Source organism: Actinomadura sp. 6N118, assembly GCF_044326415.1.
Lineage (GTDB): Bacteria > Actinomycetota > Actinomycetes > Streptosporangiales > Streptosporangiaceae > Spirillospora.
The window spans coordinates 1-57445 of record NZ_JBIRAZ010000018.1 but is presented as its reverse complement, the minus strand read 5'-3'; the positions used below and the strand labels follow the sequence as shown (position 1 = coordinate 57445).

The following is a 57445-nucleotide window of genomic DNA, read 5'->3' as shown; positions in this document are numbered from 1 at the left end:
CAGCCCGGGCAGGACGCCTTGGCTGCCTCCTCCTGGACTCGCCGCCAGCAACGGCAGCAGTGCTCGCGATTCAGATAGCCGACCGGCGCGCCACAAGTTACGCAGTCCCGTTGCCGCTTGCCCATCCTCGACCGTCATAGGGGCGGAATCGACCGGCCACCGGAGGCTGTCTTCTTCTCCTGGACCGGCCGCGCGGGCTGCTCGACCTGGGTCCTATCGACCTCGAACAGACCGCTACCTGGACTCCATCCCGGCCGCCACCACCCGCGCCAGCTACGACGACACCCTCGCCCGCCTCATCGACGTCGCCGGCGGCGCCAACCCGGTCGCCGACCTGGCACCCGAGGACTTCGCCGCGGTGATGGACCGGTGGGACGGCGCGGCGGCCACCTGGAACCGGCACCTGTCCGCGCTCACCTCCTTCACCACCTGGGCGCAGCGCCAGGAGCCCCTGGCCACCAACCCGGCCCGGCGCCTGACCCGGCGCAAGACCGCCCGCCGCGGCGACCGCTCCATCCCCCGCGCCCGGCTGGACAAGCTGCTGGCCGACGACGCGCACGCGCTGCGCGAGCGGGTGCTGTGGCGAATGCTGTATTCCCTGAACTTCGCTGCTTGATCGTTGCCGGTCTGTCGCGGGGCTGCTGAATCAGGTCGTTGCAGGCGAGGTTTCGACAGAGCGGACCAGGGTGGGGACGCCGAGTTCGACCACCGTGCGGCTTCCGGGGCGTCTGTCGAGTTGAGCGAGCTTCTACTCGGCGCCGTTCAAGCTGATCTTGAGTCCTTCGACTTCGCCGAGCCAGCCCTCGCGTTCGGCCTCGGCGATGCGTGCGGCCAGGTTGTCTCGGATCTCGATGAGTCGGGATCGTTGGGTGGGGTCGGGCCAGAGCATGGGACAGCGGACGCAGGCGTGTTCGTGGATGCAGGGGGTGCCGAAGGCTCGGCCGCAGGCGCCGATGGAGACCTTGCGTCGTTCGAAATTTCTCTGCACCTGTCAAGGCCTGGAGTCGTCCGAGCCCGTAGCCGACGGCGGTACCGCGATGACGAAGAACAGGAAGCAGGGTTTGGTCGAAAGGTCATGGAAGTCGTCGGGGAACAGTTCACGGGCGGCCGGGTCGGGCTGCGGCTCGCTGACGACGGCAACGCGGAAGCCGGCGGTGGTGAAAGCATCGGTCATCGCGTGCAATGGCTTGCGCCAGAACCTCATCGGGACCAACTGCCCGTTGAACATCCAGTCGAAGGCATAGCTGCGGCCCTAGGTGTATTGACCTTCAGCGTTGTTGACGCGGCTGATGGGTGGCTGGCCTCCGAGTGCGGTGTGGCATCGGTGGGAGATCGCGTCCCGGGCGGTGATGTGCCCGCCCTGCCGCGGCCCGGACCTGACGTTCATCCCCGAGCCGTCCGCCTTGGACACGCCCGAACAGGTACAGACCATGGAAGGCCAGGGTTCGGGGATGTGGGGAATGGCGACCACATCGTCTTCAACGTCGGGCGTTACTGCTGGTCTCTGTCGGGCAGGTGCTCCACCTTGCTGACCTCGTCCCTCGGGCGGACTCCGGGTCCGTCGAGGACGGGCGTCGCCCCGACCTGCCCGACGCCCTCGCCGAGGAGGACCACCCCGGACCCGACGGGAACGTTCACGGTCGGCTCTTTGGCGTCGCCACCGATCTCGCAGGCGAACACGACTTTCCAGTGGATGTGGTGAAGGTAGACCACGTCCACCGGCTGGTGGTCGTCGTTCTCCTGGACGGCGACCAGGCGTTGCAGCCCCGACGCGCGCCGGCCGCCTCGACGCGAAGCATGCCTCGCTTGTTCGACGTCTTCTGGGTACGGCCCGTCTGGAGCTGGTAGGAGGTCCACAGCGCCGGACGTGTGTGCCTCGTATGAGGGGTGCCGGACCGTGGTCCGTAGTAGCAGGAGCCTTGTATGAGAGGGAGTCCGAGATCACGTCGTCCGCGGTCACGCCTGTATGAGGTGCGTATGAGGAACCGGTGGTCTTCGGGGCGTCGTATGAAGATTCGTCGGAGGCGGCTTCATCCGGTGCCGGACTCGTATGAGGCAGAGATACGGCGAGCGGGATCTTTCGCTCAGCGGTGTGCCTGACCTGCCACATCAGCAGCTCATACGAGCCGATCAGGGCGCAGCTTGGCCAGGCGGCGATGAGGCGGCCGAGCACCGATGGTTCGGCGACGGCAACGTTGGCGGCCAGGCTGGCTGCGCTGCCCAGCACCAGCAGCGTCCACGGCAGCAGCCCGCTGCGGCGCCCTTGGCGAGAGTCCACCAGCAGGGACATCGAGGCCACCACGATCATCCCGTCCACGCTGACCGGCAGCAGGGCCGCCGTCCAGGACGTCTCTCCGTACCGCAAGACCAGCTGGTACATGTGCTTATAGCTGATCACTGCGGCAATACCGGCCAGCGCGATGACGCTGACTGTGGAGGCCCACCGGATCACCCGCTCTGCGGGGGAAGGCTCGGCGTTCGCCATGGCCGCTCAGCCCTCCGGCCTCTCGACCAGGGCGGTCGCGTCGAGAGGGACATGACCGAGTGGAAGCACGAGATATGGGGATTTGGTTCGAGTCCCCCCTCGGACACTTCGGTCCTGGGGTCAGTGTGGTCGGGAGCCTTCGGCTTCCCTCCCTACTGGCCCTTCGTCATGCCTACCCGGGGGGCGACCCCCGGACCCCCGATGCAGAGGGTTCCGCCCCTCGCACCCCCTGCGTCTACGTAGGAATCCGGGTCAGCCCCAAGACCTCCTACGCCCGCAGCATCCCCGGGGCATCGATCCCATGACGTACAAGGTGTCCCGGCGAGGCGATCCATACCGCCTCGCCGGGACACGGCTTGCCTTCTAGGAGACCTGGAACCTCACGGTCTTCGTGGTGGGGTGCCCGGCCCGGTCGGTGGTGGTGACGACGAGTTCATGCTCGCCGCGTCCCAGCCTCGACAGCGGGATCGGGACACCGGAGGTGATCTTGTCTCCGTCGATCTTCGCCTGGAGCGAATCGATGCCCGAGATGGTGTCGGTCGCCGAGAACACCGGAGTGATCGATTCGGCGATGCCGTACTGCTTGGCCTCCACCCCGCTCAGCGACAGCGCCGGGGCGGTCTTGTCGATCTTCACCTTGGCCCTGCCCACCTCCGAGAGGTTTCCGGCGTTGTCCACGGCCCGGTAGCGGACCTGATTCTCGCCCTCGGTGCTGAGCGTCAGCCCCGCGTTCGGAATCGTGAGCCAGGTCGCGCCGCCGTCGAGCGAGTACTGGCGGCTCGGCGCCGCACCGTTGTCGGTGGCGTCGACCTTGATCGTGACGTTGGTGGTGTACCAGTCGTGCGAGCCGTTGGGCGCCGCCGGGGCGAGGGTCAGCGTGGCGGTCGGCGGAGTCGCGTCGGCCACACCCTCGCCCTGGAAGGTGAACGAGTCGACATCCAGGCCACCGGTCGAGGTGACGTAGAGACGACCGGTGCCGCTGGGCGCGTCGGCGAGATCGGTGGACACCGTGCGCCAGCCCGAGCCCCGCGACACGGTGATGGTGGCGAACGGCTCGGCGGTCGGCGAGTTCCAGCGGAGCGAGAGCGTGCCCACGCCCGCCGCCCTGGTCTCCACCGATGCGATTCCGGTGAAATTGACGGGATCGTAGGCGATCCAGTCACCGGCGTCGAAGGAGGTGAGCTTGAATTCGCCCGACGCGGTGGCGTCGGCGACCTTGCTCACACCGCTGGTCAGATCGCCGTGCTCGGCCTGCGTCAGCTTCGGATTGACGATCAGGGCCGCCTCGCCGAGCGCGCTCGGAACGCCGCTCGCCCCATTGTCCCGGTAGCTCACGACCACCACGCCATAGATGTTCTCCGTCGCGCCGTGCTCCGGCGCGTTCACCGGGGTCGGCCACGCGCCGCTGCACCCCGTTCCCGTGGTCTCCGGGTGGGCGTGCGTGTCGTGGCCGATGCCGAACGTCCACTGCACCCGGCTGCAGACGGGGTTGTCACCGTCCTCGGCGTCGGACACGCTGATCTTGAAGGGCAGCGGCTGGCCCCAGTCGAAGAACCCGCCGTTGGCCGGCCGCTGGATGGTCACCACGGGCGCGGTGTTGCCCACGGTGATCTCGACCGAGGCCAGCCCCGTTCTACCGCCGGAGTCGGTGACGCGAAGCCGCGCGGTGTACTGCCCCAGCGCGGTGTAGGTGTGGGAGGCCTTCACCCCGGTCGCGTCGAACGTGCCGTTACCGTCGAAGTCCCACTCGTAGGTGAGCGGGCCCTCCTCGGTGTCGATGGACGAGGAGGCGTCGAACGCCACCGTGAGCGGCGCCTGGCTGCTCGACGCCCGGTCGGTCTTGATCTTCGCCTGGGGTGCCTTGTTGTCCGGCGAGTAGTCGATCCGGTACAGGCCGGCGTCGGGGTTGGCCCGGAAGAAGCCGTCACCGTAGTCGAGCACGTACAGCGACCCGTCGGGGCCGAACTCGATGTCCATCGGGCTGTCGGTGATCGGTTGCGCGGCGCTCCGCAACGCGCTGTTGGGCAGGAAATGTTCGAGTTTGGTGACCGGCCCGTCGGGGTGCGTCACGGTGAACGCCGCGAGGTAGTCCTGCGAGAACTCGGCGAAGAACGCCTTGCTGTCCCAGTACTCGGGGAATTTGGTGGTCGAGGGGTTGTCCTTGTCGTAGTTGTAAATGGGGCCGCCCATCGGTCCCTGGCCGCCCTGCGGATCGAAGTCGACGAGCCCGGCCCATTCCGCGGGCTGGTGGCCGGCGTTGTCTCCGTAGTAGAGGTCCGCGGGCACCGCCGGGGGAAGCTGCTCGATGCCGGTGTTCCATCGCGAGGTGTTCTTGGGGCCGGCCGCGCAGTCGAACCACTCGCGCGGCTGCGCGGTCCCGAAGTTCCAGTTGTTGTAGTTGAAATTGTTGCCGGTGCAGTACGGCCAGCCGCTGTTCATGGGCTTGCCGATGGGGATGATGTTCCACTCGACGTAGCCGAGCGGTCCCCGGTTGGGGTCGCCGGTCCCCGCGTCGGGCCCGTAGTCGGCCCACGACACCGTGCCGGTCCTGGAGTCCACGTCGATCCGGAACGGGTTGCGCACCCCGGTCACGAAGATCTCCGGCCGGGTCTTCGGCGTGCCCGCCGCGAACAGGTTGTTCTCCGGGACGGTGTACGAGCCGTCGTCCCCCACCTTGATCCGCAGGATCTTTCCACGCAGGTCGTTGCTGTTGCCCGCACCCCGCCTGGCGTCGAAGCCGGGGTTCATGCCGGGTGCGTCGTTGTTGGGCGCGTAGCCGTTGGCCCCCGGCGTGCCGGCGGGCGTGTTGTCACCCGTGGCGAGGTAGAGGTTGCCCTCGGCATCCCAGTCGAAGTCGCCGGCGACATGGCAGCACTGCCCGCGCTGGACCCCGACCTTGATGATGACCTGCTCGGTGGCTGGGTCCAGCCTGTCGCCGGTCCACTTGAAGCGGGAAAGCTGGTTGTAGCCCTTCCAGCGGTCCCAGTAGGACTCGTTCTCGCCCGCCGGCAGCGAGTTGGGCGCCGACCCGGTCGGCGTCGTCTCCGGGTAGGGCGCGGTCATGGTCTTGGGCGCGTAGTAGACGTAGACCCACTTGTTCGTGTCGAACCCGGGGTCGATGGCGATCGTCTGAAGGCCGTCCTCGGAATTGGCGTAGACCGGGATGGTGTTGATGATCTTTGTGACGCCGGTGGCGGGGTCGGTCAGCCGGATGTCGCCGTTGCGGGCGGTGTGCAGGACCCGCCGGTCCGGCAGGACTGCCAGGTCGATCGGCTCGCCCACGTTCTTGGTCAGGGTGATCTTCTCGTAGCTCGACCACTCGGTGGCCGGATCATGCCCGGGATGGGCCTGGGCCGGCACGCCGAGCGCCGCCAGCACGAGCGCCGCGGCGGCCGTGAGGGCGCCGAGCACGGCTGAAGTACGCTTCATGGCGATACTGCTCCTCAGAGAGTGGTGTCGGTGCCCCGGGCCGCCACGTCTGCCGCGGCAACGGCAGGTTCAACGTGGCGGCCTGGTCTCAGTCAGGCGCCGAATCGGAAGCTCGCTTCAGCCCCCGTGTCAGGCGCCGTACGCGAACGCGCATCACGGTTGTGGCAGTCGCCGAGCCGGACCCGTTCGGAGGCCGTATCGGACGGTGCCGGACTCTGTTCGGACCCGCTGCCGGTCGCCGCGGCGGACCTCGTTCGGACCCGTAGTCAGGCGTGTACCGGACGCTGTGTCAGGCGCCGTCTGAGGCGCGCAGTGCGGACATGTTGTCGTAGCTCAGCTCCGCGTACTGCAGGGACCGTCCAGGGTCGGCGGCGCCGCCGGGCGCGTTGTCCTGCTCGTACATGGGGTAGTGGTGGCCGCTCTGCAACTGCCGGAAGAAGGCGGCGTAGTCGATGTCGCCCGTCCCGAACGGCACCATGTCGTAGCCGCTGGCGTTGGACGGGTTCAGCTTGCCGTCCTTGGCGTGGAACAGCGGGAAGCGCCGCTCCTGCGGCTTGACCACCGCGATGGGGTCGAAGACGTCGGTCTGGACGGAGCCGTCGGGCGCGGTGAAGGTCTTGAACCTGTACTGGGCCACGTGCGCCCAGTAGATGTCCATCTCCAGGTAGACGTAGCGGGGGTCGGAGATCGTGAGGAAGTACTCCAGCTTGCGGATGCCTGACGACCGGGTCGGCCTGCCCTGCCCGTCCAGCGGGCCGCTGTCGAGCAGGAAGTTGTAGGCCGCGTCGTGGTTGTGGGTGTAGAGCTTGGTCCCACCGGCCGCCTTGGCGATCTCGCCGAGCGTGTTCCACTTCTCGGCCGCCACGTCCCAGTCGGCCTTGTAGGCACTGGAGGTGGGGTCGTTGCCAGTGCCCATGTGATCCAGGCCAAGGATGTTCGCGATCTCCAGTGTCCGCTTGAACCGGTCGATGTCGCTTTGCGTCAGGGGCCAGGAGGCCGGGATGAAGCCGTGGTTGCCCTCGGCCCGCAGCCCGTTGTCGTTCAGCCACCTGCGCAGCAGCTTGGCGCCTTCGACGGTCTCCATGTTGGCCCCGCCCTGGGCGTTGGCGTGCTGCTGGTATCCCGCGAACTCGACCCGCTCGAATCCGATGTCGCTGAGCGCCTCGAACACTTCGCGGAAGCCGGAAGGGAGGTCGGTGGTCAGCGGGTCGCGGGAAATGGCGTCGCGGACGGTGTAGAGGATGATGCCGCGCTTGCTGTCGCGGATCAGGGGTTGCTCCCCGGCGTCAGCCCGGCGGGGCAGCGCCGGGACGGCCATCGCGGCGGCGATACCGGTGGTGGCCGCGAGGAGCTGGCGGCGGCTCAGACCCAGCTTGCGGCCGAGTGCGTCATCTCCAGCATGGACATCGTCGGACGACTGGGGGCTGGGTGCACGAAAGAAAGCCACGCACGTATCCCTTCATGAGGGACGCGTGCGCCAACCGCGTCGCAACGAACCGTCGCCCGCTCGGTACGGCGTGCCACCGCCTTCCGATGCGGAACGTCCACATTGTTACTGGCGGCCGTAGCGGGGTCAATGGTCCTCAACCGGCCATGGTCTGGTCGATGGTGCCGGGTGCGAGCACATGCTCGACCACCATGACGGCGGCCCCGATGACGCCTGCCCGGTCACCCAGCTCGCTCGCCCGGATGCTCAGATGCTGCGTGGCCAGCGGGAGCGAGCGGCTGTAGATGACCTCCCGGATCCCCGCCAGCACATGCTCGCCCGCCTCCGCGATGTCGCCGCCGATGACGATGACCGAGGGGTTGAAGAAGTTCACGATCGAGGCCATCACGCCGCCGACCTCGCGCCCCGCTTGCCTGATGAGCTGCGCGGCCGTGGCGCTGCCCGCCCGCATCAGTGCCACGACGTCGCGGCTGCCCTGCACGTCGACCCCCTCGGCGCGCAGCGCCGCCGCCATCGCGGCCCCGCCGGCGACCGCCTCCAGACAACCCACATTGCCGCACCGGCACACCACGTCCGACGAGGTCACCCGGATGTGACCGACGTCGCCGGCGGCTCCCTGCGCGCCACGGTGCAGCCTGCGGTCGGAGACGATCCCGCAGCCGATCCCCGTGCCGATCTTGATGAAGATCAGGTGGTCGACCTCAGGCCGCGCGGTCCAGTGCTCGCCGAGCGCCATGATGTTGACGTCGTTGTCGACCAGGACCGGGGCCCCGAGCCGTTCCCCCAGCCATTCGGGCACGGGGAAGGCGTCCCAGCCGGGCATGATCGGCGGGTTCACCGGACGGCCAGAGGCGTGTTCGACCGGTCCCGGCAGGCCGACCCCCACCCCGCACACCTGTGTCAGATCACGGCCGGTCTCGGCCAGCATCTCCTGGAACGCGGTGACCAGCCAGGTCAAGGTGGCCTCGGGGCCTCCGTCTATGGGCAGTTCCGCGGCCCGTTCCGCGAGGACGGTCATGCCCAGGTCGATGACGGCCAACCGAGCGTGGGACGCACCCAGATCGGCGGCGAGCACGACCCGCACGCTCTCGTTGAACGCGAATGCCGCGGCCGGCCGCCCCCCCGAGGAGATCGAGTCCTCGGTCGCCACGACCCAGCGATGGTCCATCAGAGCGTCGAGCCGCTGCGACACCGTGGAGCGGGCCAACCCCGTGAGCTGGGCCAGTTCGGCGCGGGTACGGGCCTGCCCGTCCCGGAGGATCGCCAGCATCGCCCCCGCGCCGATGCCCTGTGCGGTGCCTTCACTCGGCACACGGGCCTCCTATACGTCGATCGTCATCAGACTTCCGTTGACAGGAATCATAAGTCGAGCCTATCGTCCGATCATGTGGGACATGAGGGATCCGCTGCCTGGCATCGCCGAGCAGTGCCCGGTGCCCTCCAGCACCTCTTCCACCCCGACCGGATGCTGCTCACGCAGCCGGACACCTCAGGCCTCACGAGCCACCGAGTCCACGATCAGCGTGGCCGTGATCATCACCCCGCGTTCACCAAGTCGGCGCTGCCCACCGCAGCCCGCTGGCCCCGTCGATCCATGATCGACCCCTTGACCCCGCCGCCAGGCGGGTTTGGTCTGGTTCCCCTCCGTCGTCGCGCCGAGACGCGCGGATCAGGGAGTGCCACCCTGCCCGAACCCGCCTGGCCCGATCTGTGGTTTGACGACTCCGCGGCCTCGCCTTCCCACGGTGTCACCCCACGCTCCAGGCCCGCGACCGATCATGACGGTGCCCCAGCCACCGGATGCCGCCAGGGCATCGCTATGGCCGGGGCACCGTTAAGAGCGACAGGTCAGCAGTCGGAGGGTGTCTAAGCGGAAAGACAAGGAGGGAGGAAGGTTCAACTCCGTCCTCGGACACAAACCCCATGCCGCGTCAGCCCGAAGTTTGACGGATGGCTGTCCGTGCGGAGCCGACTCGAAAGCCTTGCCTCTTGGACGGCCTCAAGAGGCAATTGCATCGAGCCGTCCCGCCAGACCGGCCTGCTTGACCAGCCGCCCCCAACGCTCGCTACGGTCGAACTCGCTGCCGATCATCTTCCCTGGCGGCAGGCCTCCCTCCGGCGTGCGGTTCGCCATCGCCCACCGCCACGCACGCCGTTGCAGATCGGCATCCCTCCCACCATACGGGCGCGAGGCGCCCTGCGGTGACTGGGCGCCGTCAGCCGCTCCGACGGGCTGGGGTTCCTCCGAGGGACGTATGAGTTCCAGAGCATGATCCCTATGCGCTTCCCGTGAAGGCTCACCTGGGGCTCTGAGCTTCCGCCGGCCTGGTCTCTGACGGGATCATCCACGCCGATCACGGCACCCAGTTCACCTCGTGGGCCTTCACCGAACGCGCACGGCGGGCCGGACTGCCGCCCTCCCTGGGCAACGTCGGCGATCCCTACGACAACGCCGTGGCCGAGTCGTTCTGGGCACGCATGCAGACCGAGCTCCTGGACCGGCAGCGTTGGCGAACCCGCGTCGAGCTCGCCAACGCGATCTTCGAATACATCGAAGGGTTCTACAACCGCCGACGACGCCACTCAGCCCTGGACTACATGACCCCACTAGAGTTCGAAACCACCACCCACCCGCCGAACCCGATCTCCTCACCCACGAGTCCGTGAAACCGGGGCAACATCAGCGTCCAGTCGGCCAGTCGGCCGTCGCGATACCCAAACCGTTCGACGATGCCGAACGAGGTGGTGCGGCCCCGGCTGTTCACCGTCCCGTACCACTCCTGGTAGGTGGCCGTGGAGGTGCGCACCCGCTGACCAGGATCGAGCCGGTTCCAGGCCACGGCCCGGCCCGGCATCGCCCGGATTGGCATCGAGTCAGTCACCGGCTCGGGAACTCTCGGGTGATCGAACGCACCCATCCAGCCAGCTGACCGGGTCCCGCCGCCTCGCACCCGGACGAACGCTCGCCCCCCAACTACCTGGCCTCTCTTGGCCTCGCCGCCGCATTCACGTGCTGCAAACACCACTCAAAGTCACCACGTGGTGCGCGGTTTAGCGCTGCTCACCTACTAAGGCCCGTACCCGACTTGTGGCAGATTCCGGTTGCGTGCTCAGTCCGTCGCCCAGTACGGCGTGCGCATCGTCCTGGAAGTGGACGACAACATCACTACGCCGACGGGGACATGGCTCTACTCGAACATGGCCGCCGACGACCGGGCGCTTCGGCTTACGGCGCGGACCGCTGGTGAGCTGGACCAGCGGCGCCCTCGGCCTGACCTGGCCATGGTCGCCCGGCCCATCGGCGCTGCCTGAACTTCTGACCACCCGCGCGCTCGCACCCGTACAGTCGGATCTCCTCAACGTCCCTCATTAACAGGAGAGCGCACACGTCTTCAGTCTGTCGGTACTGTCGCGCATTGCTGGCGGTACTGGCGTGGGGAGAGGCCGTAGGTGCTGCGGAACGCCTGGCTGAAGTGGGCGGGGCTGGTGAACCCCCAGCGGGCCGCGATCGCGTTGATCGGGCGGGCGGCCAGCAGGGGGTCGGTCAGGTCGCGTCGGCACTGCTCCAGGCGGCGCTGGCGGATCCAGCCAGCGGTGGTGTGCCCTTCGGCCTGGAACAGCTTGTCCAGGTAGCTGCGGGAGATGTGGAGCGCCGCGGCGATCGCCTCCGAGGTCAGATTCGGGTCACCCAGGTTTGCCCGGATGAAGGCGTGGATCTGGGCCAGCAGCGCTCGCCGCCTGGTGTGGGACGGCACCGCGCCCTGGACCTCCAGTGCGTTGGCGAGCGCCGTGGTCAGCAGGTCGATGGTCAGGGTGGACAGCCGGGCGGTGTCGGCCGGGCTGAGCTCGTGCATGTGCCGGGCGAGCTGCAGCATGAATTTCGATGACAGCGCACCGATGCCATGAGCGCCCGGGATGCGAACCGCGCTCAGACGCCGTAACTCCCGGGCAGGCAACGGCAGTAACGACCGTGGAAACCGCAGGAGCAGCAGCCGGCCCGCCGCAACATCAGGCGCGAACCCACCCTGGTAGGGACGCGAGGTGTCAAACAGAACCAGATCCCCAACTTCGAGATCCGCGCGCCGGTCGGCCTGCGCCACCATGCCGTGACCGCGCACGATGCAGCCCAGCTTGAACACCTCAGGATCGGTCTGGCGAATCAGCTTAGGCGTGCGGTGCACCAAGTGCGGCATCGTGGTCATCAACGTCGCCTGCACGGGGCCGAACTCACTGACACCGACCTCAGCCTGAAATCCGTGCTGCAACCGCGGTTCGCAGCGCAACTCGTAGGGCACCCACAGCTTGGAGTTCACCTCGCGCCAGAAGGCGAACCGTTCTCCCGCCGGGACCTCGGCGGTGCTGACCACGTCCATGACCAAACCCCTCGGTGTTGTCGCTGCGGGGTCGGATCAGCATCGCCCGAACAAGGTCGCGAACACAACGCCGGCGTCGTATCCCGGGGCAGGATCAACGTCGTTGGATTCATCAGTGCTGCTCAGCCGACCCTGGCAGCGGGCAACAGTGCGAACAGACTAAAGACATGTGCGCTGACACGTAACGACAGACACGACCACGGCCCGCATCCTTTGGTGCAGGGAACGAACACGTGCTCTGGACGGGTACATGCGCACCGCACTGCTGAAAGGGCTCTCGCCGTCACCGGTGGGCTGACCGTGCTCGCGTTCGGCCTGACCAACCGAAGCGTGTGCCGCCTGTAGGCACGTGTCTTACGCACACGCCGAGTTGCCAAGAAGCCGCTCTGACACCGATCTGAAGCACGACCAGCGCATTCTCGGACCGGGGCGGGCTACCGCTCAATGAGAAGGGAAGACCATGGCATCCAAACTCTGGCTCAAGTCCAGCACGACGCTCCTCGCTGCCGTAGCCGTCGCAGGCCTCGCGGGCTTTGCCCCCGCAGCACAAGCCGAGGCCGCATCCCTGGCCGTGCCTCCGGGGTGCACACTCCGCAGCCTTGACGGCAACCGGTCGTCCGAGGCCAAGTGCCAGCCCGGCAGCCACATCCACGTCGTCCTCTGCAAATGGGGAGAGGATATGAACCTCTACAGCAAAGCATTCACGACCTACAGCATGATCGTCTGCCCGAACGGATACCGCGTCTCCCAGCACTTCATCAACAACGCGTGACGAGCCGGGCGTCAGCATGACCGCCCTCGCTGATCCCTGGTGACACCAGCGCCAGATGGCGGGTGCGGGAGCCCCCGCGCATCCGGTCGATCGCGTCGGCGTACGGGCTCCCGCCACCCCCGTCAGAGGAGCCGTGGCCGCGGCCTGGAGGCAAGGACGGGCGCGGCACCCTTCAGCGGCTTCTTATAACCCTGTGTCACAGAGGGCCCGTCAGCAGCCCTGGGCGACGTGGCGGAGGTGCCGGGGGCGGGTGGTCCAGGCGGCCAGGTAGCAATAACCCGCCGACGCACAGGTGTCGCCACCGCGGTAAGGGTGTCGGATTGGTGGAGGGTGAACCTCTCGCGGCTGCGGTGTTCATCCGCCCGGACCGCAGCAGCTCGGCGAGAGTCTGAATGAGAGTGTCCAGAGGGAACTGCTCGTTCAGCCGGTTCAGGATGATCCGATCACCCTGTCGGTCGTTCCGGCCGCCGACCAGGTCGACGTGGCCGTTGGCCGTCTGCTGCGCGAGGGTGCGGTCGCCTCGGTGTCGGTCAAGGTTCCCGGCACCATCAAGCCCCCTGAAGGGGTGCAGTTCCGGCCGCACCTGCTCGGTGCCACCAGCTTCGATGGGTCGCCGGCCACCGCCTTCAAGCGGGCGGTCACCAACGTGGTGTGCGACAACACCATGGCCGCCGGGCTCGCCGAGGCCGGCCAGCAGATCAAGTCAAGCACTCGCGGAACTCTAAGCTGCACATCGGTGAAGCCCGCCAGGCGCTCAACACCATCTACGAGGTGGCCGACGACTTCGCCGCCGAGGTCGCCGTGCTGTGCCACACGCCGGTCAACGACAGTGGGTGGACGGCTTCCTGGACGCGCACGCGCCGCTCCCCGAAGAAGAGGGCCGCAAGCGCACGACATCCGGGTCTCACTCTGGCGCAACGTGCGAGTTGTCCTGGCATCGGCTTGTCCTGGCATCCGGCGCAAGCAAGTCGCTAGGGCGGTTTGGGTTGAGTCGCTGGCCTCGTGCGCTGGCGGGCTTGGCGTCCGCGCATGGACGAGGTGTGGACCAGGCGCGTTCGGTCGCAGTCCGGCTCGTTGGGTCTACCGTGCAGAGCGAGATACCGGGAGGCGAACCGCTCAGCGGGTGACCTGAAGCCACCACCGTTCCCGCTGGAGGGGGATTGCGGCGGCTGCTCGGCGAACAGCAGTGGATCCCGGCAGGGCGGGCACTGTGCGTTCTGCCTGGTGAGCAGACTCAGTGTGTAGTCATCCAGTGCGGGTTTCACCCGTCGTCGCCGTCTGGCCCAGCAGTCGGCCAGGTCCGGGGCATCGGGGCTGGCCGTCGTCCGGCTTCCTCGACTGTGCGGCGACGCCCTCCGTTCGCGAAGCGCTGCGAAACTCCTCGCGCAGCATGCAACGGGAACGTCGGCGATTCCGTATGAGAGGTGTCCACGCGGCGAGTGTCGACGACGAGAGGCGGGATGCCTGTGAGATGGTCTGCGGATCGAGATCGCGAGTTCACTGAGTTCGTGAGGGCTCGGCGCCCAGCGCTGGTGCGTGTGGCGGCGTTGTTGGCGTCGGGGGACAGGGCCCGGGCCGAGGACGTGGTGCAGACGGCGCTGACCCGTCTGTATCTGGCGTGGCCGCGGGTGCGGCCGGACACCGTGGACGCCTACGCGCGGCGCTGCGTCGTGAACGCGGCGACGGACGAGCGCCGCAGTTTGTTCCGCCGCCGCGAGCACGTACGGGCGAAGCTGCCCGATCTCGCCGCTGTCGAAGCCCAGTACGACGACAAGACGACGATCACGGCGTTGCTGTCCACCCTGCCCGCCGGCATGCGTGCCGCGGTCGTTCTGCGGTACGTCGAGGGGCTCAGCGTCGCCGAGACCGCCGACGCCATGGGCTGCAGCGAGGGCAATGTCCGAAGCCAGAGCGCACGCGGCCTGGAGCGGCTGCGTGCCGTCTTCCCCGAACACGCGCGCAACGCCGGCTGATCGACCCCGACCTCTACACGAAGGAGCAGTGAAAATGCCAGACCTGATCGACGTCCTGAGGACACTGCCGCACGACGTCACACCCGGACCGGCCGGAGCGGACGTCGTCGCCGCTGACGTCGCTCGCGGGCATCGCGCCCTCAGCCGTCGGCGCCGGCGCCGGATCGCGTGTTCGAGTGCGGTCCTGGCCGTCGCGGCCTCCGTGGCGGTGGGTACCGGTCAGCTCACCCGGCCCGGTGACTCCTCCGCCCCGGCCGCGAGGGGCTCCAGCGCGGCGCCGCAGGCGTCACGGGTCCAGCTCGTCGCCTACACCGGCGCCCAGCCGGTCGGCTTCAAAGTCCGTACCGTCCCAGAGGGCTGGCACGTGGTCTCCTCGGACAGGAGCGCGTTCGTCGTCGCGCCGCCCGGCACGGACACCTCCCCGTCGAAGCAGAATCCGGACGGTGGAAAAGCCGTCAGCCTCGAAGGCCGCATCGCGGTCATGCTCCAGGGCATGTCGCGCCTCCCCAGCCACTCACCGGTGACGAAGGTCGACGTCAACGGCGAGCAGGGCCGGCTCGGGTTCGCCGACGGAGGGAACGCCAAGACCCGGTCCAAGTGGCTGATCTTCCCGGATGGCGCGGGGCACAAGGTGCTCGTCCAGGTGCCGGCGTCGCTCGGTCTGACCGACGACCAGATCGTGCGTTTCGCGCGTGGCATCACCGTCACCAGCGACGCGCAGACCACGGGCGGCTGACATCGCCCCCTTCCGGGAGGGCCTCACGTCCGATGCCATCGCCCGGTATGGGGTAACGCTATGACGAGAACGCGGGAGCAACCTATTCCTTCGGTCGTGGAAAGCGCCTCCGCCGCTGCCGCGGTGCGACGCGATGAGTACCTTGATGGACGACCTCCACTTCTTCCATGTGGTCGCCTCCAGCGAGACGCTCACGGCAGCCGCCCGCGAGCTGGAATGGTCGCTGCCGGTCGTCAGCAAACGCCTCCGGGCTCTGGAGCGCCGGCCTTGATCGCCAGTTCGGACTCATGGGCCTCCCGAAGTTGATCGGCGCTGCATTCCGTGACGCGTGACCATGAACTTCGTCGGGGTCCGTGAGACCGTCACATGCTGATCGATACGTGGATCTCGTCCGGCTGCGCGCCCGCGTGTTCGTGGAAGCGCCTCACCGCGTCGGCGGACGGCGCATCGGTCAGGCAGTAGACGACGCCCTCCTTCGGGTCCGCCCAGGTGTGCTCGAAGTGGACTCCCAGTTCGCCCTCGAAAGGCGCGGCGGCTCGCTTGCCCTGCCGCAGCTGATCGGCGGTGACGCCCTTCATTCCGTGGTGAACGTCCATGAACTTCGACATGGTGTCCCTCCCCCGTGAGGTCGACTCCCGGTCAACGTACATCTCACCTGCCTCTGGAGTAGCCCAACAAAACGCCATGACATGGACAAACACCAGCAATACGCGTCGCTGCCCGCTGCTCGGACCGTGTTCTGGGTACACCTGGATCAGGCCCTGTTCGTGGCGGCCCGGCCGACACTGGCCGACTTGCTCGGAACGGGTTTACCGTGAGACAAGAAGGGACTCGCCCTCCTGTACGGGAGGCTCCCCCGCGTGGGAGGCGAGCCAGGGACCAGGGAAGACACCCTCGTCTCAGGCACGGAAGGTGGTGTGCATCAATGACGCACCCAGCAGACATCGAGCGGCATCCCGACATCGCCGAGATGCGCACGCGGTACGAGATCGCCGCGGCGAGCCCGGTCGCCCAGCTGATGGACGGCCTGACACTGCTCAGCGGGATCTACCTCGCGCTTTCGCCATGGATCGTGGGGTTCAACGGCCTGGCCGGCATCACGCTCAACAACCTGGTCACCGGCCTGTGCGTGGCGGGGCTCGGTCTGGGCTTCAGCTTCGCCTTCGGCCGCACGTACGGCATCGCATGGTGCGCGCCCGTCCTCGGTGTGTGGACGATCGTCGCGCCTTGGGTGATCAGCGGCGACATGTCCACCACGCGGACGATCTGGAGCAATGTCATCGTCGGCGCGCTGATCTGCGTTCTGGGTCTGGCGACCATGAGCCTGGCGGGCTCTCGTGCCGGCTGGCGCATGGCGCCACGCATGGGGCAGCGTTCGGAATCCAGGAGGTAGCCGCCCAGGGTCACCCGCCCCTCACCGTGGACCGCGGTGGCGGGCACCAAGGCCCCGTTCCCGTGCCCGGGAACGGGGCCTTTCCCTGGTGGGGTAGTAAGGCCGCGACCAACTGAGCTGGGCTGTCGTCCAACTCCGTTGGCAAGCTTGCTGGTTGCCCCGCGGCTCTGACGTCATGGCCGTAGCAGCCCACCGCCTGGCGCTTCTGAACGTTCCGGGCGGGTGGCCGTGGCCAGCTTCTGTTTATCCCCGGCGCAAGTGCGGCTGCCACTATCTGCCCGGGAGCTACCAGGGGCGCCCTGCCACTTCTGCTAGTGGGCGCCGAATGACGCGGAAGGACTCTGGGTTGAAGGAGTCTGCGGCTGCTCAGCCGGTCTCTGCGAGCAGGTGGACGACGCCGGCGGGGTTCTTGATCCAGTGGGTTCTGAACTCGAGGTTCTTCAGCGGTTCGACCTCGTCGCACGGGTGGATACCGGTGCCGGCCAGTTTGGCCGTTGCCGCTTCCAGGTCATCGGTGTGGAGCTGCAGCCACAGGTCGGGCTGGCTGTAGTTGTCAACGCAGTCGAGCCACAGCGTGTTGGGACCGAACCGCACGGTGTGAGTCCTCGAGACGGTCGGGGCGTAGGAGACTTCCTCTTCCTTGATCTCGAAGCCCAGGGTGTCGCGGTAGAAGGCCACGGTGGCCTCGTACTGCGCCTTGGGGATCTTCATGGCGATGTTCAGGCCTGCGGTGAACTCTGGCTTGTTCATCTCTCCTCATTCCATGTCGGCGTCCAGTGCGCGTTCCAGCGAGGTCAGCCGGGCATCCCATCTGTTGGCTAGCGCGGCCAGCCACACCTGAGCCGCCTGAATGGGGGCCGGCTCCAACTGGTAGGGAAGGCGGCGGCCCACCGGTTCGCCGGTGCTGACCAGGCCCGCCTCGGCGAGCTGGCCGAGGTGCTTGGCCACCGCTTGGCGGCTGATCGGCAGCCGCCGCGCCAGGTCGGTGACGGTCGCGGGCCCGGCTCTGGCCAGCTCGTCCAGCAGTGCCCGTCGCGTCGGATCGGTGAGTGCCGCGAATACTGCGATGGCTTGCTCTTCTGGGTCAGGCGACAACATCGAGGTAAGCCGCCAGGTCGCCGAGTTCTGCGTCCCATCCCTGGCTGTTGGCCTTGTGGGCGGACCGGGCAATGTCGTCGGCGGCCTGGGCGAACCCGCTCTCCACCAGACGCAGCCGGGTCCCCTCTGGAACGGGCTCCAGGGTGAACTCCACAAGGGTCTGGAGTGCGTCAGTCTTCGGCAGGCCCTCGATTCCCCACCTGAACGCGAATCGATGCGGCGGGTCGACGACCGTGATCGTGCCTACGGATTCATCGTCGAGGTCCTCCCAGCGGAAGTACGCCCGCCCGCCGGGCCGTAGATCTATCTCAGCCTCCGAGCCGAACCATTGCGAGAGCCCTTCGGCGGTGGTCAGCGCGGTCCACACCCGCTCAATGGGGTGCCGCAGCACCCTCTCACGTTCGATCCTGTCCGAAACCACCCTCGCACCCCTTCGCAACCTCTGAGTTGCCATCTAATGGCAACCTAATGGTTGCGATGCAGTTCCGCAAGCCGTCTCTCTCGTCGCGTTTGTGGTCATGCTTGCTGGGGGGTGGGGATTTTGATGATTTTGTTGGTCAGCCAGCGCAGCATCCAGTAGGTGAGGAGGGCCAGGCCCAGGAGGGGGAGCATCAGGAGGATCAGCTGGAGGGTGCCTGCGACCAACTCCAGCGGACCGGCTCCGGCTTGGGCGGACAGGACCAGGCCCTCTAGGCGTTGCCAGTTGGCCAGAACCAGGTCGGGGACCTTGACCACGATCAAGCCCAGTTGGAACGCCAGTGCCGGGATGACGGTCAGCACCCACAACGTGACGATCACCTGCGGCCACCGCTTGAGCGCCTTCAGCCGTTCGTCGGCGGGGCGGCGCAGGAGGGTGCGGTGCAGGATCGGACGGATGTACTTGAACAGGTCGGGGATGCCGACCAGGTCAGAAACGATGTAGTAACCATCGAATCGGAGTGTGGGCAGTAGTTGCTGGATGATTTCCAGGTTGACGGCCACTATGGCCACCAGCAGCGGGTCGTATCCAGTCAGTGCGTACACGCCGGTGAGGGCGATGAGGAAGATGCCGTTGAAGTAGACGCCGCCCAGGTCGGTGCGGAGGCGTCCGCCGCGCCCTAGGCGGTACGAGTCGGTGATGTCGGTGTAGAAGGCCGGCCAGACCACGTAAATGCCGCAGCCCATCACGCCCGGGCGGACGCCGCTGTAGCGGCAGGCGCTGGCGTGGCCGATCTCGTGGAAGAGGCACGAAAGCACGGCGAGGGCCAGGACGAACAGAATGCTTGTCGGCGTACGAATGGCATTGTTCAGGGCCTCCCCTATCGGCTGGGTGGCGGCAAGCCAGACCTCGGCAGCCGCGACCATGCTGATCGACGGGAGCAGTACGGCGGGCTTGAACGACCAGGCGAAGAGGCCACTCAGGAACCAGGTGACGTTCTCGGGAAAGACCGCCGTGCGGAATCGCAGAGCCAGGAAGGTATCGGCCCTGGCCAGGGACGGGGAACTGCCGTCGGTGTAAGTCGTGACGCCTAGCGGGGCCAGCTTGCGATCTACGAGGTAGACCACTTGCTCGGTTGAGACCCGGGCGTTCGCCTCAGCGGTCACGGCATCGGCGACTTTGGCCAGCGCGGCGTGGGGGTCTGCTGACAGGTGGCGGTGGTCGTACAGGGCCTTGGCGACGGAGAACAGCAGGGGCGGCAGCTGGACGAGCTGGCGGTTGGGCAGTCGGACGAGCTGCGGCGGCTGGCGGTATCCGGAGCCTTTGAACTCGCCTACCAGCTCGGCCCCTTCAGTCAAGGTGGGGAGGGTGAGCGGCTCGGGATCGTTCACGGCTCTCCTCAGTACGTGTGGACCACGGCGGGGATGCAGGTCGTGGTGTCTCTGGCCTCCTGGGCAAGGAGGCCGGTCCCTAGCAGGCCCGGGGTCCCGTAGTAGTGCGTCGTCTGGCAGGCGTAGAACACTTCGGTTCGTTGACCCCGCACGGGCGAGGGGATGAGGACTGACATCAGCACTCTTTCGGGCAGCACCTCGCCTGAAAGCGCCTCCAGCGTCTCGTCGTCCATGTCTCGAACGGCCATCTCGTTCCTCCGATTCATGTAAACGGGGCGAAGGGCTGGCGTATATGCCAGCCCTTCTCCATGCCGCTGCGAGCCTGGGCTCGCCGCTAGGCGATCAGTGGCCCGAGACGGCGGTGCCCGGTGCGCAGGTGAACGCCGCGGTTTGGGAATTGGTGTTCAGGCCGACGAGCTGCAGGAGCCCGCTGTGGGGGTAGGTGAGGTTGCTCTGGCAGGCGTTGGACACCACGGTGGAGCCGGTCGCGCCGCCGCCGTGGTGGCCGGCGTTGTTGTTGTTGTAGGAGTCGCCGTCCGCCGCGAGGAGCAGCGTGGACAGGACGGCGCGTTCCGGCAGGACCTCGCCGGCCAGCAGGTCGAGCTCTGCGTAGCTGAAGGACTTCATGATTCCCTTTCCCCATCGCCAAGCCCGGGCCCCCTACGGGTCACCCGACTGCCTCCGGATCGGAGTCAGTGACTCTACGTATAGCAGTAACTACCAAGAGCGACAAGAGATTGGGTAAAGCCAAGCCCTCTGGCCCCACGTCTCACACCAGCCAAACCAGGTCCATGACCAGCGGCTATCCGGCCGGGGGTTTCTCGCTGGGTACAGTCGTGTGCCGGTCGGCTTTCACCGATCGCCGAGCGTCAGCCGGCCGATGATCCGCCGTCGATCCTCATGTAGGTCACCTCGGGGCTCTCCCACGGATGGCCTTCGATCAGGTGCGCTTCCAACTCCTCATAGCGCGCTGTCGTGGTCCTGAGAACGAGGTGCCACTCCTCGCTCTCCCCCAGGTCGCCCTTGTGCCAGAACACCGAGACCGCAGGGCCGAGGACCTGCCCCGACGCCGCCAGCTTCGCGCGGACCGCCGACCGCAGGAGTTCGATCGCGGCTTCGCGGCTGTGCAGCGTCGTGGACACCAGGAGATGATCACTCACCCGGTAAGCGTAGATAGTCCTGGATTGCCGGGAGTGGCTTTGCGGCCGGCCAGCCCGGACGTGCAAGGGAGGCACGGGGGGATACCTTGGTCGCATGGCCGATCTAGAGATCGACGTTGTCGTCGTTGGTGCCGGTCCCGCCGGTGAGAACGTGGTCGACCGGGTGGTGCGCGCCGGGCTGACCTGCGCGGTGGTCGAGGAACACCTGGCCGGGGGCGAGTGCTCGTACTACGCGTGCATCCCGAGCAAGGCGCTGCTGAGGCCGATGGACCTGATCGGTGAGGTCTCGCGGGTCCCGGGGCTGGAGCTGGGCCCGGTGGACGCGTCCGCCATCCTGGCCCGCCGGGACGAGGCGATCAGCAATCTGAACGACAGCGGCCAGGTCGAATGGATCAATAAGCTGCCCGCGACGCTGGTGCGCGGGCGTGGTCGTCTGACCGGCGAACGCGAGGTGACGGTCACCGGGACCGACGGAACGGTCACCGTCCTACGCGCCCGGCACGCGGTGGTGCTGGCGACGGGCAGCGTGCCGGTCGTTCCGCCGATCGAGGGGCTGGCCGAGGCCAAGCCGTGGTTCAGCCGGGACGCCACGACCGTGCGTAAGGTGCCCGGTCGTCTGGCGGTGCTGGGCGGCGGCGTGGTGGCCTGCGAGATGGCTCAAGCCCTGCACTCGCTCGGCGCGAACGAGACGACGCTCCTCGTCCGGGGCGGGCAGCTGCTGGGGCGCGTCGAGCCGTTCGCGGGAGAGCTGCTGGCCGACGCGCTCAGCAAGAGCGGGATCGACGTGCGGCTCAACATCGAGGCGCAGCGGGTGGAGCGCGCTCCGGACGGCACGGTGACCGTACACCTGTCGGACGGGTCGACGGTCGAGGCCGACGAGCTGCTGGTGGCCACCGGCCGCCGACCTGCCACCGACGACCTCGGGCTCGACGTGGTCGGCCTCGGCGGCAAGGGGCCGGTCGAGGTGGACGACAGCCTGCGCGTCCCCGGCAGCGAGTGGCTGTACGCGGTCGGCGACCTCAACGGCCGTAATCTGCTCACCCACATGGGCAAATACCAGGCTCGTGTCTGCGGCGACGTCATCGCGGCCCGCGCCAAGGGCGAATCCGAGGACCGGCCCGCCTTGCGTGACACGGCCGACGCCTACGGCGCACCGCAGGTGGTGTTCACCGACCCGCAGGTCTCGGCGGTCGGCCGCACCGAGGCCGCCGCCCGGAACGAGGGCTTCGACGTACGGGTCGTCGAGTACGACATGGCCAACGTCAGCGGCGCCTACCTCCTGGGCGACGGCTACAAGGGCCGGGCCAAGGCCGTCGTGGACGAACGGCGCAAGGTCCTGCTGGGCGTGACCTTCGCAGGGCCGGGCGTCGCCGAGCTCGTCCACGCGGCCACCATCGCCGTCACCGCCGAGATCCCGCTGGACAAGCTGTGGCACGCGGTCCCGTCGTTCCCCACGGTCAGCGAGATCTGGCTGCGCCTGCTGGAGGAATACGGCCTCTGACCCGCTCAGGCGATGAGGATCATGCCGATGGCATAGGCGATGCACCGCGCCCTGATCTCCGTTCGCCATCGCCCATCAGCGCGCCGTACGTGGCGCTGGTTTGAGGCCGACGATGGCGAGGAGGGCGGGGAGCAGCAGGAAGGTGCCGCACGACACCACAACTATTGCCGTGAACGTCGTGGCGGCGAGGGCGATCGCACGGGCGCGGCCGGTGAGCAGCCTTACGGCGGCGGCCATGGCCAGCACAGTGACCGCCGCGAGGCAGGCTGCGGTGGCCCTCATCAGCGCGTCCAGGTCGAGCCCGCTCCCGACGACAGGAACCGCCAGGATCCCGGTCACGACTGCCATCAGCGCCAGGCTGCGGCGCGGCACTTGGCCGGGCTCGGCGCCTCGGGAGAACCACCCGGGCAGCGCCCGGTCCCGGGCAAGCGCGGCGCCGAGCCGGGCGCCGCCGGCGATGTAGGTGTTGATGGCGATGAAGCTCAGCGCGAGCGCCACGACGGCGGTGATCGGACGGGCCACCTCGCCGAAGCCCTCTTCGAGGAGCAGAGCCAGCGGGACCGCCGAGGTGGCCGCGCGGTCGCCGAGGACGCCGGTCACGGTCACGACCAGGCCGAGGTAGAGCACACCGACGATGAGCAAGGTGAGGGCGGTGGCGCGTGGCAGGAGCCGCCCCTCCTTGAAGTCCGCCGACAGGTGGCTCACCGCCTCCCAACCGGCGAACGCGAAGAACAGCACCCCGGCGGCGTGCACGACGCCCATCCCGCCGTGCGGGGCGAAGGGCGAGAAGTTGGCCGGGTCCGTACGCGGCCCGGCGACGAGGATCGCCGTCACCAGCAAGGCCGCCAGCGCGACGACCAGTACGAGTTGCAACCGCCCCGACATCCGCAAGCCCGCGTGATTTGCGGCGAACGCGACGAGCAGCAGGCCGCACGCGACCACCACCGTCGTCGCCCGGCCCCCGCCGATGGAGGCGGCCACGTACTCACCGCCGATCAGTCCCCCGGCCAGCGTGCCGACGGGCACCGCGGCGAAGAACCACCACCCGGCCATGGCTCCAGCACGGGCCCCGAAGGCCCGTGCCACGAAGGTCGCCGCCCCGCCGCCATCGGGGAAGCGTGTGCCCAGCACCGCGAACGTCGCCGCCACCGGCACGCTCAGCGCCAGCAACGCCGCCCAGGCCAGCACCGATGCCGGCCCGGCAGCCGCCGACGCGAGATGAGGCAGCGCAAGCACGCCCGGCCCCAGCACGGAGCCCACCAGGAGGGCCGTGCCTTCCCCCAGGCCGATGCCGGTCCTGGTCTGCGCCGTCCGCGGGCTCGACTTCGCCGTGACCGCCACTACCGCCTCCTTGCATACGCTCAGCACAATGCGCAGAACGTAGCCATTTGGGCGGTGACGGCAGCCTCCATATGAACGTTTGACCAGAAGTAGTGGGCATAATCCGGTCATGGACGAACTTGATACGGAGATCGTGCGGCTTCTCCAAACGGATGCTCGGCAGTCCAACCGGGAACTGGCCAGACGCCTCGGGATCGCGCCGTCCACCTGCCTGGAGCGAGTCCGCTCACTCACCCGGCGCGGCGTGATCCGCGGCTACCACGCCGACATCGACCTCGCCGCGCTCAACCGCGGCGTGCAGGCCCTGGTCTCGATCCAGGTACGGCCGCTCAACCGCTCGGTCATCAACACGTTCAAGGAGTTCGCCTCGGGCCTGCCGGAGGTGATCAGCGTCTTCGTCGTCGCGGGCGGCGACGACTTCCTGCTGCACGTGGGGGTGCGGGATCTCGATCACCTGCACTCGTTCCTGCTCGACCGGCTCAGCAAGCGCAAGGAGATCGCCGGTTTCCGCACCTCGGTGATCTTCCAGCAGGTCAGCAATCCCGTGCTCAGCCGCCTCGACGATCCGTCCGATTGATCCCGGCCGGCTCGTTCTGGCGGGTGGTCAGGAGCACACCGGGCAGGCCGGATCCCGCTCGATCGGCTGCCATTCGGGGACGAGCCCGGTGTGCAGATCGAGCACGACGTACGCCCCGGCTGCGCGCGGCGGTTCGAAACCCGTCAGATAGCGCAGCGCCTCGTACGCCACGAGCGAGCCGAACTGCATGGTCAGCGGCCCGATGAGCGCGTTGGTGAACGGTCTTTCCCGGACGAGCCGCTGGGCGACGCCGGCCGTCGTCCGCTCCCCCACGCCGGGCAGCGCCCGCTCATGGCATCGCAGGCACGCGCTCTTGCCCGGATCGACCGAGCAGTAGATCAGCTGGGTGCGCATCATGCCGCCAGTCACGAGCGGGATTCCGGCCTTCACCGCCGTCGCGTTCAGCCAGAGGTGCGAACCCCGCTCCCCGTCCAGGCCGCCGGCCATCACGTCGATCCCCGCGGTCAGGTCGCGGAGGTCCTCGACGCCCGCGATCCAGCGGTCGACCGTGCGCACCTCGATGTCCGGGTCGTACTCACGCACCCACTCGGCCGCCCGCTCCACCTTCGACCGGCCGAGGTCCGCGTGCCGGTAAAGAAATTGGCGACTGAAGTTGCGCGACTGGACGACGTCATGGTCCACCAGGGTCATCGCCCCCACGCCGAGCCCCGCCAGGCACGGCACTATCTGGGAGCCCCCGCCGCCGACGCCCAGCACGAGGACGTGCGACTCCCGGAGCCGCCGCACGTACTCCGCACGCGATCGTTCGAGGTCGGCGAACGAGCCGAAGAACGACAGGTTGGACGAGTGCCTCTCGTCGAGCGCGGGATCGCCCAGCGTGGCCTGACCGGCGTCCTCCAGCAGACCGAGGGAGGCCAGACCGTCGAGCCCTTCCTGGACATCCTGCTCGGTCAGAGTGATCCCGCGTTCCGCGAGGGCTCCTGCGAGCTCCCGTGCGGTACGCGGCGCGTGGCGTAGCTCGGTCAGCAGCGCGGCGATGTGGCCGTCCGGATCGGCGAGCGTGATGGACTCCCGGGGATCGGCGACGACCACCAGCTCATCGCCGAGCGGCTCCCAGACACATTCCTTCAGCGCGACGGGCACACGGCCTCCCATGACGACACGGCTCCCATGACAAACGGGGACGACCCGGCGAGAAAGCTCGCCGTGCCGTCCCCGAGGGTCGGTGGACTACTGGTTGGAAGCGCCGCTGGTGGCCTTGATCGGCTCTACCTTCTTGACCTCGATCTTCATGGGGGCTCCTCTCGAGGTGGGCTACGCCTACGAATAACGATCATGCCTCAGGACGCGCCGGAGATCCATCCCCCGGATCGTCAAGGCCAGCACGACGAGCCAGGGCCCGAAGAAGAACGCGGCACACACAAGCGTGTACCAGAACGTCCCGTCCAGCGGAGGCGCGCTGATGCCGTCCGCCGTCCATTCCATGACCGGCGGCACCGTAGGCAGTACGAAAGAAAACACCCAAGCGACGACGGCTGCGAACCCTGCCAGCCACAACCACCGGAACCACAACCCCACCTGCACGTCCCGAGGATCGGCCGTGTCCAACTCCTCGGTCTCCGTTGCGCTGAGCCGCCCGAAGGCCCGCCGCAGCAGCAGGGTCTTCACCCGCCACAGGTTGCGGCATCTGGCCGCCGTGATGAACACCGCATACAGGTCGGTGCGCAGGAAGAGCATGCACTGCCACAGCAGCTGCGACACGAGGACGAACGACCACGCGGCGGCAAGCGAGCCGACGACCGGAGGAAGATCTGAGTCCGCCACGAGACGCACGGTCAGCAGGCACGTGAGCACGACGGAGTCGAGGGCCATCCCGGCCAGCAGCGGACCGAACCGCCGCCTGCGCGGCACCGCCCACAGCTGCGAGAGATCGGTCTCGAAGACCATGAACACCATGCGCCGGTCCACGCCGAACCGAGCGGGCACGCCCACCGCCCGCGCCGCCAGCCAGTGCCAGATCTCGTGCGCGGCCATCACGACGAGAGTGAAGGGATACAGGAAGAGGATGCTCCGGCCGATGTCGGCGAAGACGAACGCGTCCTCGGCGGGGTCCGGACGCAACGAGGGGACACCGACGAGCAGACCCACGTTGAGCAGAGCGCACGCCGCGTAGACCACCCAAGCAGTCCGGCCGAACAACACACGCACTACGCCCAACGCAAGCCGGTCCCGCCGCGCCGCCGCCGCAGGAGTCGCAGGCGAAACCGTGTCGGCCCCCGGAGCCGCCTGCTCTTCCTCCACAAAGCCGAGCTCTCGCAGCGTGGCCACGAAGTCGGCCATGTCGACCGGCTCCCCGGCGAATGCCGCCGCCTCCCGACCCGCCTCCTCCGGCGTCGCCCCGCGCTGGAGAGCGGCGATCACCACCGCGCCGACCTTCGGCATCGCCACGAACGTGCCCGTCTCCGGGTCGCCGACGAGGACGTCCTCGCCCTCGTCCACCAAGGAGAGCGGCCGCAGCCGCACCGGCTCGCCCGTCATCCCGGGGACGGGCCCAGGGCTTGGCCCGGAGCTGGGGCCTGGGCTGGGGCCGGATCCGATCCCTGGCCCGAGGCCGAGCCCGAGCCCGAGCTTGAGCCTTCGGCTGAGGCGGGCATGCGCGCGCGGGCCAGGTTGATGAGCGCCCGGGCCGCCGGACTGGTCGGTCCATCGGCCCGCCAGGCGAGCGCGATCCGCCCGGACATCCGTGGACGGGTGATCTCGACTGTGTGCAGTTCGTCTTGGTGGGGGAGCGTGGCGGACTCCGGTAGGACGGCCACGCCAAGGCCTCGCGCGGCCAGTTGCGCCAGCGTCAGCGGGTCACCGATCTCGAACGAGATACCGGGGGTGAAGCCGGCGGCGGAGCAGGCGTCGTCGATGACCGCGCGCAGCCCGGTGCCCTTCGGCAGGCAGATGAGCTTGCGATCCCGGAGGGCGGTCAGCGGGATCGTGTCGCGGCGCGCCAGCGGGTCGTCGAGTGCGACCGCGGCAACCACAGGCTGGTCGATGATGACCTGGGTCTCCAAGCCCTCGGGTGGCACCGCGCCCATACTGATGAAGCCCAGGTCGAGCCGACCGGTGCGGAGCGCGTCGATCATGTCTGCGGCGCGGGCCTCGGACAGGGTGATCTCCACCTGCGGGTGGTCCCGGTGGAAGTCGGCAAGCAGGCCGGGCAGGTCCAGGACCTTCATCCATTCGATCACCCCGACGGTGACGTGCCCGCGTACCAACCCGGTCAGTTCGTCCACCATGAGCCGCGCCCCGGCGACCGCGGACAGGGCCGCCCGCGCGTACGGAAGCACGGCGCTGCCCGCCTCGGTCAGCCGCACTGTGCGGCCGGAGCGGTCCAGCAGCGGCAACCCGAGCTCGCGTTCAAGCTGGCGGATCTGCGCGCTCACGCCGGGCTGGGCGACGTGCAGGCGCGCGGCGGCACGGGTGAAGCTCGCCTCTTCGGTCACCGCCACGAAGTATTCGAGCTGCCGAAGCTCCATAAGCAGAGATGCTAACAGCGGGAAGATCTATCTCTTGGACTTCTGGAAAACCGGACGACAGGGTGGATACCTCAAGCCGGCACGTGCGCGCGGCGGCGGTCACGCCAGCGAAAGTTAGTCGGACTTCCGCGCGGGCTCTGCCTTCTGCGCACGCGCCGCCTCCTGCGCGTGCGCGGCGGTGAGCATCTCGTCGGCGACCTGGAAGAGTGCGGCCCGCTTCTCCTCCATCGTCCCCTCCATGTCGGCCAGCGCGAACCCGCCGAAGTAGACGGTGAAGAGAGCGCTGATCGAGCGGATGCGCCCGACCATGTCCGCCTCGGGCTCAGCCATCAGGCTTCCCAGTGACTTCATCCGGTCCCTGAAATCCTCGCCTGGGCGCATGTCGCGCAGGGCGGCCTGGTTCTCCTGCAGGAAGCGGAAGAGCGAGGCGCTTCCGGCGAGCGTCTCATTGAGACGGCGAAGCAGCTCACGCCGGGTATCCAGGGTCGGCGGGCGCTCCTCGGCCCACGTGATCAGCTCGTCGAGGGCCGTGCCGAGCCGGTCGAAGAGGCTGAGGACGATGTCCTCTTTGGTCTTGAAGTGGTAGTAGAGCGCGGCCTTGGTGACATCGAGGCGCTCGGCGATCTCGCGCAGCGAGGTCTTCTCGTACCCGTGCTCGAGGAACAGCTCCAGAGCCGTGTCCTGGATGCGCTGGCGCGTGTCCTTGCGGCGTGTCTGGGTCTTGGCCACGGCACGCTCCCTCCTCGCAGGCTGGGCCTTCTTGGCGGCCCGCCTACCTCGACGTGGACCTAGGTCCAAGGTCCGAGACTAACTTACTTGACGCCCGGCTAGTTAGCGCCGTACGGTCTCCTCAGTTAACTAGCCGGGCGGCAAGTAAGTTCCGTTCGGCTCCTCCCCCAGGAGTTGATGACCATGGCTGGAACGCCGACCACCACCGAGACACCGCCCAAGGCCCGGAACCAGTACGTCGTCCTGGGCGCCGTTTTGATCGCAATGATGCTGGCCTCCCTCGACAACCTCATCCTTGGCACCGCGATGCCCACCATCGTCGGCGACCTCGGCGGGATGGCCCATCTGTCCTGGGTGGTCACGGCCTACACCCTTGCCACCGCCGTTTCGACCCCGGTCTGGGGGAAGCTCGGCGACATGTACGGCCGCAAGGGCGTCTTCCTGACCTCGATCGTCATCTTCCTGATCGGGTCAATGCTCGCGGGCGTGTCACAGGACATGACCCAGCTGATCGTGTTCCGTGCCGTGCAGGGGCTCGGCGGCGGCGGGCTGATGGTCGGCGCGTTCGCGCTGATCGCGAGCCTCTTCCCGCCGAGCGAGCAGGGCAAGTACCAGGGCATGATCTCGGCGGTCATGGGACTGACCATGATCGGCGGCCCGCTGATCGGTGGCTTCATCACTGACAACCTGAGCTGGCGCTGGTGCTTCTACGTGAACCTGCCGCTGGGCGCGCTCGCCCTCGTCATGGTGGCGACCGTCCTGCACCTGCCCAAGCATCGCAGCGAAGCACGGATCGACTACATGGGCGTGGTGTTGCTGGGCACCGCGATCACGTCGCTGGTGCTGGCCACCACCTGGGGCGGCAACGAATACGCGTGGGACTCGGCCACCATCATCGGGCTCGGCGTGCTGGCCGTGGCCGCGGGCGCCGCGTTCCTGTTCGTTGAACGCCGCGCCGCCGAGCCGGTGCTGCCGCTCGGGCTGTTCCGCAACCGCAACTTCACCCTGGTCACGCTGATCGGCTTCCTGCTCGGCGTGATGATGTTCGGGGCGATGACCTTCCTGCCCCTCTTCCAGCAGGCGGTGCAGGGCGCCTCGGCCACCAACGCCGGGATCCTGATGATGCCGGTCTTCCTGTCGATGATCCTGATCAACGCCTTCGCCGGCCCCTTCATCACCCGGACGGGCCGGTACAAGCCGATCATCATCGTGGGCAGCGTGCTGGTCACGGTCGGGGTGCTGCTGCTCGCCCAGATGGACACGGGCACGAGCCGTCCCATGTCGATGGTCTTCATGGCCTTCCTCGGCGCCGGGATGGGCTGCCTGATGCAGACCACGATGATCGTCACGATGCAGAGCGTCGAGCTGAAGGACATCGGCGTCGCCTCGTCCACCGCCACGCTCTCCCGCACGATCGGGGGCTCGATCGGGGTGGCCGTCGCGGGCGCGCTCTTCACCGGCCGGATCCAGGACGTGATGGCGGACCATGGCTACGCCGGTTCGAGCGAGAACGCGCAACTCGACTCGGCCGCGCTCGCGAAGCTGCCCGACGCCATGCGCAATGTCTACGAGCAGGCGGTCGCGGCCGGAACCCACCAGGTGTTCCTGATGGCGACGGCCCTCGGCGTCCTGGCCTTCGCCGCGACGTGGTTCATCAAGCAGGTCCCGCTCAAGGACCCGGCCGAACGAGCCACGGAGCAGCCCCCGGCCGACCGCGAGCCCGCCCTGGAGCTCGTCTAACCGGCACGGCCCTGACGGCCCGCGTACGCCCGCCCGGCTGTACGCGGGCCGTCCCGTGGCCCGGGCGGTCGGCTGGGGCCGTCCATGGCCCTGGCGGTCAGCCGGAAGTCGCCTCGGCCGCCGCGCGCTTGGCGGCCTGGCGGCCGATGACGTGGCGGACGAGCGTGGTGAGGACTTCCTTGCCCGACTCCCTCCGCCGCACGTCGCAGAGGACGACCGGAATGTCCTCGCTCAGGTCCAGCGCGGCGGAGATCTCGTCGCCGTCGTAGTCGTAGCCGTCGTCGAAGCAGTTCACGCCGATGATGAACGGCAGTCCCCGGCGCTCGAAGTAGTCGACCGCCGGGAAACAGTCCGCCAGCCGGCGCGTGTCCGCCAGCACGACCGCGCCGAGCGCGCCCTCGGCCAGCTCGTCCCACATGAACCAGAACCGGTCCTGGCCCGGCGTGCCGAACAAGTAGAGGATGAGCCGTTCGCTGAGCGTGATGCGGCCGAAGTCCATGGCGACGGTGGTCGTGGTCTTGCGTTCCACGCCGGAGGTGTCGTCGACGCCGACACTCTGCTCGGTGAGCAGCTCCTCGGTCTGCAGCGGCCGGATCTCGCTGACGCTGCCGACCAGCGTCGTCTTCCCGACCCCGAAGCCGCCCGCCACCAGGATCTTCACCGGGTACGGGACCGTTTCAGAGGGCTTCGAGTCCATGCAGCACTTCCCTGAGCAGTTGTTCGCTGACGGTCCCGTCGTTGACGGCCGTCTCTTCGCGCCGAGGGCGCAGCACTCCGATGAGGTTCTGGTCGAGCAAGTCGCCGAGCAGCACCCGCACGACCACCAGCGGGAACTTCAGATGCCCGGAGATCTCCGCGACGGACAGCGGCCGCGCGCACAGTTCAAGGATGGCCAGGTGCTCGGGACCGATCCCCACCTGGCCGTACGCCGGGCGGCCCCGGGTCTCGATGACGGCCATCATCTCGAAGCCCTCGCGGGTGACCGGGCGTGCCCGCCCGCGCGTCAGCGCGTACGAGCGCACGAGGGGACCGGCCTCCTCATCGAACCACTCGTTCCCGGTCATCACCTGATCACGACTCCTCGCCGCCCTCCACCGGCTCGGCGCGCCCGCGCCGGGTACCCGCCTGGATGGACGACATCATCGAGCGGAGTTCCTCGGGCGACCGTTCGTTCCTGGCTTCGACCGGCGCCGGGAGGACCAGCTCGCCCGTGCTCGTCTCGTCCCTGCGCAGCTGAGGCGCCAGGTTGGCCTGGCGGACGCGCTGCGGGAGGGCCGGCCGGGACCCGGCGGAGTCTCCCTGGCCCGTCCGGCGGGCCGGCAACTCGGGTCGCACTCCGGGCGACGACGGCGGCGGCAGGACCGACTCGGGCGGCACCATCGGCACGGACGCGAGCTCGTCGAACACAGGCGGCGGGACCGAGGTGACCGGCGGTCCGGTGGGCGGCGGCGCCTGGGGCAGCCCGAACGGCTGAACGGGCTGCGGCGACTCAACGGGCGGCGGTGATTGAACGGGCTGCGGCGACTGAACAGGTGGCGACGGCTGAACGGGATGCAGCGGCTCAGGCTCTTGACCCAACGGCTGGACGGGATGCGGCGGCTCTGGCTCTTGACCGAACGGCAGCCGCAACACCGACCCGCCCGAGCCGGGGCCGATCTGGGGAATTGGGCCGGTCTCGGCGCTCGGGCCGGGGCCGATCTGAGGAATTGGGCCGGTCTCGGTGCCCGGGCCGGGACCGATCGCGGGGAGAGGGCCGGTCTCGTGCCGGAAGTCGTGCAGCGCGCCGACCGGGATGCGTGCGTCCTCGGCGCGGCGCGTGAGGGCGGCCGGCCCCGAGCCGAGCTCGTGCTCCTCGCCCGGCGCGACGATGTCGAGCGGCAGCAGGACGATCGCCGTCGTGCCGCCGTACGGGGACGCGCGCAACGAGACCTTGACGTTGTGCCGCCGCGCCAGACGGCCGACGACGAACAGGCCGAGCTGCGCGGTGTCGGACAGGTCGAACTCGCCGGGCGACGCCAACCGCTCGTTGGCGGCGGCGAGGGCCTCGGGCGTCATGCCGAGGCCGCGGTCGTCGATCTCGACGATGAAGCCGCGCGCGGCCTGCTGGCCGGAGACCTGGACGGTCGTGTGCGGCGGCGAGAAGATCGCGGCGTTCTCGATGAGCTCGGCGAGCAGGTGGACGATGTCGGCGACGGCGATGCCCGCCACGGCCGCGCGCGACATCGGCGCCACGTTCACCCGCGTGTAGTCCTCGACCTCGGAGGCGGCGGCGCGGGCGACGTCCATGACCGCCACCGGGTTGCGCCAGGCACGGCCGGGCGCCTGGCCGGAGAGGATGATCAGGCCCTCGGCGTGGCGGCGCATGCGGGCGGCCAGGTGGTCGACGCGGAAGAGGTCCTCCAGGTCCTCCGGCTCGGTGATCCGCCGTTCCATCGAGTCGAGCAGGCCGAGCTGGCGGTGCAGGAGGGCCTGGCTGCGGCGGGCCAGGTTGACGAAGACGTCGTTGATGCTGCGGCGCAGGGCGGCCTCCTCGACCGCGCCCTGGATGGCGGTGCGCCGCGCGGCGTTGAACGCCTGGCCGACCTGGTCGATCTCCGCGGTGCTGAACGCCAGCGGCGGCGCCTCCGCGGCGACGTCGACCTCCTCGCCGCGGCGGAGCCGCCGGATGACCCGGGGCAGCCGGACGTCGGCGAGGTCGAGCGCCTCCCGGCGCAGGCCGGACAGGTCGCGGATGACCGACCGTGCGACCCAGATCGCCAGCACGATCGAGACGATGACGGCGACGAGGCCGAGCGCGCCGGCGACGACCAGGCGCAGCATGATGCGGTCCGAGATCGGCTCGGCGCGGCGCTCGGCGGCCGCCGCCAGGGCGAGCTCCAGACCGCGCAGCCGGGTCAGGTTGGAGTCGGCTGTGGTCTTCCACACCACGTCCACACCCGTTTCCGGCTTGCTGCTCTGCCCGGCGAACCGGTCCTCCATCTGGCGCAGCCGCGTGTACTCCGGCATTCCGGTGATCCGCGCGAGGTAGGCGCGATCGTCGTCCGTCAACTCCGGGCCGGCGAGGTTGTAAAGGGTGCGCTGGGCGCCGACCATCCGGCTGAACTCGGCGCGCTCCAACGGTGTCACGCGCCCCGCAGCGAGCGCGCCGGCCAGCAGCGCGTCCTCTTGGGAGAGCATCTCCCGCGCACGGATGAGCGCGACCTGGTTGCGCGCGTCGCGGGCCACGTCAGCGTTGCTGAGGGTGGACAGCGAGCCCTGCAACGTTCCGAGGTCGGTGACAAGAGCGGTGTAGTTGCTGAACGACTGCGCCCGCGTCATGCCCTTGCGCTCGACAGCCGCCCGGGTGGCCGAGAGCCCGTCCAGCTGCTGGACGATCCGGCTGGCCAGCCGCTTGGCCTGGGCGGAGGCCGCGTCCTGGGCGCCCTGGTCGGCGGCCAGCCGGCGGAACAGGTCCGCCTGGCGGTCGGTCACCAGCCGACCGGACTCCATCGCCGCCTGGTCGCCCGCCGTGCCGCTGCCGAGGAAGACCGAGGACAGGCGGCGTTCACTCTGCAGCGCGCTGGCGAGGGCGCCGGACGGATAACCGAAATGGTCGTGGACGGTGTCGACCTTCCGCAGGTTCAGCCCGTCGCCCAGGGTGAGGCTCGCCGCGAACGCCCACAGCGCGCTCAGCGACACCAGCGACACCAGCACCAGTGCGACGACCTTGAAACGGACGGACCGGAACCTGCCCGATCCCGACCGGCTACGCCGGTGACCTGCTCCCGAACCCACTCGACGGCCCTTTGTTCCCACAGCGGAAGGCTTTCAGTTGGTGACGGATAGCGACAAACGCAGGAGAGGCTACTACTCGAAGCAATCTATATGCGGTCAATGCCGAGAATTTTGGACATCGTCACGAGATATTCCGAATCAAACCACATGATCACACTCTGTACCTCTACACTTCCACGATCGTGATCAACGTCAGATCAGTACGCCCTGTTCTCGCCACCGCACTGACGGCCGTCCTGACGGTCGCGATGGCCGCTGCCTGCAGCGGCGGCGACGACTCGAAGGGCCAGGCAGCCGTACCCGCGATTCCGGTCCAGCAGGAAATCGGCCCGGGTGAGGGCAGGCTGAACCTCGTCGTGTGGGCGGGCTACGCCGAGAACGGGTCGAGCGACAAGTCCGCCGACTGGGTCACCCCGTTCCAGAGGGCCACCGGCTGCGCGGTCAATGCGAAGATCGCCGACACCTCGGACTCGATGGTCGCCCTCATGAAGACCGGCCGCTACGACGGCGTCTCGGCGTCCGGCGACGCGAGCCTGCGGCTCATCTACGGCGGCGACGTCGCGCCGGTCAACACGGGCCTGCTCTCGAACTATGGCGACATCGCGAACTACCTCAAGAACCAGCCGTACAACTCGGTGCGCGGCCAGATGTACGGCGCGCCGCACGGCTACGGCGCCAACCTGCTGATGTACCGGACCGACAAGTTCCCGCAGGCGCCCACGTCGTGGAGCGTCGTCTGGGACGAACGGTCCCCCGCGTCCGGCCACATCGCCGCGTACGACTCGCCCATCTACATCGCCGACGCCGCGCTCTACCTCAAGACGCACCGGCCCAGCCTCGGCATCAAGGACGTCTACGCGCTCGACCAGAAGCAGTTCGACGCGGCCGTGGACCTGCTCAAGAAGCAGCGGCCCAACATCAACCAGTACTGGCACAACTACCTCGACGAGGTCCAGTCGTTCAAGAGCGGCGACAACCACGCGGGCACCTCGTGGCAGGTGATCGCCAACCTGGCCAAGGACCAGAAGGTGCCGGTGGCCACCACGATCCCCGGCGAGGGCGCGACCGGCTGGTCGGACACCTGGATGATCTCGGACAAGGCCCAGCACCCGAACTGCATGTACCGCTGGATGAACTGGGTGACCTCGGCCCGCGTCCAGGCGCAGGTCGCGCAGTGGTTCGGTGAGGCCCCTGCCAACCCGAAGGCCTGCCGGTTCACCGCGCGAGGGTTCTGCGAGAACTTCCAGGTCGGCGACGCCGCGTTCTACCGCCGCATCGCGTTCTGGAAGACGCCGGTGGCCGACTGCGGCGACGACCGCGGCACCTCCTGCGTCGACTACGACGGCTGGGCCCGCGCCTGGACCCAGATCAAGGGCTGACCGGAAGGAGACCGCCAGAAGGACATCCGAGCTGCCCAGCTTCCCCCCGCGCAGACCGCAAGGGCACGACTTAGGAGACCAATGAAGTTCAGCTACGCAATGCTTCCGGACTACCCGCTCACGGAATCACTCGCCTCCATCAAGCTCGCTGACGAGCTTGGCTTCTACGCCTGCTACGCCGCCGACGAGCCGTGGCACAAGGACCTGTGGCTGCTGTTCGCAGCCGCCGCCGCGCAGACCTCCCAGATCCGCCTCGGACCGAGCGTGTCCGCGGTGACGCTCCGGGAGCCGACGCTCATCGCGCAGGCGGCCGCGACCCTCGACGAGCTCACCAACGGCCGCGCCGAGGTCGTGCTGGGCAGCGGCAACTTCGGGGTGCTCGCCCAGTACAAGATCGACTGGACGAAGACCAAGCCCCTCACCCGGGTCAAGGAGGCCGTCGCGGTCGTCCGCACGCTGCTCGACGAGGGCACCATCACGCGGGACGGCGAGTTCTACTCCTACGACGGGCTGTTCACGTTCGCGCGCCCCGTTCAGGAGCACCTGCCGGTCAAGATCGGCGCGATGCGCGGGCCCAAGTCGTTCGAGGCTGCCGGTGAGCTGTCCGACGGTGTGCACCACGCGCTGTCCTACTCCCGCGAGGCGTACGACTACGCGGTGAAGCACTTCCGCATCGGCGCGGAGCGCGCGGGCAAGGACCCGCAATCGCTGGACATCGGCGCGTGGGTTGTCTGCGCCACCGGCCCTGACTCGGCCGCCGCCAAGGAGGCCGCCCGCAGCATGGTGGGCCTCTACGCCTCGGCGATGCCCGCCGAGCAGCTGGAGCGCAACGGCGTGAGCCCGAAGGACGTGGAGCCGATCATCGACGCGATCGGCGGCGGTGACCTGGCCAAGGCCATCGAGCTGACCACCCCGGACATCACCGAGAAGCTCTCGCTCGCGGGCACCCCGGCCGAGGTCACCGCCAAGATCAAGCGGGAGATCGAGCCGGCCGGCGTCAACCACATGATCCTGGCCATCACCGACAGCGCCCTGGTGAAGTCCTTCACCGGCCGCGAGGTCGCCGGCGTCGCCGACGTGGACACCCAGCTCCGCCTGATCCACGACGAGATCATGCCGTCGTTCGCCTGATCAGAGGCCCCTCCCGCGGCGCGCGGAAACTCCTTTCGCGCGAGCGATGAGTTGCGGGTGGCGGCCTGGTCTAGAGATCATGGCCGTCACCCACGCCCCCGCCGCCACTGCGACCCTCAAGCGTTGACCCCGCGCGCCGGGCGGGCCGCCAAGGACGCCAGGAGCCCTGCGCCCTGGAGAGCGGCGATGAGAACGACACCCGAGTGGAAGCCTGCTGCACCCGACCCGCCCAGGGTGTAGGCGAGAGCGGCCAGCGACGGGCCGACGGTGAACGCCAGCGTCCGGGCGGTCATGCTGACACCGCTGCCGGCGCCGACCATGTCCGCCGGGGTCGCGGCCAGGATCGCGGTGTTGTTCGGGATGTTGAAAAAGCTCTGGCCGAGCCCGATCAGCGCCAGCCGCCAGGCCAGGTCGACCACGCCGGCGTCCGGCCCCAGCGTCAGCATCGCGAGCGTGCCGCCCAGGCTCAGCGCCCCGCCGGCGGCAGCGACCAGCCGGACCGGGAACCGGTCGGCGAGGTTGCCCGCGAACGGCGACCCGGCTGCGAAGCTGCCGACGAAGAACATCAGGGCCAGCCCCATCATCGCGGGACTGCCGTCCACCACGTCGGCCACGTAGAAGGGCAGCAGAAACAACGTAAGCCCGATGTAGGACGCCATCAGCAGCAGTGCCAACAGCGGCAGCCCGAACGCGGGACGGCGGGTCAGGCTCAGGATCGGGCGCGAACTGCGCAGCCGGGTCCACCAGATGCCCAGGGCGAGCGCACCTGCGGCAAGCAACCCGGCGAGAACGAACGCGTCGCTCTCCACCCGGTCGAAGGCCAGCAAGAGCGCGGTGACCGCGCCGCCCAGGATCAGGGTGTCGCCGTACAGTGTCCGATCAGGCCGTGGCATGCCGCCTGTACCGCGCGGGAGCATCCGGTATCCAAGCCACAAAACGATCGCCAGCACGGGCAGCTTCAGCACGAAGACCGGCCGCCAGCCCAGCCCGTCCGCCACGAACCCGCCGATCGAGGTACCTGCCATGGCGCCCAAGGGCATGACGGTCGCCACGTAGCCGAGCGCGCGACCACGCCGTTCGGGTGGCACGGCAGCCGCGACGATCGGCATGTACACGGCGGCGACCAAGGCACCCATGGCCCCTTGCAAGACTCGCGCGAGGACCAGCAACCAAAAGACAGGAGCCACGGCGGCCAGGACGCTGGACAGGGCGACGCCGACCACAGCGAACAGGAAGACGGTCCGGGCGTCGGCCTGGTCCACCCACCGCCCCACCGGGATGGCGAGGGCCGCAGTAGGCAGCGCGTACGCCAGGATCACCCACTTGGTCGCGCCGGATCCGACGTCCAACTCGGCGCCGATGGCGGGCAGGGTCACCGAGGCCAAACTCATCTCCAGGGTGACCATCAGCATGGCGAGAGCGGCGACCATGACGGGTGCCCAGCGCATCGGCGTGTCGGCGGTCGGCGATTCGTCAATGGTCAGTGTGTTCTTCATGGCGGTGACGCTAGGAACGATCCGCCCCCAGTCGCCTCTGTCGGATGACTGGGTTCGTCCCTGTTGATCAGTAACTCCCTGTTGATCAGTAACAGCGATGCCGCCCGACCTGCACGATCCCAGTCGCATGACTGAGGCGAGGCGGAAGGGGCCGCTCGTAGCGTCGTGATCAGCCGAATCATCGAGACCCGCCCCGCAGGGAGCTGATCACCATGTACGCCATCCGACTCCATGAGTTCGGTACGCCCGAGAATCTGCGCTACGAGGAGGTCGAGGACCCGGTGGCAGGGCCGGGCCAGGTTCGCATAGCGGTGCGGGCCGCCGGGGTCCACTTGCTGGACACCGCCGTGCAGGCCGGGGACGCCGAGGGCCTGCCCTTCCCGCTGCCCGATCTTCCGGTCACCCCCGGCCGCGAGGTCGCCGGAGTCGTTGACCAGGTCGGCGAGGGGGTCGACGAGAGCTGGCTGGGGCGCCGTGTGGTCACCCACTTGGGCCTGGTGAACGCTGGCTATGCCGAGCTGGCGGTACGGGACGTGGACGCGCTGTTCCCGATACCAGACAGCTTGGACTTCGGCACCGCGGTCGCCATGGTCGGGACGGGCCGTACGGCACTGGCCATCCACCACATCGGTGCCGTCACGGCGGACGATGTGGTGCTCGTGACCGCAGCCGCAGGCGGGATCGGACTCCTGCTCGTCCAGGCGGCACGGCAGGCCGGGGCCACGGTGGTCGGTGTCGCGGGCGGCGAGGCGAAGGTCGCGCGGGTGCGCGCCGCAGGCGCCGATGTCGCCGTCGACTACAGCGCGCCGGGCTGGTCGAAGGAGGTCCGGGACGCGCTGGCCGGTCGCGATGTGACGGCCGTCTTCGACGGCGTGGGCGGCGGTCCCGGACGCGAGGCGTTCGACCTGCTCGGCTTTGGCGGTCGGCTGCTGCTGTTCGGCTGGTCCGCCGGATCGATGACCGAGCTGACCACCAAGGACCTGTTCGACAAGATGCTCCAGGTCACCATCGCGCTCGGCACGCGTCTGGTGAACGTGCCGGGCGGGCTCCGCGCAATGCAGGAGAAGGCACTCGCGGAGGCCGCGGCGGGACGGCTCGTCCCGGCAGTGCAGTCCTACCCGCTCCCCGAGGCCACGCGGGCGCACGCCGATCTCCTCGCTCGCGCCACGGTCGGGAAGGTGGTCCTCGTTCCGAGGACCTAGGACCACCGCCCGATTCGCCCGGTCAGGGGGTGAAATACGCTCTCGACCATGCTGTACGGCAGAGCAGGCGAAACGGGCCAGATCGACCGGCTGCTGGCCCAGGCACGTGACGGCCGGAGCGCCGCCGTGGTCGTACGCGGTGAAGCGGGGATCGGCAAGTCCGCGCTCCTGGAGTACGCGGCCGGGGCAGCCGGGACCGAGATCCAGGTACTCCGGGCGATCGGGGTCGAGGCGGAGAGCGATCTGCCGTTCGCGGGCCTGAGCCTGCTGCTCAGCCGCGTCGCCGACCGGGTCGGCAGGCTGCCCGGCCGCCAGGCGCACGCGCTGCGCGGGGCCTTGGGGCTGGAGGACTCCCCTGCTGCCGACCGGTTCCTGACGGGCCTGGCGCTGCTGACGCTCCTCGGTGATCTCGCTGAGGAGCGTCCGCTGCTGGTGCTCGTGGACGACGCCCATTGGCTCGACCAGGCCTCGGCTGACGCGCTGCTGTTCGCGGCACGGCGGCTCGGCGCCGAGGGTGTGGTCCTGCTCTTCGCCGCCCGGGACGTGCACGCGCCGCCGTTCCCGACGCCGGGAATCGCCGAGCTCCGGCTCGCCGGGCTGGACGGTGCGGCCGCCGCCGAGCTGCTCGCCGAGCATGCCGGTGACCTGCCGCGCTACGCGCGCGACCAGATCATGGAGGAGGCCCGGGGCAACCCGCTGGCCCTGCGCGAGCTCCCCGCCGCGCAGCGCGAGGGTCAGATCCCCGAATACTTCGGCACGATGCCGGACCACGTCCGGATCCAGCGGACCTTCGCGGACCGGATCGCCGCTCTGCCCGAGCCGACCCGGATGGCGGTGCTGGTCGCGGCGGCCGAAGGCACCGGCGACCTCACCGCCGTCGTGGCCGCGGCCGGGCAGCTCGGCGCCGGGGTCGACGACCTCGAACCGGCCGAACGCAAGGATCTGGTCCGGCTGGTGGACGGGCGGCTCGCGTTCCGGCACCCGCTGATCCGGGCCGCCGCGTACCAGAGCGCCCCGATCGGCCGCCGGCTCGCCGCCCACCGCGCTCTCGCCGACGCGCTGCCGTGCGTGGGCAACATCGACCGCCGGGCCTGGCATCTCGCCGCAGCCACCAGCGAGCCCGACGAGTACGTGGCGTCCGTTCTGGAACAGACGGCCGAGTTCGCGCGGACCCGGGGCGGTTACGCCGCCGTCGCAGCCGCCTACGACCGTGCGGCGCAGCTGAGCACCGAGACGCCGCATCGGGTGCGCCGCCTGGCCCTGGCCGCCCGCGCAGCCGCCGACGCCGGGCAGGTCCGCCGCGCCGCCGAGTTCGCGACCCAGGCGGGACCGCATGTCACCGAGCCGCTGATGAAGGCGGAGATGGCGCAGGTACGCGCGTTCGACACGTACGTACGCGGGCTGCCCAAGACAGCGCACACGCTCCTGGTCGACGCCGCACTCGGCGCCATCGAGGCGGCCCCGGACAAGGCCGCGTTCATGCTCTTCGACGCGATGGGCGTGATCTGGGCGACCGGCGACGCGGCCACGACACGGGAGACGGCCGCGCGCATCCGGGACCTGCGGCTGTCACCGCACCCGGAGGCCGGCCCGTTCATCGACGCGGCTCTCGCGATGTCCCACCTGGCGGCGGGCGATCCGGCGGCCGGGCTGCCCGCACTGCGCACGCTGATGGAGGGCGGCGACACGTTGCTCGGCGGGCTTGCCCTGCTCGAACGCGCGTGCGCCGAGGAGTGGGCCGTACTCACCGGTGACCTGACGGTCGCCGACGATCTCAGCACCGCGCTGGTGGCGGAGTGCCGCGAGCAGGGCGCCATCGGCGTGCTGCCGGAGGCTCTTCGCGATCTGGCCAGGATCCAGCTTTTCCAAGGACGGCACCACGACGCCCGGGCCGCGGCATCCGAGACACTGCAGATCGCTGACGACACGGGCCAGATCCACTACGCCGACGATGCCCGCGGCATCCTCGCCCACCTTGCCGCCGCCGAAGGAGACGAGGACACCGCGCGCCGTCTGGCCGCCGAGGTAGAGGAACGCGGGAACGGCGCGTCCGACGTCTGGACCGCGAGTGCCCTCGCGCTGCTCGACCTGGGGCTCGGCCGGCATGAGGACGCGCTGCGCCGACGTGAAGAACTCGGCGCCGACGTCGCGCTGCACAGCATCGCCGGGCTCTACACCCTGCCCGACCACGTGGAGGCCGCAGCACGTCTCGGCCAGCCAGAACGGGCTGCCGCCGCGCTCGACCGGTTTGAGGCGTGGGCGAAGGCAGCCGGAGTCGCCTGGGCAGAGGCCGTCTCCCTCCGCTGCCGCGCCTTGCTGGCACCCGATGGAGAGGCCGGGCGGCTGTACGCGCGGGCGGTGGAGATCCACCAGGGGTGCGGCCGTCCCTTCGAGCGCGCCCGCACCGAACTGCTGTACGGGGAATGGCTGCGCCGGGCCGGCCACCGGAGCGACGCGCGCAGCCCGCTGCGTTCCGCCTTGGAGATCTTCGAACGGCTCGGCGCCGCGCCCTGGGCCGAGCGGGCCCGCGGCGAGCTGCGCGCCACCGGCGAGACCCGTCCGGCTCGGGACGCTCTGCCCCTCCACCAACAGGACGCCGCCGACCTGCTCGGCAGGCTGACGCCCCAGGAGTTGCAGGTCGTACGGCTTGCCGCGACCGGCATGACCAACCGGGACATCGGCGCGCAACTCTTCCTCAGCCCGCGCACGGTCGGCTACCACCTCTACAACGCCTATCCGAAGCTGGGCGTCTCCTCGCGGGGCGAGCTCGCCCGCCTTGCGACCGAGCCCGAGCCCCGGCCCCAGCCCCGGTCCGAGCCGCAGCCCGCCTGAACTGCAGCCCGCTTAACCGCGCCTCGCTTCAGCTGCAGCCCGCCTGACGTGGGGTTGAGTTCCCGCCGCCGCCGGGGGTGGGCACCGACGGCGGCGGGAAGCGAGATGGCCGTCCGGTCAGTCCGCCGGAACGACCGTCACCTGCAGGGTGCCGTCCAGATAGGCCTGGCGGCAGGCGGCACGGGCGATCTTGGCGCTGGTGGTCCGGGGCAGCGTGCCCGGCTCGATCAGCACGAGGTCGTGCACCCGCAGGTCGTGCCCGTGCTTGACGGCCGCGCGGACGCTCCGTTCCACCGCCTCGAGGTCGAGCCGCCGGATCGGCACCCGCCGGTTGCGCTCGGCCACGATGACCAGGCCCTCGGTCTCCCCCGCGGCCACCGCGAAGGCCGCGACGTACTCCTGCCGGATCGCCTCGTCGGCCCTGTAGGTCGTGTACTCGATGTCCTGCGGGTAGTGGTTGCGGCCGTCGACGATGATCAGATCCTTGATCCGGCTGGTGACGTACAGCTCGCCCTCGTGCATGACCCCGAGGTCTCCGGTGCGCAGCCAGGGTCCGTCCGGCATACCTTCGACGGGCTCGGCGAGCCGCGCGCCGAACGTCTCGGCGGTGGCCTCCGGCCGTCCCCAGTAGCCGGCGGCCACGTTCGGGCCGTGGATCCAGATCTCGCCGACCAGCCCGTCACGGTTGCGGACGCAGGTCTGCGGGTCGACGATCAGTACCTCCTGGCCGTACGGCGTGCCGCATCCGACGTGCGTGGCTCCGCGCTCCGCCCCGGCGGGGACGGGCACCGCCTCGCCGGCCGACAGCTTGTCCCGGTCGAACGTCGTCATCGTCGGCAGCTCGTACCGCGAGGACGACGCCACGTACACCGTCGCCTCGGCCAGCCCGTACGCGGGCACCTGGACCTCCGGCCGCAACCCGCACTCGCGGAACGCCTCCAGGAAGCCCTCCAGCGTGCCGGGGCGGATGGGCTCCGCGCCGTTCATGAAGACCTGCACGCCGCTGAGGTCGAGCTTCGCCTTCTCCTCCGCGGTGACCTGCGCGGTGAGGTATTCGTACGCGAAGTTCGGAGAGCAGGTGAAGCCGTCCTCCATCTGGCTGAGCAGTTCCAGCCACCGGGCGGGTCGCATGATGAACGCGACCGGGTCCATGAGGTGGACGGGGCTCACGTGCGCCAGCGGAAGCCCGACCGCCGTCACCAGGCCCATGTCGTGGAAGAGCGGCAGCCAGGTGGCGACGGACGACGAGCGCGGGACGCCCTCGAAGGTGCTCCAGCACTGCTCGGCGTTCGCCGCGAGGTTGCCGTGAGTGACGATCACACCGGCGGGCGTCCGGGTGGAACCCGAGGTGTACTGCAGGTACGCGACGTCGTCCGGATCGATCGGCTCGGGCGTCCACTCCAGGCCGTCTTCGACCTCGTCCACCATGACGAACTCGCGAGGCCGGAGTTCGGGATGCCGGATGAAGAACGCGGCGACGTGCGGCAGGGCCTCATTGGTCGTCAGCACGCCGGTCGGCCCGGAGTCACGGGCGACCGCGAGAAGCCGGTCGGCGTGGCCTGGGAGGTCGGGTGAGAACAGCGGCACCCCGATGACCCGCGCGTACATCGCCCCCAGCAGTCCGACGATGTAGTCGAGGCTCTGCGGGGCGAGGATCGCCACGCGCTCGCCCGGCTCGATCGTCCGGCGGATCGTCGCGGCCACCGCCCGAGCCTTGCAGTCCAGTTCCGCCCACGTCATCTCTGTGCTCACGCCTTGGACGTCCGCGGCGTAGTCGACGAACGTGTACACGCGGTCATCCGGGTACTTCTCGGCCCAGCGGCCGAGCCGTTCGATCAGGGGGGTGCGGTCGAGATCCTTCACACTTTCCTCCTCACGTGACCCTCTTCACGCCTCGTCACGAAACCCTCTTCACGGCAAGGCGCTCCTCGTCCGGCCAGCGGACGTCCCAGACCCAGCCGAACTTCTCGAACAGCCAGATGACCCGGGCGCTGATGTCGATCTGGCCCTTCAGAACGCCGTGCCGCGCCGACGTGGGGTCGGCGTGGTGAAGGTTGTGCCAGGACTCGCCGAACGAGGGGATGGCCAGCCACCAGACGTTGCGGGAGCGGTCGCGGGTCTGGAAGTGCTCCTTGCCGAAGACATGGCAGATGGAGTTGATGGAGAACGTGACGTGGTCGCCGGCGAAGACGCGCAGCAGGCCGGCCCAGAAGAACGCGGTGACCGCGCCGTGCCACGACCACGTGAGCAGCGCGCCGAGCCCCATCGGGACCAGGAGCGTGGTGGCCGCGATCAGCACGTACACGTCGTTGCGCTGCATCAGCACCAGGTCCTTGTCCGCGAGCAGGTCGGGCGCGTACTTCCTCCGCGAGGTCCGGTGCTTGCGGAACAGCCAGCCCATGTGCGCGTGGAAGAGCCCCTTGGTGAGCCCCCACACGCCGGGACCGAAGGCCCAGGGCGAGTGCGGGTCGCCCTCCTGGTCGGCGTACTTGTGGTGCCGGCGGTGGTCGGCGACCCAGAAGATCACCGAGCCCTGCCACATCTGGCCGCCGAGGATCGCCAGCGTGACGCGCAGCCAGCGCTTGGCCTTGAACGACTTGTGCGTGAACAGCCGGTGGTACCCGACGGTGATCCCGAGCGCGTTCAACGGGTAGAGGAACGCGAAGATCGCTATGTCCGTCCAGCCGAGTCCCCAGCCCCAGAAGAACGGCACCGCGGCCAGCACGGCGACGACAGGGCCGATCACGAAGAAGACCACGCTGACCCGCTCCACCAAGGGGACGGGTTTGGGGGAGATGTCCGGGAGTGGGGCTCTGTCGTTGCCGAGCTCGGCGACGCCGGCTGTCATAGGGGGCTCCTTCGGCAGATGAGCAGAGGTGCAGGTGCGATCGGTTCCGCCATGTGGGTGTGATCAGTTCCGCCAGGTGGCTGTGATCAGTTCCGCGATGTGGCCATGACCGTACGGACGTTCCCGCTCCGGCTCTTCACGGTGGACTCGCCATTTCATGAAGGAAATTCGCAGTTTGCTGACAACTCCCGCGACGGGTCCCCGGGCGAGTCCGCGTTTTTGTCACCGGAGCAACTTCTCCCCCGGTCCGCGTTATCAAGAATTGTCATCTCAAGGCGATGGCCCTCCCTCGCGACTCAGGCGTGGGCGAGATGCACCGATCTTGTTAGATTTACTGACATCCGGTGCAGGGGGTTGCGTGGACGGCATGCGGTGGCGGGTCCGGATCGACGCGTTCAGCGGGCAGGGCGCCGTGCTGGGCGCGGGTACCCTCGTCACTCCCCACCACATCCTCACCTGCGCTCATGTCGTGGCCGGCCACGACGAGCTCTGGGTGGCGTTTCCCGACCTGCACGAGCGCCGTCAGCGAGCCGTCGTCGAGTTCCGCGGCGAGTGGCGGGCGAAGGGCGACACCGGCGACGTCGCGGTGCTGCGGCTGGACGAGCCCGCTCCGGTGGCGCCGTGCCGCCCGGCGCCCCTGGACGCGCTTCGTGACCCGCCCGAACTGCGTGCCCAGGGCTTCCCGCGCGGTCACGAACGCGACGGAACGCACGTGACTCTGCGTACCAGCGCCGACCGGACGCTACGGCGCGAATGGCTGGAGGTCGATGTCGGCAGCGGGCATCTGCGGCGGCTGGATCAGGGGTTCAGCGGCGCGGCGGTGTACGACCCGAGAAGCGGCCAGGTCGTGGGCATGGTCACCGACGCCGAGTTGCACGGCGACCATGAGGGCACGATCGGCCGGATGTTGCCGCTGGAGACCGTGCGCCGCCACTGGGAACCGCTCGACGACCTGCTGCCCCTCGACTGGCTGCCTCCGGGGCCGCGCGCCGAGCTGCGCGGCCTCCTGGCGGACGCCGAGACCGCCGAGCCCCCGGCCGCCCTTTTCCGGCTCGCGTTTCCTCTTTTCCTGCGCCCGCCCGCGACGTTCCACTCGCTGTGGGATGCCGTGCGATACGTAGGCGAATGCGTCCCAGGCCAGGACCGCCTGTCACGCTTCCTCATAGTCGTGGCCGAACACCTGCCGGACGAACACGTCCGCGCCCGGCTCAACGCTTGGCTGCGTGATCGTTCACCCGGAGGCACCGCCGCACCACCGCCCGCTGCGGCACCGCAGACCTCCATCATCGTGCGGTTGGAGACGACCACCCGGGGGCCGTACGAACTGACACTCTCCACGCTCGTCGAAGGAGTCCCCGGTCGCCCGACCGAACGGGTGAGCGTCCGCAAGAACCAGATCCGCCCGCACGTGGAGAAGGCCCTGCCCGCGCTGATGCGATCCGTGCTCGGCCGCGACCGCGACTGGATGATCGAGTTCGTGGTGCCGGAGCGGCTGCTGAACGAGCCGTTCGAGGAATGGTCCATCAAGGAGGCGGGCTCCGCGCGTCCCCGCCCGATGCGTTCCGTCCCGCTGGTCGTGCGGCACGTGGAACGCCTCCGCCCGCTGCTGGCCACCGACCTGACCAGGCGCCGCTGGCGGACCCTCCGTGAGCGCGGCTCAACCCGGCCAGATCCCGTCGACTGCCGCCTGGGCTACGGATACGACGAGTTCTACGACTGGCTCGACGCGAGCGACGAGTCGTGTGCGCTCGTCTACGCCTCCAACCCCGAAGCCGACTGGTTGTCCGCCGCCCTCAGCGTCGGCATCCCCGTGATGTTGTGGCGCCGCAACGCCTGCGCTGGGCCCTGCGACTCCGACGCCTGCACCGGACGGCGTTTCCTGACCGAGCTCACCACCGCCATCGACAAAGCCCATCCCGACGAGCTCCCGACGCTTGTGATGAAGCTGCGCAAGCAAGCCAGGGTCCCGCCGGGGAACGCCGACCACTGCGGGAACGGACTCGCCCTCTTCTGGGACGATCCCGCACGCAATCCCGATCCCCCGCTGGCCATGAGGGAGACGTGAGGGTGTCCGTCGACCGGCTGAAAGAGGCGCTCGACGCCGTCGCTCCGGATGACTCATCCCTCGCCCCGCGCGACCTAGCCGAAATGCTGTGGCTGGCCTGCCACATGCCCACCCCAGCCCCTCAGGCCACGCCCCCACCAGAGCCAGATGCCCCTGCAGAGCCCCCCGCCGCTCAGCCCCCACCCGCCGAACGGCCGGAAGCCGAGACCCCGACCGCACCCGCCTCCACCCCGGCGCCCGCCGAGGAACACGAGCTGCACGCTCCCCGCCCCGCCCCCGAAGAGCCGAAAGGCACCGGCGAAGGCGTGCTCGTCCCGACCGCGCCCATGCTCCGCCATCCCCTCGCGCTCCAACGCGCGCTGCGGCCGCTCAAACGCCGCGTTCCGTCACCCCGGCACAGAATCCTGAACGAGGAGGCCACGGCTGCGCGCATCGCCGACGACCCGTCGAGCTGGATCCCGGTCATGGACCCCGCCGACGAACGTTGGCTCAGCCTGGCGCTGGTCATCGACGCCGCCCCCTCCATGCGGATCTGGCGTCCTCTCGTCCGGGAGCTCCGCGACATGCTGCTCCGCCTGGGCGCGTTCCGTGACGTGCGCCTCTGGCACCTGGACCGGACCGGCGTCCGCCCGTACCCCGGCGGCCCGCCGACCACACCCGCGTCCCTCATCGACCCTGCAGGCCGCCAAGCCGTCCTCGTCGTCAGCGACTGCTCGGGCCCGGACTGGTGGGACGGCCATATCGGCCCGGCGCTGCATGTGTGGGGCACGCACGGCCCGACCGCCATCCTGCAGCCACTGGTCGAACGCCTCTGGCGCCGCAGCGCCGCCCCGGTCGTCCCAGGACTCGCCATGGCGTCGCACCCCGGCGCCCCCAACACCGACCTTCGCTTCGTTCCGTACGAGGGACGCCCCCAGAACGCGTTGCCGATCCCGGTCCTGGAGATCAAGCCGGACTGGCTGGCCGACTGGGCCCGCCTGGTCACCGCCTCGGGCGGCGAAGGCAAACCGACCGCCATCACGTACGTGACCGGCGAACCCCGGCCCACCGCCGCGCCACCTCGCCGCGAGCGAGAACTGCCGATCGAAGAACAGGTCGCCCGCTTCTACGCGGCGGCCTCAACGACCGCGGCCGAGCTCGCCGCGCACGTCGCGGTCTCCGTCCCGGCATTGCCAGTCATGCGGCTGATCCAGCAACGCCTCCTGCCCGCCTCCAGGCCCGGCGACCTCGCCGAGGTGCTGCTCAGCGGCCTCCTCCAGCCGGTGGACGCCGAACGAGGCGTGTACGACTTCGTCCCGGGTGCGCGCGAGGCCCTCCTCGCCACCCTCCCGCGCCCGGAGTCCCGCGCCACCGCCGACGTGCTGGCCGAGGTGTCAGCCGAGATCCAGGCCCGCGCGGGCTCGGCCGCCGAGGTCTTCCGCGCCGTCATCCCCGCCGCCGACGGCACCCGCGCCCTGGCCGACCGCCCGTTCGCCCTCGTCAGCGAAGACGCCCTCCGCTTCCTCAACCACACCGCCATCCCCGTCCGCACCCGACCGGCCGAATCCGTCCCGGCAGGCACCGGCATGGCGCGGAGGACCGAGCAAACCACATGGCCACTCTTCGCACTCGGCGGCAGCGACCTGCGGATCTGGGACCCGACCAGTGAGAGCGTCCTGGCCTCCTGGAACCTCGCAGGCCACCCCGAAGCCGACACGATCACGGCGGTCTCCAGCTCCGGAAGACCGCTGCTGGTCAGCGGGCATGCCAACGCGGCGCTGTGCGTTTCGGACCTCACCGCCGGACGCCTCGTGCTCCACAACGGAGGCACGGTGTCGGCCCTGACGACGTTCCGGGACACGGCCGGCCGCGACGTGATCGCCAGCGGTGGATCCGACGGCGTCGTACGGTTCTGGAGTCCCTCGACGGGAGCCCAGGTCCGCACCGGGTTCCACGCGCACACCAGCGCGGTCCGCACGATGACCGCCTTCCCCCATCCAGACGGGCGCCCCTTCCTGGCCACGGGCGGCGACGACGGCATCGTGCAGATCTGGAACCCCGACTCCGATGCCAAGACCGGAATTCTGCTGCCCAATCAGGGACCGCGCGGCAACGCGGTACTGGCCCTGGCGACGTTCACCGGACCGGGCCGCCGGACCGTCCTGGCGACCGGGAGCCGCGACGGGGCGATCCGGCTCTGGTATCCCCTCACCGGCTCGCAGGCCCGCGCACCGCTCACCGGCGATAAGGGAGCTGTAGCGGCCCTAACCGCCCTGGTCGCTCGTGATCGGCCCCTGCTCGTTGCTGCCAGCGGCCGGACCATCCAGCTCTGGGATCCGCTCGAACGCCGCTCCATCGGCCCGCCGCTCACCGGTCACCGGGACACAGTGCTGGCCGTCGCCGCCTTCACCTTGGACGGGCGTCCTCTCATCGCCTCCATCGACGCGCTCAGCCTCCGGATCTGGGATCCGCTCGCAGGCACTCCGGTCGGCCCCGTCCTTGAGGCCCGCGAGGAGACCCGGCTGCGGTCCCTGGCCGTTCTGCCGCCAGAGACCCGGTCACACCTCGTGCAATCCGGCGACCGCCCGCCACCGCCCCAGCCCCCGTCGACCCTGCTGCAGCCCGAACGCCAAGTAGTCCCATTCCGAGGCCGCGAACGCGAGCTGGCCGAGCTCACCCGCTGGTGCCTGAGCCCGCCGGATCGGTCGCACGCCGTGTTGAGCGGACCTCGGGGGCAAGGCAAGACGCGGCTGGCGCTCCACCTCGCGGATCTCCTCGCGGAGGAGGGCTGGGTCACCGAATACGTGACCGACGCAGCGGACTCCATCACGACCGGCTCCGCCGGCCCCCTGCTCGTGATCGTCGAACGGGATGACGGTTCCGGCTGGCCCATCGACATCAGACCGGCCATGCCCACCAGAACGCGGATCCTCTACCTCACCCGCCTACCCTGGAGCCGCCCGCGACCCGACTTCCACAGGCGCCTGCCCGACCTCGAAGGGACGGTGGCTGGCCGTGAGGCCGCGTTCGACCAAGCGGTGACGGCCTTCTCCGCTGCCCTCGGCCATCCGCCGCGGAACCTCGTCCGGCCGGACCTGAGCTCATCGGCATACGGTCACGCGCTCACCTTGCATCTGGCCGCCCTCCGGGCGGTGGTGGGTCGCGAACGGGAGTTCTGGGAGATCAGCGCTCCGAAGTCCGTTCCAGTGCAGGCAGTCGGCAAGGCCGTGGCACTGGCCCTGCTGTCAAAGCCCCGTGACCTGCGTCAGGCGACCGAGCTGCTGCGCCTACTCCCAGACCTGGCGGATCTGGCGCACATCCCGGAACTCGCCCACTGGCTGAGCTGCGCCTATCCGCCGGAGGATGAGGAGTCCTTCTGGGGTACGGTCCAGCCAGGAGGGCTCGCCGACGCTCTGCTCGCGGAGGTCGTCCCTGGCTTCCTGTCATGGCTAGCCGAGGCGCTTCCGCGCGACCAGGTCCCGCATGCCATCTCAGTGCTCAACCGTGCGGCGCACGACCACCCGGAGATTCGCGAAGCGCTGTCACGGGCCGTCCCCGGGATCTCGGAGCCGGACACGGGCTCCGGGACCGGCAGACCACAACTGACCGACCTCCTCGCCAGAACGCACCCCACCCCGGGCCGACTGGAGTGCCCGATCGGCGCGGACTCGCCGGGCGAGCCTGTGCTGCTGGACGTCGCCGAACACGGCCTCGTCGTCGGGGACGAACGCGCCGATCTCGTGCGCACTCTCGTTCTGGGACTTACGGCCACCTACAACACCGACGAGCTCGCATTCCTCGTCGCGGACGGCAGTGGCGGCACGTCGTTCCCCGGGCTCGACGAGCTACCCCATAACGCGGCGGCTCCCCTGATGCCGCTCCCGGACGAAGCCAACCGGAGTATCAGCCGCCTCCACGAGGCGTTGCAAGGCGAGATGGTCAGGCGTCAGGAAAGTGCCGATCGACGGCCGCACCTGCTGCTCGTCCTGGAGAACTTCACGGAGTTGATGCACCGCAAGCCGGAGTTCTCCGATCTCCTCCTGGAGCTGACGCGAGCCGATCGTGACCTCGGCATCCACCTGCTGCTGGCATCGCATCACCCCCCTGACAGGGCGTTGCGCCTCCTCAGCGGACAACTCTCGTACCGTGTCGACTTCCCTATCGCTGACGAGACGACGGCCCAAGCACGGAACGCCGTATCGGATATCGACCATGCTCTCAAGGAGATGGCAAAGGGACACCGGCTCCGCCGGAACCGCGACTATCTAGCACGGTGGCGGCGCTACACCGACGCTGAGCAACAGAAGGTGGCCGCGGGCTTCCAGACACTCTGGACGCTGGCAGCCCCAGAGGTCCGCGCGGATATCAGCGACCTGCAGGCCTTCCTGAGCGCCGCCCGCGACCGTTCCGACGTCCTCGGCCTCCTCCCCGAGGATCTCGAGCAGGCTCGCGCCGGCCTGCAGAGGCTCGGCGATGCGTTCGCCTCCGGCACCTCATCCACCGGTCAGGGACGGCTGCAGGTCGCCGACCATCCACCCCTGCCCTTCACGCTCGCCGAAGGAACGCCCCAAGCCCGGCAGAGCATGCCTGTCCGACAGCTCCTCCTCCCGCCGCTGACCGTGCCGCCCCGCCTTGACGAGCTCATCTCGCGGACAGGGGCATCGGTGTCGCCACAGGCCGTCATCGGGGTTGTCGACCGGCCGCTCTATCACCGGCAAGAGCGGCTCGCCCTCGACCTGGGAGGCCCCAAGGGCAACGTGGCCGTGGTGGGCTCCACCGGCAGCGGCAAGTCGACATTGCTCGCGACCTTCGTCGAGTCGCTCGCGGTTCCGTACACCGAGCACCTCGTGCAGTTCTTCCTCTTCGACTTCGGCCGGGGCCAGCTGGCCCCCTTGGCGTCGCTCCCGCATGTCCGTTCAATGACCACCTACGCCGATCCCGACCGGGCAGCATCCGTGATTGGGGAAGCCGCGACCCTGCTCCGGCGACTCGTCAAGAACGACGTGGCCGATACCGGCCCGCGGATCTTTCTCATCGTCGACGAATGGGCCGAACTGATGCGAGCGCTGGCACCGGAGGCCGTCCAGGACCTGCACCGCATCGTCGAGCAGGGCTGGCGGTCAGGCGTCCACGTGGTCGCCTCCGCCACCGGATGGTCGCAGTTCAGCCCGGACATGCGTGACCGGTTCGGCACCCGGCTGGAGCTCGCTCTCGACTCCCCGGCCGACTCGCTGATCGACCCCGAACTGGCCGCCGAAGTACCACCGGGATCACCGGGCCGGGGCATCACCCAAGCCGCCGAGCACTTCTACACGGCGCTCCCTCGTCTCGCCGACCAATGATCGAGACGTCGCTGAGACGCTTCGCCGCTTTACTCCCTTTCGCGCGCCCCGGACGCGGGGTCCGGGGCGGACGAAAAGAGTTGCGATGAACACGAAACGGCTCGCCGCAGCAGCGGTCGCAGGGTCGTTGGGCCTCGGGCTCGCGGGATCGGTGACCGCGCCGGTCTCGGCCGCCGAGGTCGCCAAGAAGCCGGGGCGGAACTTCGTCGTCAAGCTGTTGCCGCGCAAGAGTGTGGTGTCGCCGAAGGGTCTGAAGGCGACCGGAAACAAGCACATCGTGATCAAGACGTTGCGCTGGCAGCGGCCCGTGGCGCTGAAGGTGCAGGCGATCAGGTGCAACGGTAAGCCGCTCGGCGAGTGGAAGTACGCCCCCCGCGGGCGCCTCGTGCGGCTCACCAAGGCCCCTCTCAAGCGAGGCGACTGCTTCAGTATCCGTTGGGGAAGCCCGGGCGCCCCCTCTCCCAGCAAGATCTGGATCAACCTGACCTACTAGGCCGGGTGCCGCTGAGCGTGACTCGGCGCTGATGCCCGATGTTCTGGCCAGGTGACCTGCGTGCGCCGCCGTTGTCCCGCCCCTTGTTGAGAGGGGCGGGACGCCGTTCGTCAGCACTCGTGGCGCAGCTGCTCTGCGAACTCGGCCACCGCTACCTCTCCTGCGAACCGCTCCGCCAGCAGACCGTGTAGCTCCCTTGCTCGCGGCAGGAGATCCCCGGATCGTCGTGTCGGCTCCAGTGCCGCCCGCCCGTACGTCAGCGCCCCGTCGAGCTGACCGCGGCGGCCAGCGACGAGGGCCAGGTCCAGGTTCGCCATGGCGAACCGCATCGGCCAGCGAACTGAGCCGTTCTGTCGCTGGCACTGCGCGATGACCTCGTTCGCGTGCTCGCGCGCGGCGTCGTCCTGGCCGAGCATGGTGTAGATCGTCGAGCAGTAGAACTCGTACTTGTCGTGATCGAACACGAAGTGGTGTTCGGGATGGTCGGGCCTCGGCAGCTGGTCAAGGATCTTTCGGCCGACACGCAGTGCCTCGGCGGCGCGGTTGTCGCCCATGCGGGCGTATCCCCTGCCTGCCTGCAACGTCAGCTGCACAGCGGCGTTGGAAACGCCCGCGTGGCGTACCCCGGCCTCGCTGTAGGTCACGACATCGTCATAGCGGCGCTCGACGAGGGCGAACCACGCGGCGATCTCCCAGGACCAGCCGATCAGCTCGCCGTGTTCGGCTTGCTCTCCCATGCGGCGGGCCATGCGCCGGGCCATCTCGGCGGCGTCCTGGTCGCCGTTGTCGTAGTACGCGCAGGCCAGGAGAGCGGCGAGCCATCCCGTGCGGACGAGCAACTCCCGGTGCTCAGCGAGAGTGGTCCGGCCGTCGAGCAGACGCAACAGGCGTTCCATGTGTGCCTTGCCGCGCACGCACAGCTGGTCAGGCGAGACGCTGGGGTAGTCCCGGCACAGCCGGTTCACCGCAACGTCGATCATCTCCAGCGAGCCAGGGCCAAGGTCGGAAGCATCTGCCCGCCGCATCATGTCAATGAGTCCACGGTCGGTGGCTGTCAGCGGCGACGACGGCCTGAGCCTGGCCAGGGCGCCACCCGCGTCGAGCAACTCGTCGAGCCGTCCCGCCAACTCGATGGACGGCGGCTTGTGGTCGTTGGAGATCCGCGACAGATACCCAGGATCGCAGGGCACCGTCTTGGCCAGCTGGCGCAAGCTGATCTCGCGCTCGGTCATGAGCTGGCGCAGCTTCTCGCCGAAGGTCATCGCCTCACCCGTTTCGGCCCGGGTTGACCCGTTGTCGGTGTTGCCCGCTGCCGGTGAGCAACAGGTCAACGTCTCCACGCTATCCGGGCAGGCGGGAAGTGTGGCGGGTAACGATGAGACGGCCCTCGGCCGGTGCGCAAACGCCGGTGATCCGAGGGCCTACCGGATGGAAGGGTCCGGCATGACGAACCTGGCGGAGGCCAAGGCCGCGCTACGGCGAGACTTCCCTGGCTGGTCCATCATCACGACCAACCGTGAACGGTGGTGGGCGACACGGAACCCCGACCGTGACCCGATGACCAATCGGCTGATGGACCACCACGTGACCGCAGTCGACGCCGACAGTGCTGAGGATCTCCGCCAGCAACTCGACGAGGTGACGCGGTGATGGCCACCGACCGCTTGGACGCGCTCGGCCAGGAGCTCGCGCTTCGCGGAGTCTCCTCCCGTCCACAGTTCGACCAGATCCCGGCACGGCAACGCGTGTTCCTGCCGAACACACCCCGCTTCGGCGACAGCGTCCGCGTCGGCACCGGCCCTGACGGGGAACCGTGGTTCATCTCCTCCACCGGCGCCCCACTGGCTCCCGTATGGGACCTGCCGTGCGCGGCCGAACGGATCGTGGGACAGCTGACCGCGTACTTGCCCATCGCCGACCAGTTCGGCGTCACGAAACCGGCTCCGCGCGGATGGTGGCGATTCGTTCTCCGACGCTCGTCCGCCTGGCAGCAGAAGCGCGGCGGCCCGTCGCGCTGGCACAGTGGAAGGAACGATGGCGATGGGTAAGCACGGCGACTCGCAGAACCCCAAGGACAACCCCAAGGGCGGTGACGGCCAAAACCCGCAGGGCGGCAAGCGTGGCGGTGGCGGCGACGGCGGCAACAAGGGAGACGGGAAGAACCCCAGGTGATCGAGACTGTTCCCCGGCACTTGTTCGTCCCTGACCGGGCGTTGGCGATGCCTGACAGCGACGAGCCGAACTACCCGATTGACCGGCACGCTCGACCTGAGGAGTGGCGGGCAGCGGTGGAGTCCAACACCGCGATCATCACTCAGGTCGATGACGGAGCCGACGATGGCGGCGGGTTGTTCACCTCGTCCTGCTCGGCCCCGGCCACGGTGCGCGACTTCCTGTCCGCGCTGGACCTGCGAGACCACGATCAGGTCCTGGAGATCGGGACCGGGACAGGGTGGACGGCCGCTCTGATCTCCTATCGGGTCGGGCCGCAGAACGTGACCAGCATCGAGATCGATCCAGACGTGCTGGGCCAGGCAGAGAAGAACCTTCAGCAAGCCGGGTACCTTCCTCACCTCATGCTCGGCGACGGGATGATCGGCCATCCTGACGGCGCTCCCTACGACCGTGTTCACGTGGCTTGTGGCGTCTGCGACGTTCCCCACGCATGGGTGGAGCAGACCCGGCCGGGCGGGGTGATCGTGCTGCCCTGGAACCCGCTCTACGGCAACGGCCACATGGCCCGGCTGACTGTGGTCCGGAACGGCATGGCGGTGGGCAGGCTCCTGGCGTTCGCCAACTACATGATTGCCAGGAATCAGAGGATCCCCGGGCGATCCGTCTCCTCCTACACCGCCGGTACCGAGCCAGTACACAGCTCTACAGGACTCGACCCCCGGACAGTGGCATGGGACTCCTACGGAGCCGACATCGCCATTGGCGCTCTGGTCCCGGGCGTGGAGAAACGAATGTGTGCAGCAGACGACGACTCCGGAGAGTGGACGTTCTGGCTCCTGGAGCCCGCCACCGGTTCCTGGGCGTCGGTGGACTACGAACCGGACCGCGCACAGTTCGCCGTGGAGCAGTGGGGACCGCGCCGCCTGTGGGACGAGACGGCGGCGGCTTACCTCCAATGGGTCTCCTGGGGCAGCCCGGCTCAAGACCGCTACGGCATCACCGTGACCCCACAGGGCCAAACGATCTGGCTCGACTCACCAGACAACCCGATCAAGCCGACCCGGCTGTTGTCGTATGAGGGTGAGGCGGCCGGGATCGTCTCTGGGCCAGGTCGATATGCCACTGGGTGCGCATGACCTCCGGCGGAGCAACCCTTGCGCGGAGGGCGCGCTCGTCGTGAACCACTCACAGGCGGGGCGAGTCGTCTCGGCCAAGGACGGCCGCTTGCCGATTCATCCGTCTGCTCGGTCTCGGCCAGCGTTCGCTGCTCGGAGAGGCAGACGGCGCGCGCATGGTCCTCGTTCTGGAGCAGCCCGGCGATCAGGAGTGCCTCGCAGCCCGTAAGAACTCGGTAAGCACCGCTGACCTTCCGGAACGGGACCGGCCCCATCACCATCATTCTCGTGATCAATACCTCTCTCACCCGCCGTTCCGCCCTGACCGCCGCCGCCGTCGCCCTCGCCGGTGCGGCGTTCACCACCCCCGCCCAGGCCGACGGGCCGACCACCTACACCTACGTCGACCTCGGCTCCGAGCCGGGCTACGCCACCAGCGTCGCCAACGACCTCAACTCCTCCCGCATCGTCGTCGGCTCATCGCGCAATGGCGTCGTCTGGCAGGACGGCGAGATCGGCACCCTCCCGATGCTCACCGGGCTGGGCGTCAACGAGACCGGCGCCATCGTCGGGTCGGCCTACACCGGAGCCTCCGATCAGCCTCCGCACGCGGTCGTGTACCGCGACGGCGAACTCACCGATCTCGCCGCCTCGTTCGACGACAGCAGCAGCAGCGCCGTCGAGATCAACGATGCGGGTACCGTGGCCGGGTCGCTGCGTGAGGCCGGTCAGCCGGGCCGGGCGGTGATCTGGGAAGCCGACGGCACCCTACGCCGCCTGCCCGGCCTCGGCGGTTCCTCCTTCGGCAACGAGAGCGCAGCCGTCGCGATCAACGACAAGGGCCAGGTGGTGGGCAGTGCGGTGACCAAGTCCGGCGCGACCCGCGCGGCGATCTGGCAGAACGGCACGATCACCGCTCTGGGCACCCTCGGCGGCGGCGGATACCCCGGCACCAGGGCCACCGACATCAACGACAACGGCGTGGTCGTCGGCGACTCGCAGAAGCTCACCGGCCACCTGCACGCCTTCGTCTGGAGCAACGGCAAGATGACCGACCTCGGCACCCTCGGCGGCCCCGCCAGCTTCGCCAGCAGCGTCAACAACAAGGGCCAAGTCGTGGGCATCTCCGACATCGACTCCTCCGGCAGCACCAACCGCCGCGCCTTCGTCTGGGAGAACGGGAAGATGACCGACCTCAACAAGGTCACCACCAACCTCCCCAAGGGCACCGTCCTCTACAACGCCAACGCCATCAACAACGACGGCGTCATCGTCGGCACAGCCTCCCCCCGCGCCTTCATGCTCATTCCCAACAACTGACCCGCCCACAAGCGGCGCGTCCGGGCAGAGACGCGCCGCTCTTGGCGAATTCATGGAACAAGCTTTGTGCTGTGCCCGGTCACAGTTGCGGGGTCATACCTTGAGCCAGGCCGCGTGGGACTGTCCTGAATTTTGTGGGTGAGGCGGTGATCGTTGTCAGTTGAGGGTGATGCGGTCGCCGTAGTGCAGTGACAGTGCGTTCAATGCGGCCTTCCATCCGCGGGTTGTGCCGGTCACGTTGGA

At 69.0% G+C, this 57445-nt stretch carries 50 protein-coding genes and 2 pseudogenes; 24 read left to right on the top strand and 28 right to left on the bottom strand.

Going from position 1 to position 57445, the window contains the following annotated elements:
- Positions 1 to 361 precede the first annotated feature (361 nt).
- The gene (locus ACH34W_RS37620) at positions 362 to 616 is read left to right on the top strand and encodes a hypothetical protein (protein ID WP_395965948.1); all 255 of its coding nucleotides are present in this window, start codon (positions 362 to 364) and stop codon (positions 614 to 616) included.
- Positions 617 to 748: 132 nt separating this feature from the next.
- Here the strand turns inward: ACH34W_RS37620 and ACH34W_RS37615 are convergent, their stop codons facing one another.
- The 7 genes and pseudogenes from ACH34W_RS37615 to ACH34W_RS37585 all read right to left on the bottom strand — a co-directional run bounded on the left by ACH34W_RS37615 (position 749) and on the right by ACH34W_RS37585 (position 8673).
- On the bottom strand, positions 749 to 988 hold the full coding sequence (locus ACH34W_RS37615; RefSeq protein WP_395965947.1) for a hypothetical protein: 240 nt from the start codon (positions 986 to 988) through the stop codon (positions 749 to 751).
- 3 nt (positions 989 to 991) lie between these two features.
- Positions 992 to 1174 carry a hypothetical protein gene (locus tag ACH34W_RS37610; protein ID WP_395965946.1) on the bottom strand — a complete coding sequence of 61 codons (183 nt, stop codon included), beginning with the start codon at positions 1172 to 1174 and terminating at the stop codon, positions 992 to 994.
- A 317-nt stretch (positions 1175 to 1491) separates the two neighbouring features.
- Positions 1492 to 1857: a hypothetical protein gene (locus ACH34W_RS37605; RefSeq protein WP_395966112.1), complete on the bottom strand. Its 366-nt coding sequence runs from the start codon at positions 1855 to 1857 to the stop codon at positions 1492 to 1494.
- Positions 1858 to 2137: 280 nt separating this feature from the next.
- Positions 2138 to 2380, bottom strand: a pseudogene (locus ACH34W_RS37600) (DUF2637 domain-containing protein); the annotation flags it as partial.
- A 468-nt stretch (positions 2381 to 2848) separates the two neighbouring features.
- Entirely contained in the window at positions 2849 to 5914 is a 3066-nt protein-coding gene (locus ACH34W_RS37595) for a PQQ-dependent sugar dehydrogenase (RefSeq protein ID WP_395965945.1), read from the bottom strand.
- 289 nt (positions 5915 to 6203) lie between these two features.
- Complete coding sequence (locus ACH34W_RS37590; protein ID WP_395965944.1) at positions 6204 to 7361, bottom strand: sugar phosphate isomerase/epimerase family protein; 1158 nt, start codon at positions 7359 to 7361, stop codon at positions 6204 to 6206.
- A gap of 136 nt (positions 7362 to 7497) precedes the next feature.
- Positions 7498 to 8673: an ROK family protein gene (locus tag ACH34W_RS37585; protein WP_395965943.1), complete on the bottom strand. Its 1176-nt coding sequence runs from the start codon at positions 8671 to 8673 to the stop codon at positions 7498 to 7500.
- 1025 nt (positions 8674 to 9698) lie between these two features.
- Between ACH34W_RS37585 and ACH34W_RS37580 the strand changes: the two are divergent.
- Positions 9699 to 10028, top strand: a pseudogene (locus tag ACH34W_RS37580) (transposase); the annotation flags it as partial.
- 435 nt (positions 10029 to 10463) lie between these two features.
- Complete coding sequence (locus ACH34W_RS37575) at positions 10464 to 10673, top strand: hypothetical protein (protein WP_395965942.1); 210 nt, start codon at positions 10464 to 10466, stop codon at positions 10671 to 10673.
- An 80-nt stretch (positions 10674 to 10753) separates the two neighbouring features.
- Here the strand turns inward: ACH34W_RS37575 and ACH34W_RS37570 are convergent, their stop codons facing one another.
- Positions 10754 to 11734, bottom strand: coding sequence for a helix-turn-helix domain-containing protein (locus ACH34W_RS37570; protein WP_395965941.1), 981 nt, complete (start codon positions 11732 to 11734; stop codon positions 10754 to 10756).
- Between the two features lie 460 nt (positions 11735 to 12194).
- Here ACH34W_RS37570 and ACH34W_RS37565 point away from each other — a divergent pair, with 460 nt between their 5' ends.
- From ACH34W_RS37565 to ACH34W_RS37545, 5 genes are all read left to right on the top strand, one after another.
- Positions 12195 to 12506: a hypothetical protein gene (locus ACH34W_RS37565; protein WP_395965940.1), complete on the top strand. Its 312-nt coding sequence runs from the start codon at positions 12195 to 12197 to the stop codon at positions 12504 to 12506.
- Between the two features lie 481 nt (positions 12507 to 12987).
- On the top strand, positions 12988 to 13638 hold the full coding sequence (locus ACH34W_RS37560; protein ID WP_395965939.1) for a DUF932 domain-containing protein: 651 nt from the start codon (positions 12988 to 12990) through the stop codon (positions 13636 to 13638).
- Between the two features lie 328 nt (positions 13639 to 13966).
- Positions 13967 to 14479, top strand: a complete 513-nt coding sequence (locus tag ACH34W_RS37555; protein ID WP_395965938.1) for a SigE family RNA polymerase sigma factor — start codon at positions 13967 to 13969, stop codon at positions 14477 to 14479.
- Between the two features lie 34 nt (positions 14480 to 14513).
- Positions 14514 to 15215, top strand: coding sequence for a hypothetical protein (locus tag ACH34W_RS37550; protein WP_395965937.1), 702 nt, complete (start codon positions 14514 to 14516; stop codon positions 15213 to 15215).
- 133 nt (positions 15216 to 15348) lie between these two features.
- A complete protein-coding gene (locus tag ACH34W_RS37545; RefSeq protein WP_395965936.1) occupies positions 15349 to 15486 on the top strand; it encodes a LysR family transcriptional regulator in 138 nt (45 codons plus the stop codon).
- A gap of 91 nt (positions 15487 to 15577) precedes the next feature.
- On the opposite strand, the gene ACH34W_RS37540 is transcribed toward ACH34W_RS37545, so the two are convergent.
- Positions 15578 to 15823 carry a nickel-binding protein gene (locus tag ACH34W_RS37540; RefSeq protein WP_395965935.1) on the bottom strand — a complete coding sequence of 82 codons (246 nt, stop codon included), beginning with the start codon at positions 15821 to 15823 and terminating at the stop codon, positions 15578 to 15580.
- Positions 15824 to 16140: 317 nt separating this feature from the next.
- Between ACH34W_RS37540 and ACH34W_RS37535 the strand changes: the two genes are divergently transcribed.
- Positions 16141 to 16608, top strand: a complete 468-nt coding sequence (locus tag ACH34W_RS37535) for an SPW repeat protein (RefSeq protein WP_395965934.1) — start codon at positions 16141 to 16143, stop codon at positions 16606 to 16608.
- Between the two features lie 366 nt (positions 16609 to 16974).
- On the opposite strand, the gene ACH34W_RS37530 is transcribed toward ACH34W_RS37535, so the two are convergent.
- The 7 genes from ACH34W_RS37530 to cutA form a co-directional block, all read right to left on the bottom strand.
- Positions 16975 to 17358, bottom strand: a complete 384-nt coding sequence (locus ACH34W_RS37530) for a VOC family protein (RefSeq protein ID WP_395965933.1) — start codon at positions 17356 to 17358, stop codon at positions 16975 to 16977.
- Between the two features lie 6 nt (positions 17359 to 17364).
- Positions 17365 to 17706: an ArsR/SmtB family transcription factor gene (locus ACH34W_RS37525; RefSeq protein ID WP_395965932.1), complete on the bottom strand. Its 342-nt coding sequence runs from the start codon at positions 17704 to 17706 to the stop codon at positions 17365 to 17367.
- A complete protein-coding gene (locus ACH34W_RS37520; RefSeq protein ID WP_395965931.1) occupies positions 17693 to 18127 on the bottom strand; it encodes an SRPBCC domain-containing protein in 435 nt (144 codons plus the stop codon). Before ACH34W_RS37520 ends, ACH34W_RS37525 begins: the two co-directional genes overlap by 14 nt.
- 95 nt (positions 18128 to 18222) lie before the next feature.
- Positions 18223 to 19515 carry a hypothetical protein gene (locus ACH34W_RS37515; RefSeq protein ID WP_395965930.1) on the bottom strand — a complete coding sequence of 431 codons (1293 nt, stop codon included), beginning with the start codon at positions 19513 to 19515 and terminating at the stop codon, positions 18223 to 18225.
- An 8-nt stretch (positions 19516 to 19523) separates the two neighbouring features.
- Complete coding sequence (locus ACH34W_RS37510; protein WP_395965929.1) at positions 19524 to 19763, bottom strand: hypothetical protein; 240 nt, start codon at positions 19761 to 19763, stop codon at positions 19524 to 19526.
- Between the two features lie 94 nt (positions 19764 to 19857).
- Complete coding sequence (locus ACH34W_RS37505) at positions 19858 to 20142, bottom strand: hypothetical protein (RefSeq protein ID WP_395965928.1); 285 nt, start codon at positions 20140 to 20142, stop codon at positions 19858 to 19860.
- A 242-nt stretch (positions 20143 to 20384) separates the two neighbouring features.
- A complete protein-coding gene (gene cutA / locus ACH34W_RS37500) occupies positions 20385 to 20675 on the bottom strand; it encodes a divalent-cation tolerance protein CutA (RefSeq protein WP_395965927.1) in 291 nt (96 codons plus the stop codon).
- A 94-nt stretch (positions 20676 to 20769) separates the two neighbouring features.
- On the opposite strand from cutA, the gene ACH34W_RS37495 reads away from it, so the two are divergent.
- A complete protein-coding gene (locus tag ACH34W_RS37495) occupies positions 20770 to 22176 on the top strand; it encodes a dihydrolipoyl dehydrogenase family protein (RefSeq protein ID WP_395965926.1) in 1407 nt (468 codons plus the stop codon).
- A gap of 75 nt (positions 22177 to 22251) precedes the next feature.
- On the opposite strand, the gene ACH34W_RS37490 is transcribed toward ACH34W_RS37495, so the two are convergent.
- A complete protein-coding gene (locus tag ACH34W_RS37490; RefSeq protein ID WP_395965925.1) occupies positions 22252 to 23517 on the bottom strand; it encodes an APC family permease in 1266 nt (421 codons plus the stop codon).
- Between the two features lie 109 nt (positions 23518 to 23626).
- On the opposite strand from ACH34W_RS37490, the gene ACH34W_RS37485 reads away from it, so the two are divergent.
- Positions 23627 to 24094 carry an Lrp/AsnC family transcriptional regulator gene (locus ACH34W_RS37485; RefSeq protein WP_395965924.1) on the top strand — a complete coding sequence of 156 codons (468 nt, stop codon included), beginning with the start codon at positions 23627 to 23629 and terminating at the stop codon, positions 24092 to 24094.
- A gap of 27 nt (positions 24095 to 24121) precedes the next feature.
- Here the strand turns inward: ACH34W_RS37485 and ACH34W_RS37480 are convergent, their stop codons facing one another.
- From ACH34W_RS37480 to ACH34W_RS37465, 4 genes are all read right to left on the bottom strand, one after another.
- A complete protein-coding gene (locus ACH34W_RS37480; RefSeq protein WP_395965923.1) occupies positions 24122 to 25198 on the bottom strand; it encodes a HesA/MoeB/ThiF family protein in 1077 nt (358 codons plus the stop codon).
- A gap of 177 nt (positions 25199 to 25375) precedes the next feature.
- Positions 25376 to 26593: a hypothetical protein gene (locus ACH34W_RS37475; protein WP_395965922.1), complete on the bottom strand. Its 1218-nt coding sequence runs from the start codon at positions 26591 to 26593 to the stop codon at positions 25376 to 25378.
- Positions 26590 to 27582: a LysR family transcriptional regulator gene (locus ACH34W_RS37470; protein ID WP_395965921.1), complete on the bottom strand. Its 993-nt coding sequence runs from the start codon at positions 27580 to 27582 to the stop codon at positions 26590 to 26592. Before ACH34W_RS37470 ends, ACH34W_RS37475 begins: the two co-directional genes overlap by 4 nt.
- A gap of 114 nt (positions 27583 to 27696) precedes the next feature.
- Positions 27697 to 28311: a TetR/AcrR family transcriptional regulator gene (locus ACH34W_RS37465; protein ID WP_395965920.1), complete on the bottom strand. Its 615-nt coding sequence runs from the start codon at positions 28309 to 28311 to the stop codon at positions 27697 to 27699.
- A gap of 183 nt (positions 28312 to 28494) precedes the next feature.
- Between ACH34W_RS37465 and ACH34W_RS37460 the strand changes: the two genes are divergently transcribed.
- Entirely contained in the window at positions 28495 to 30051 is a 1557-nt protein-coding gene (locus ACH34W_RS37460; RefSeq protein ID WP_395965919.1) for an MDR family MFS transporter, read from the top strand.
- Between the two features lie 97 nt (positions 30052 to 30148).
- Here the strand turns inward: ACH34W_RS37460 and ACH34W_RS37455 are convergent, their stop codons facing one another.
- The 3 genes from ACH34W_RS37455 to ACH34W_RS37445 are packed head-to-tail and all read right to left on the bottom strand — an operon-like array spanning position 30149 to position 33825.
- Complete coding sequence (locus tag ACH34W_RS37455) at positions 30149 to 30748, bottom strand: GTP-binding protein (RefSeq protein ID WP_395965918.1); 600 nt, start codon at positions 30746 to 30748, stop codon at positions 30149 to 30151.
- Entirely contained in the window at positions 30729 to 31115 is a 387-nt protein-coding gene (locus tag ACH34W_RS37450) for a DUF742 domain-containing protein (RefSeq protein ID WP_395965917.1), read from the bottom strand. Before ACH34W_RS37450 ends, ACH34W_RS37455 begins: the two co-directional genes overlap by 20 nt.
- 7 nt (positions 31116 to 31122) lie before the next feature.
- Entirely contained in the window at positions 31123 to 33825 is a 2703-nt protein-coding gene (locus ACH34W_RS37445; protein ID WP_395965915.1) for a nitrate- and nitrite sensing domain-containing protein, read from the bottom strand.
- A 182-nt stretch (positions 33826 to 34007) separates the two neighbouring features.
- Between ACH34W_RS37445 and ACH34W_RS37440 the strand changes: the two genes are divergently transcribed.
- Positions 34008 to 35204: an ABC transporter substrate-binding protein gene (locus ACH34W_RS37440; RefSeq protein WP_395965914.1), complete on the top strand. Its 1197-nt coding sequence runs from the start codon at positions 34008 to 34010 to the stop codon at positions 35202 to 35204.
- An 81-nt stretch (positions 35205 to 35285) separates the two neighbouring features.
- On the top strand, positions 35286 to 36335 hold the full coding sequence (locus ACH34W_RS37435) for an LLM class flavin-dependent oxidoreductase (protein WP_395965913.1): 1050 nt from the start codon (positions 35286 to 35288) through the stop codon (positions 36333 to 36335).
- Between the two features lie 116 nt (positions 36336 to 36451).
- Here the strand turns inward: ACH34W_RS37435 and ACH34W_RS37430 are convergent, their stop codons facing one another.
- On the bottom strand, positions 36452 to 37831 hold the full coding sequence (locus tag ACH34W_RS37430; protein WP_395965912.1) for an MFS transporter: 1380 nt from the start codon (positions 37829 to 37831) through the stop codon (positions 36452 to 36454).
- A 212-nt stretch (positions 37832 to 38043) separates the two neighbouring features.
- Between ACH34W_RS37430 and ACH34W_RS37425 the strand changes: the two genes are divergently transcribed.
- A complete protein-coding gene (locus ACH34W_RS37425) occupies positions 38044 to 39033 on the top strand; it encodes a zinc-binding dehydrogenase (RefSeq protein ID WP_395965911.1) in 990 nt (329 codons plus the stop codon).
- Positions 39034 to 39081: 48 nt separating this feature from the next.
- Positions 39082 to 41865 (top strand): AAA family ATPase, encoded by a 2784-nt coding sequence (locus tag ACH34W_RS37420; RefSeq protein ID WP_395965910.1) that lies wholly within the window; start codon positions 39082 to 39084, stop codon positions 41863 to 41865.
- A gap of 117 nt (positions 41866 to 41982) precedes the next feature.
- Here the strand turns inward: ACH34W_RS37420 and ACH34W_RS37415 are convergent, their stop codons facing one another.
- Together ACH34W_RS37415 and ACH34W_RS37410 are read right to left on the bottom strand one after the other, a co-directional pair.
- The gene (locus ACH34W_RS37415) at positions 41983 to 43728 is read right to left on the bottom strand and encodes a fatty acyl-AMP ligase (protein ID WP_395965909.1); all 1746 of its coding nucleotides are present in this window, start codon (positions 43726 to 43728) and stop codon (positions 41983 to 41985) included.
- Between the two features lie 34 nt (positions 43729 to 43762).
- Positions 43763 to 44713, bottom strand: coding sequence for an acyl-CoA desaturase (locus ACH34W_RS37410; RefSeq protein ID WP_395965908.1), 951 nt, complete (start codon positions 44711 to 44713; stop codon positions 43763 to 43765).
- A gap of 367 nt (positions 44714 to 45080) precedes the next feature.
- On the opposite strand from ACH34W_RS37410, the gene ACH34W_RS37405 reads away from it, so the two are divergent.
- The 3 genes from ACH34W_RS37405 to ACH34W_RS37395 all read left to right on the top strand — a co-directional run bounded on the left by ACH34W_RS37405 (position 45081) and on the right by ACH34W_RS37395 (position 52592).
- Positions 45081 to 46778, top strand: a complete 1698-nt coding sequence (locus ACH34W_RS37405; RefSeq protein ID WP_395966104.1) for a trypsin-like peptidase domain-containing protein — start codon at positions 45081 to 45083, stop codon at positions 46776 to 46778.
- Between the two features lie 2 nt (positions 46779 to 46780).
- Positions 46781 to 52099, top strand: a complete 5319-nt coding sequence (locus ACH34W_RS37400; protein WP_395965907.1) for an SAV_2336 N-terminal domain-related protein — start codon at positions 46781 to 46783, stop codon at positions 52097 to 52099.
- Positions 52100 to 52184: 85 nt separating this feature from the next.
- Positions 52185 to 52592 carry a hypothetical protein gene (locus ACH34W_RS37395; RefSeq protein WP_395965906.1) on the top strand — a complete coding sequence of 136 codons (408 nt, stop codon included), beginning with the start codon at positions 52185 to 52187 and terminating at the stop codon, positions 52590 to 52592.
- Between the two features lie 110 nt (positions 52593 to 52702).
- Here the strand turns inward: ACH34W_RS37395 and ACH34W_RS37390 are convergent, their stop codons facing one another.
- Positions 52703 to 53854, bottom strand: coding sequence for a helix-turn-helix domain-containing protein (locus ACH34W_RS37390; protein ID WP_395965905.1), 1152 nt, complete (start codon positions 53852 to 53854; stop codon positions 52703 to 52705).
- Positions 53855 to 54035: 181 nt separating this feature from the next.
- Between ACH34W_RS37390 and ACH34W_RS37385 the strand changes: the two genes are divergently transcribed.
- From ACH34W_RS37385 to ACH34W_RS37365, 5 genes are all read left to right on the top strand, one after another.
- On the top strand, positions 54036 to 54242 hold the full coding sequence (locus ACH34W_RS37385; protein WP_395965904.1) for a hypothetical protein: 207 nt from the start codon (positions 54036 to 54038) through the stop codon (positions 54240 to 54242).
- Positions 54242 to 54640, top strand: coding sequence for a hypothetical protein (locus ACH34W_RS37380; RefSeq protein WP_395965903.1), 399 nt, complete (start codon positions 54242 to 54244; stop codon positions 54638 to 54640). Before ACH34W_RS37385 ends, ACH34W_RS37380 begins: the two co-directional genes overlap by 1 nt.
- Entirely contained in the window at positions 54633 to 54764 is a 132-nt protein-coding gene (locus ACH34W_RS37375; RefSeq protein WP_395965902.1) for a hypothetical protein, read from the top strand. Before ACH34W_RS37380 ends, ACH34W_RS37375 begins: the two co-directional genes overlap by 8 nt.
- Positions 54761 to 55903: a methyltransferase domain-containing protein gene (locus ACH34W_RS37370; protein ID WP_395965901.1), complete on the top strand. Its 1143-nt coding sequence runs from the start codon at positions 54761 to 54763 to the stop codon at positions 55901 to 55903. The genes ACH34W_RS37375 and ACH34W_RS37370 overlap by 4 nt, the downstream gene beginning before the upstream one ends.
- A gap of 267 nt (positions 55904 to 56170) precedes the next feature.
- Positions 56171 to 57202: a DUF3466 family protein gene (locus tag ACH34W_RS37365; RefSeq protein WP_395965900.1), complete on the top strand. Its 1032-nt coding sequence runs from the start codon at positions 56171 to 56173 to the stop codon at positions 57200 to 57202.
- Positions 57203 to 57445: the final 243 nt, after the last annotated feature.

Bases quoted from the DNA above. Each gene is read 5' to 3' on its own strand.
- ACH34W_RS37620 (WP_395965948.1), top strand. From the start codon at position 362: ATGGACCGGTGGGACGGCGCGGCGGCCACCTGGAACCGGCACCTGTCC.
- ACH34W_RS37610 (WP_395965946.1), bottom strand. From the start codon at position 1,174: ATGACCGATGCTTTCACCACCGCCGGCTTCCGCGTTGCCGTCGTCAGC.
- ACH34W_RS37595 (WP_395965945.1), bottom strand. From the start codon at position 5,914: ATGAAGCGTACTTCAGCCGTGCTCGGCGCCCTCACGGCCGCCGCGGCG.
- ACH34W_RS37570 (WP_395965941.1), bottom strand. From the start codon at position 11,734: ATGGACGTGGTCAGCACCGCCGAGGTCCCGGCGGGAGAACGGTTCGCC.
- ACH34W_RS37565 (WP_395965940.1), top strand. From the start codon at position 12,195: ATGGCATCCAAACTCTGGCTCAAGTCCAGCACGACGCTCCTCGCTGCC.
- ACH34W_RS37555 (WP_395965938.1), top strand. From the start codon at position 13,967: ATGCCTGTGAGATGGTCTGCGGATCGAGATCGCGAGTTCACTGAGTTC.
- ACH34W_RS37550 (WP_395965937.1), top strand. From the start codon at position 14,514: ATGCCAGACCTGATCGACGTCCTGAGGACACTGCCGCACGACGTCACA.
- ACH34W_RS37545 (WP_395965936.1), top strand. From the start codon at position 15,349: ATGAGTACCTTGATGGACGACCTCCACTTCTTCCATGTGGTCGCCTCC.
- ACH34W_RS37540 (WP_395965935.1), bottom strand. From the start codon at position 15,823: ATGTCGAAGTTCATGGACGTTCACCACGGAATGAAGGGCGTCACCGCC.
- ACH34W_RS37535 (WP_395965934.1), top strand. From the start codon at position 16,141: ATGACGCACCCAGCAGACATCGAGCGGCATCCCGACATCGCCGAGATG.
- ACH34W_RS37530 (WP_395965933.1), bottom strand. From the start codon at position 17,358: ATGAACAAGCCAGAGTTCACCGCAGGCCTGAACATCGCCATGAAGATC.
- ACH34W_RS37525 (WP_395965932.1), bottom strand. From the start codon at position 17,706: ATGTTGTCGCCTGACCCAGAAGAGCAAGCCATCGCAGTATTCGCGGCA.
- ACH34W_RS37510 (WP_395965929.1), bottom strand. From the start codon at position 19,763: ATGGCCGTTCGAGACATGGACGACGAGACGCTGGAGGCGCTTTCAGGC.
- ACH34W_RS37505 (WP_395965928.1), bottom strand. From the start codon at position 20,142: ATGAAGTCCTTCAGCTACGCAGAGCTCGACCTGCTGGCCGGCGAGGTC.
- ACH34W_RS37495 (WP_395965926.1), top strand. From the start codon at position 20,770: ATGGCCGATCTAGAGATCGACGTTGTCGTCGTTGGTGCCGGTCCCGCC.
- ACH34W_RS37485 (WP_395965924.1), top strand. From the start codon at position 23,627: ATGGACGAACTTGATACGGAGATCGTGCGGCTTCTCCAAACGGATGCT.
- ACH34W_RS37475 (WP_395965922.1), bottom strand. From the start codon at position 26,593: ATGACGGGCGAGCCGGTGCGGCTGCGGCCGCTCTCCTTGGTGGACGAG.
- ACH34W_RS37470 (WP_395965921.1), bottom strand. From the start codon at position 27,582: ATGGAGCTTCGGCAGCTCGAATACTTCGTGGCGGTGACCGAAGAGGCG.
- ACH34W_RS37460 (WP_395965919.1), top strand. From the start codon at position 28,495: ATGGCTGGAACGCCGACCACCACCGAGACACCGCCCAAGGCCCGGAAC.
- ACH34W_RS37455 (WP_395965918.1), bottom strand. From the start codon at position 30,748: ATGGACTCGAAGCCCTCTGAAACGGTCCCGTACCCGGTGAAGATCCTG.
- ACH34W_RS37450 (WP_395965917.1), bottom strand. From the start codon at position 31,115: ATGACCGGGAACGAGTGGTTCGATGAGGAGGCCGGTCCCCTCGTGCGC.
- ACH34W_RS37435 (WP_395965913.1), top strand. From the start codon at position 35,286: ATGAAGTTCAGCTACGCAATGCTTCCGGACTACCCGCTCACGGAATCA.
- ACH34W_RS37430 (WP_395965912.1), bottom strand. From the start codon at position 37,831: ATGAAGAACACACTGACCATTGACGAATCGCCGACCGCCGACACGCCG.
- ACH34W_RS37425 (WP_395965911.1), top strand. From the start codon at position 38,044: ATGTACGCCATCCGACTCCATGAGTTCGGTACGCCCGAGAATCTGCGC.
- ACH34W_RS37420 (WP_395965910.1), top strand. From the start codon at position 39,082: ATGCTGTACGGCAGAGCAGGCGAAACGGGCCAGATCGACCGGCTGCTG.
- ACH34W_RS37410 (WP_395965908.1), bottom strand. From the start codon at position 44,713: ATGACAGCCGGCGTCGCCGAGCTCGGCAACGACAGAGCCCCACTCCCG.
- ACH34W_RS37405 (WP_395966104.1), top strand. From the start codon at position 45,081: ATGCGGTGGCGGGTCCGGATCGACGCGTTCAGCGGGCAGGGCGCCGTG.
- ACH34W_RS37395 (WP_395965906.1), top strand. From the start codon at position 52,185: ATGAACACGAAACGGCTCGCCGCAGCAGCGGTCGCAGGGTCGTTGGGC.
- ACH34W_RS37390 (WP_395965905.1), bottom strand. From the start codon at position 53,854: ATGACCTTCGGCGAGAAGCTGCGCCAGCTCATGACCGAGCGCGAGATC.
- ACH34W_RS37385 (WP_395965904.1), top strand. From the start codon at position 54,036: ATGACGAACCTGGCGGAGGCCAAGGCCGCGCTACGGCGAGACTTCCCT.
- ACH34W_RS37380 (WP_395965903.1), top strand. From the start codon at position 54,242: ATGGCCACCGACCGCTTGGACGCGCTCGGCCAGGAGCTCGCGCTTCGC.
- ACH34W_RS37375 (WP_395965902.1), top strand. From the start codon at position 54,633: ATGGGTAAGCACGGCGACTCGCAGAACCCCAAGGACAACCCCAAGGGC.